This window comes from Argonema antarcticum A004/B2 (assembly GCF_023333585.1).
GTDB classification, from domain to species: Bacteria; Cyanobacteriota; Cyanobacteriia; order Cyanobacteriales; family Aerosakkonemataceae; genus Argonema; species Argonema antarcticum.
The window spans coordinates 1-57,671 of the sequence record NZ_JAIQZN010000030.1; the positions used below are offsets into that span (position 1 = coordinate 1).

General features: G+C 45.3%; 47 protein-coding genes (1 of these 47 running past the window's edge). 29 read left to right on the forward strand and 18 right to left on the reverse strand.

Going from position 1 to position 57,671, the window contains the following annotated elements:
- Positions 1-393 precede the first annotated feature (393 nt).
- Both LAY57_RS14710 and LAY57_RS14715 read left to right on the forward strand, forming a co-directional pair.
- Complete coding sequence (locus LAY57_RS14710; RefSeq protein ID WP_249067529.1) at positions 394-819, forward strand: universal stress protein; 426 nt, start codon at positions 394-396, stop codon at positions 817-819.
- Positions 820-972: 153 nt separating this feature from the next.
- The gene (locus LAY57_RS14715; protein WP_249067530.1) at positions 973-1,803 is read left to right on the forward strand and encodes a DUF928 domain-containing protein; all 831 of its coding nucleotides are present in this window, start codon (positions 973-975) and stop codon (positions 1,801-1,803) included.
- 116 nt (positions 1,804-1,919) lie between these two features.
- Here LAY57_RS14715 and LAY57_RS14720 read toward each other — a convergent pair whose 3' ends face one another.
- Positions 1,920-2,309 (reverse strand): hypothetical protein, encoded by a 390-nt coding sequence (locus tag LAY57_RS14720; protein ID WP_249067531.1) that lies wholly within the window; start codon positions 2,307-2,309, stop codon positions 1,920-1,922.
- A 165-nt stretch (positions 2,310-2,474) separates the two neighbouring features.
- On the opposite strand from LAY57_RS14720, the gene hslO reads away from it, so the two are divergent.
- Together hslO and LAY57_RS14730 are read left to right on the forward strand one after the other, a co-directional pair.
- On the forward strand, positions 2,475-3,374 hold the full coding sequence (gene hslO, locus LAY57_RS14725) for an Hsp33 family molecular chaperone HslO (RefSeq protein ID WP_249067532.1): 900 nt from the start codon (positions 2,475-2,477) through the stop codon (positions 3,372-3,374).
- A gap of 157 nt (positions 3,375-3,531) precedes the next feature.
- Entirely contained in the window at positions 3,532-5,664 is a 2,133-nt protein-coding gene (locus LAY57_RS14730; protein WP_249067533.1) for a chromosome segregation ATPase, read from the forward strand.
- Positions 5,665-5,859: 195 nt separating this feature from the next.
- On the opposite strand, the gene crtD is transcribed toward LAY57_RS14730, so the two are convergent.
- Positions 5,860-7,404 carry a C-3',4' desaturase CrtD gene (crtD, locus tag LAY57_RS14735; RefSeq protein ID WP_249067534.1) on the reverse strand — a complete coding sequence of 515 codons (1,545 nt, stop codon included), beginning with the start codon at positions 7,402-7,404 and terminating at the stop codon, positions 5,860-5,862.
- A 108-nt stretch (positions 7,405-7,512) separates the two neighbouring features.
- Here crtD and LAY57_RS14740 point away from each other — a divergent pair, with 108 nt between their 5' ends.
- The 3 genes from LAY57_RS14740 (at position 7,513) to LAY57_RS14750 (ending at position 10,691) form a co-directional block, all read left to right on the forward strand.
- Positions 7,513-8,166 (forward strand): glutathione S-transferase family protein, encoded by a 654-nt coding sequence (locus LAY57_RS14740; protein WP_249067535.1) that lies wholly within the window; start codon positions 7,513-7,515, stop codon positions 8,164-8,166.
- A gap of 189 nt (positions 8,167-8,355) precedes the next feature.
- A complete protein-coding gene (locus LAY57_RS14745) occupies positions 8,356-9,657 on the forward strand; it encodes a M16 family metallopeptidase (protein WP_249067536.1) in 1,302 nt (433 codons plus the stop codon).
- A gap of 170 nt (positions 9,658-9,827) precedes the next feature.
- On the forward strand, positions 9,828-10,691 hold the full coding sequence (locus tag LAY57_RS14750; RefSeq protein ID WP_249067580.1) for a fructosamine kinase family protein: 864 nt from the start codon (positions 9,828-9,830) through the stop codon (positions 10,689-10,691).
- Positions 10,692-10,783: 92 nt separating this feature from the next.
- Here LAY57_RS14750 and LAY57_RS14755 read toward each other — a convergent pair whose 3' ends face one another.
- The gene (locus LAY57_RS14755; RefSeq protein WP_249067537.1) at positions 10,784-12,055 is read right to left on the reverse strand and encodes a HetZ-related protein; all 1,272 of its coding nucleotides are present in this window, start codon (positions 12,053-12,055) and stop codon (positions 10,784-10,786) included.
- Positions 12,056-12,776: 721 nt separating this feature from the next.
- On the opposite strand from LAY57_RS14755, the gene LAY57_RS14760 reads away from it, so the two are divergent.
- Positions 12,777-15,227 (forward strand): tetratricopeptide repeat protein, encoded by a 2,451-nt coding sequence (locus LAY57_RS14760; protein WP_249067538.1) that lies wholly within the window; start codon positions 12,777-12,779, stop codon positions 15,225-15,227.
- A 17-nt stretch (positions 15,228-15,244) separates the two neighbouring features.
- On the opposite strand, the gene LAY57_RS14765 is transcribed toward LAY57_RS14760, so the two are convergent.
- The 6 genes from LAY57_RS14765 to LAY57_RS14790 form a co-directional block, all read right to left on the reverse strand.
- Positions 15,245-17,158: a M10 family metallopeptidase C-terminal domain-containing protein gene (locus LAY57_RS14765; RefSeq protein ID WP_249067539.1), complete on the reverse strand. Its 1,914-nt coding sequence runs from the start codon at positions 17,156-17,158 to the stop codon at positions 15,245-15,247.
- 287 nt (positions 17,159-17,445) lie between these two features.
- Positions 17,446-19,863 (reverse strand): M10 family metallopeptidase, encoded by a 2,418-nt coding sequence (locus LAY57_RS14770; RefSeq protein WP_249067540.1) that lies wholly within the window; start codon positions 19,861-19,863, stop codon positions 17,446-17,448.
- Positions 19,864-20,067: 204 nt separating this feature from the next.
- Entirely contained in the window at positions 20,068-23,286 is a 3,219-nt protein-coding gene (locus LAY57_RS14775; RefSeq protein ID WP_249067541.1) for a M10 family metallopeptidase, read from the reverse strand.
- Between the two features lie 127 nt (positions 23,287-23,413).
- Positions 23,414-25,777 carry a M10 family metallopeptidase C-terminal domain-containing protein gene (locus LAY57_RS14780; protein WP_249067542.1) on the reverse strand — a complete coding sequence of 788 codons (2,364 nt, stop codon included), beginning with the start codon at positions 25,775-25,777 and terminating at the stop codon, positions 23,414-23,416.
- Between the two features lie 307 nt (positions 25,778-26,084).
- Positions 26,085-26,993, reverse strand: a complete 909-nt coding sequence (locus LAY57_RS14785; RefSeq protein ID WP_249067543.1) for a S1 RNA-binding domain-containing protein — start codon at positions 26,991-26,993, stop codon at positions 26,085-26,087.
- A 241-nt stretch (positions 26,994-27,234) separates the two neighbouring features.
- On the reverse strand, positions 27,235-27,996 hold the full coding sequence (locus LAY57_RS14790; protein ID WP_249067544.1) for a dienelactone hydrolase family protein: 762 nt from the start codon (positions 27,994-27,996) through the stop codon (positions 27,235-27,237).
- Between the two features lie 285 nt (positions 27,997-28,281).
- On the opposite strand from LAY57_RS14790, the gene plmA reads away from it, so the two are divergent.
- From plmA to LAY57_RS14805, 3 genes are all read left to right on the forward strand, one after another.
- Positions 28,282-29,265: a transcriptional regulator PlmA gene (plmA, locus tag LAY57_RS14795; protein WP_249067545.1), complete on the forward strand. Its 984-nt coding sequence runs from the start codon at positions 28,282-28,284 to the stop codon at positions 29,263-29,265.
- Between the two features lie 60 nt (positions 29,266-29,325).
- Positions 29,326-29,889, forward strand: coding sequence for a Uma2 family endonuclease (locus LAY57_RS14800; protein WP_249067546.1), 564 nt, complete (start codon positions 29,326-29,328; stop codon positions 29,887-29,889).
- Between the two features lie 147 nt (positions 29,890-30,036).
- Positions 30,037-30,597 (forward strand): Uma2 family endonuclease, encoded by a 561-nt coding sequence (locus LAY57_RS14805; RefSeq protein ID WP_249067547.1) that lies wholly within the window; start codon positions 30,037-30,039, stop codon positions 30,595-30,597.
- Between the two features lie 114 nt (positions 30,598-30,711).
- Here LAY57_RS14805 and LAY57_RS14810 read toward each other — a convergent pair whose 3' ends face one another.
- The 4 genes from LAY57_RS14810 to tig form a co-directional block, all read right to left on the reverse strand.
- Entirely contained in the window at positions 30,712-31,569 is an 858-nt protein-coding gene (locus LAY57_RS14810; protein ID WP_249067548.1) for an alpha/beta fold hydrolase, read from the reverse strand.
- Between the two features lie 88 nt (positions 31,570-31,657).
- The gene (gene clpX / locus LAY57_RS14815; protein WP_249067549.1) at positions 31,658-33,001 is read right to left on the reverse strand and encodes an ATP-dependent protease ATP-binding subunit ClpX; all 1,344 of its coding nucleotides are present in this window, start codon (positions 32,999-33,001) and stop codon (positions 31,658-31,660) included.
- Between the two features lie 9 nt (positions 33,002-33,010).
- Complete coding sequence (gene clpP, locus LAY57_RS14820) at positions 33,011-33,706, reverse strand: ATP-dependent Clp endopeptidase proteolytic subunit ClpP (RefSeq protein ID WP_275994002.1); 696 nt, start codon at positions 33,704-33,706, stop codon at positions 33,011-33,013.
- Positions 33,707-34,189: 483 nt separating this feature from the next.
- On the reverse strand, positions 34,190-35,644 hold the full coding sequence (tig, locus tag LAY57_RS14825) for a trigger factor (RefSeq protein WP_249067550.1): 1,455 nt from the start codon (positions 35,642-35,644) through the stop codon (positions 34,190-34,192).
- Positions 35,645-35,658: 14 nt separating this feature from the next.
- Here tig and LAY57_RS14830 point away from each other — a divergent pair, with 14 nt between their 5' ends.
- From LAY57_RS14830 to LAY57_RS14845, 4 genes are all read left to right on the forward strand, one after another.
- Positions 35,659-35,877, forward strand: a complete 219-nt coding sequence (locus LAY57_RS14830; RefSeq protein WP_249067551.1) for a hypothetical protein — start codon at positions 35,659-35,661, stop codon at positions 35,875-35,877.
- Positions 35,878-36,294: 417 nt separating this feature from the next.
- Positions 36,295-37,353 (forward strand): aspartate-semialdehyde dehydrogenase, encoded by a 1,059-nt coding sequence (locus LAY57_RS14835; protein ID WP_338022420.1) that lies wholly within the window; start codon positions 36,295-36,297, stop codon positions 37,351-37,353.
- A gap of 99 nt (positions 37,354-37,452) precedes the next feature.
- Positions 37,453-38,337 (forward strand): 4-hydroxy-tetrahydrodipicolinate synthase, encoded by an 885-nt coding sequence (dapA, locus tag LAY57_RS14840; protein ID WP_249067553.1) that lies wholly within the window; start codon positions 37,453-37,455, stop codon positions 38,335-38,337.
- A 172-nt stretch (positions 38,338-38,509) separates the two neighbouring features.
- Positions 38,510-40,354, forward strand: coding sequence for a ribonuclease J (locus tag LAY57_RS14845; RefSeq protein WP_249067554.1), 1,845 nt, complete (start codon positions 38,510-38,512; stop codon positions 40,352-40,354).
- A gap of 208 nt (positions 40,355-40,562) precedes the next feature.
- Here LAY57_RS14845 and LAY57_RS35855 read toward each other — a convergent pair whose 3' ends face one another.
- Complete coding sequence (locus LAY57_RS35855; protein ID WP_275994003.1) at positions 40,563-40,691, reverse strand: hypothetical protein; 129 nt, start codon at positions 40,689-40,691, stop codon at positions 40,563-40,565.
- A gap of 212 nt (positions 40,692-40,903) precedes the next feature.
- Here LAY57_RS35855 and LAY57_RS14850 point away from each other — a divergent pair, with 212 nt between their 5' ends.
- Positions 40,904-41,275 (forward strand): Mo-dependent nitrogenase C-terminal domain-containing protein, encoded by a 372-nt coding sequence (locus LAY57_RS14850; RefSeq protein ID WP_249067555.1) that lies wholly within the window; start codon positions 40,904-40,906, stop codon positions 41,273-41,275.
- Here the strand turns inward: LAY57_RS14850 and LAY57_RS14855 are convergent.
- Positions 41,272-42,123 (reverse strand): ADP-ribosylglycohydrolase family protein, encoded by an 852-nt coding sequence (locus LAY57_RS14855; protein ID WP_249067556.1) that lies wholly within the window; start codon positions 42,121-42,123, stop codon positions 41,272-41,274. The genes LAY57_RS14850 and LAY57_RS14855 overlap by 4 nt on opposite strands.
- Before the next feature lie 765 nt (positions 42,124-42,888).
- Here LAY57_RS14855 and LAY57_RS14860 point away from each other — a divergent pair.
- The 4 genes from LAY57_RS14860 to mltA all read left to right on the forward strand — a co-directional run bounded on the left by LAY57_RS14860 (position 42,889) and on the right by mltA (position 46,437).
- Entirely contained in the window at positions 42,889-44,127 is a 1,239-nt protein-coding gene (locus LAY57_RS14860) for an RNA-guided endonuclease InsQ/TnpB family protein (RefSeq protein WP_249067557.1), read from the forward strand.
- Between the two features lie 39 nt (positions 44,128-44,166).
- Positions 44,167-44,940, forward strand: coding sequence for a hypothetical protein (locus tag LAY57_RS14865; RefSeq protein ID WP_249067558.1), 774 nt, complete (start codon positions 44,167-44,169; stop codon positions 44,938-44,940).
- A gap of 118 nt (positions 44,941-45,058) precedes the next feature.
- Positions 45,059-45,283, forward strand: a complete 225-nt coding sequence (locus LAY57_RS14870; RefSeq protein WP_249067582.1) for a hypothetical protein — start codon at positions 45,059-45,061, stop codon at positions 45,281-45,283.
- Positions 45,280-46,437 carry a murein transglycosylase A gene (gene mltA / locus LAY57_RS14875; RefSeq protein ID WP_249067559.1) on the forward strand — a complete coding sequence of 386 codons (1,158 nt, stop codon included), beginning with the start codon at positions 45,280-45,282 and terminating at the stop codon, positions 46,435-46,437. Before LAY57_RS14870 ends, mltA begins: the two co-directional genes overlap by 4 nt.
- Positions 46,438-46,640: 203 nt before the next feature.
- On the opposite strand, the gene LAY57_RS14880 is transcribed toward mltA, so the two are convergent.
- A complete protein-coding gene (locus LAY57_RS14880) occupies positions 46,641-47,633 on the reverse strand; it encodes a Uma2 family endonuclease (protein WP_249067560.1) in 993 nt (330 codons plus the stop codon).
- Between the two features lie 23 nt (positions 47,634-47,656).
- Positions 47,657-48,214 carry a Uma2 family endonuclease gene (locus LAY57_RS14885; RefSeq protein ID WP_249067561.1) on the reverse strand — a complete coding sequence of 186 codons (558 nt, stop codon included), beginning with the start codon at positions 48,212-48,214 and terminating at the stop codon, positions 47,657-47,659.
- 151 nt (positions 48,215-48,365) lie between these two features.
- Between LAY57_RS14885 and LAY57_RS36255 the strand changes: the two genes are divergently transcribed.
- From LAY57_RS36255 to LAY57_RS14905, 5 genes are all read left to right on the forward strand, one after another.
- Positions 48,366-48,527 carry a hypothetical protein gene (locus LAY57_RS36255; protein ID WP_338022418.1) on the forward strand — a complete coding sequence of 54 codons (162 nt, stop codon included), beginning with the start codon at positions 48,366-48,368 and terminating at the stop codon, positions 48,525-48,527.
- A gap of 12 nt (positions 48,528-48,539) precedes the next feature.
- Positions 48,540-48,890 (forward strand): hypothetical protein, encoded by a 351-nt coding sequence (locus tag LAY57_RS14890; RefSeq protein ID WP_338022419.1) that lies wholly within the window; start codon positions 48,540-48,542, stop codon positions 48,888-48,890.
- A gap of 85 nt (positions 48,891-48,975) precedes the next feature.
- A complete protein-coding gene (locus LAY57_RS14895) occupies positions 48,976-49,422 on the forward strand; it encodes a helix-turn-helix domain-containing protein (protein ID WP_249067562.1) in 447 nt (148 codons plus the stop codon).
- A 1-nt stretch (position 49,423) separates the two neighbouring features.
- The gene (locus tag LAY57_RS14900; RefSeq protein WP_249067563.1) at positions 49,424-49,684 is read left to right on the forward strand and encodes a hypothetical protein; all 261 of its coding nucleotides are present in this window, start codon (positions 49,424-49,426) and stop codon (positions 49,682-49,684) included.
- Positions 49,685-50,400: 716 nt separating this feature from the next.
- The gene (locus tag LAY57_RS14905; RefSeq protein ID WP_249067564.1) at positions 50,401-52,329 is read left to right on the forward strand and encodes a cation:proton antiporter; all 1,929 of its coding nucleotides are present in this window, start codon (positions 50,401-50,403) and stop codon (positions 52,327-52,329) included.
- A gap of 123 nt (positions 52,330-52,452) precedes the next feature.
- On the opposite strand, the gene LAY57_RS14910 is transcribed toward LAY57_RS14905, so the two are convergent.
- Positions 52,453-53,154: an esterase/lipase family protein gene (locus tag LAY57_RS14910; RefSeq protein WP_249067565.1), complete on the reverse strand. Its 702-nt coding sequence runs from the start codon at positions 53,152-53,154 to the stop codon at positions 52,453-52,455.
- Positions 53,155-53,181: 27 nt separating this feature from the next.
- Between LAY57_RS14910 and LAY57_RS14915 the strand changes: the two genes are divergently transcribed.
- From LAY57_RS14915 to LAY57_RS14930, 4 genes are all read left to right on the forward strand, one after another.
- Positions 53,182-53,931 (forward strand): precorrin-2 C(20)-methyltransferase, encoded by a 750-nt coding sequence (locus LAY57_RS14915; RefSeq protein ID WP_249067583.1) that lies wholly within the window; start codon positions 53,182-53,184, stop codon positions 53,929-53,931.
- A 52-nt stretch (positions 53,932-53,983) separates the two neighbouring features.
- A complete protein-coding gene (locus LAY57_RS14920) occupies positions 53,984-55,372 on the forward strand; it encodes an energy transducer TonB (RefSeq protein ID WP_249067566.1) in 1,389 nt (462 codons plus the stop codon).
- A 224-nt stretch (positions 55,373-55,596) separates the two neighbouring features.
- Entirely contained in the window at positions 55,597-56,625 is a 1,029-nt protein-coding gene (gene rfaE1 / locus LAY57_RS14925) for a D-glycero-beta-D-manno-heptose-7-phosphate kinase (RefSeq protein ID WP_249067567.1), read from the forward strand.
- 538 nt (positions 56,626-57,163) lie between these two features.
- A protein-coding gene (locus LAY57_RS14930) for an adenylate/guanylate cyclase domain-containing protein (RefSeq protein ID WP_249067568.1) crosses the window boundary here: on the forward strand, positions 57,164-57,671 show its beginning. It continues 1,628 nt past the right edge of the window; 508 of the gene's 2,136 nt are visible here — the first part of the coding sequence; it begins with the start codon at positions 57,164-57,166; its stop codon lies off the right edge, out of view.

Below are 57,671 nucleotides of genomic sequence, written 5' to 3' on the forward strand. Positions count from 1 at the left end.
TGGATGGGGTGCTGCCGACAGTCCCAGATGAAACAGGAAGTTTTTGTTAATGAATGTTAGCAAAAATCGAACGGCTTGATGCAGTATCGTAAAGCCTGATATAGCTAGGGACTAGGGGCTAGGGGCTAGGATTTCAGCAATTAAGAACGTCCTAACTGCCTTGCGCTTAGCTATAGCATCAGTCCGGCAAGGATGTGGTTGGCATACCGCTTCTTCTAAACCGATCCATCCCAGTTCTCAGCCTAACGGCTATGGGGTGGGCGGAGGGAAAAGCGGAAAAAACTGTAAAACACATTTGACAAGTTTAATGCCACAATATCGCTAAACTAAACCCAGTCCTAAATGGTCGGTGCCGATCGCTGAGTTTTTAATTCTTTTGAGGAGGTCTCATCTGTGATCAAAACAATTCTGGTGGCCCTTGATGCTTCAGAGCTATCGGAGCAGGTGATTCAGACCCTATATGACATCCAACTGCAACCAGCAACGAAAATCATCCTTTCTCACGTTATGCCCCCACCAGAAGCTGACGTGGAATGGGCAGCCGACCGGCCTCACAGTAATTCGGAGGAACTGCCTTACAGATATATTGAAAAGCAGTTGCAATCTTACCAGGCCAACTTGCCCTGCCAAAGTGAACTAGAAATTGTCACAGGCGACCCAGCCGAAGAAATTATCCGCCTTGCTAATATCTATCAAGCCGACCTGATTGTGATTGGGAGCCGTGGTTTAACTGGTTTGAAGCGGATTTTGCAGGGGTCTGTCAGCAGTCAAGTAGTTGCGGATGCCCCTTGTTCGGTGCTAGTAGTGAAGCCGAGATAGCAACAGAACTTATCGGCTCTTCCGCATTTACTATGATATTTAAGTTGAATGAAGTGGTAGCAAAACAGCGGCAAAATTCACAAAGGTAATAATCTTTGGCTCGTAAAATCTTGCATAAGAAGTTTTGCGGTCTGACGTTAAAACAAGAAAGTTATGATTATTTCGCGCAAACAGACGACTGTAGTAACTGGTGCAGTATCAATCCTTTTGATACAACTGATTGGTTGGAGCAACACCCCTGGGAATCAAAGATTGAAGGGACTATCAATTGATTTAGATTTCAACTCAAAAGCCTTAGCAAATCCTCCTACAGCTAGGAAAAGTATTGAGTATAAGCCGCCCAACCGAGGGGCTCCAGCAGGTACTATAGCGGGGGGAGCGCGTCTTGTCGATCCTCCCGATACTTTCAGAGGCGTGACTCCCTCCTGCGACAAGTCGCTACTTGTACCTTTGGTTCCTGAAAATCACGCAGGACAAACGATATCCCGGCATCCCACGTTTTTCTGGTATTTGTCAGACAAGGGATTTTCAGATGAAGCGCCCAAAATGGTGTTTGCGTTAAAGCAAGTGGGGAAGGATGAAGTAGTCTTTACGGAGCAGTTCTCGATCGCAAAAGCTGGCATAATTCAGATGGAATTGCCTCCCGAAAAGCCGGAATTGATCGCAGAAAAAGACTACATCTGGTCAGTATCTGTCCTCTGCAATGAGAATGGAAAGCTTAAAAACATGGTAGTCGAGGCCCTGATTAGGCGTGTCACTCCTACGCCAGCGCTGACTAGACGGCTTTCATCTGCTACTTCGGAGAACGATCGGGCCATAACCTATGCTCAAGAGGGTTTCTGGTATAATGCCCTACAAGCGCTCTCAAAAGCTTCTGAGGCCAAACCTGACGATCGCTCTATTGGTGAAAATTTTTACTCGCTTCTAGAACAGGTCGGGCTAGATGGAGTAGTAGCACAAGTACGGAAACAATCGCAGAGGTGATATTTGTTCGGGGAAGGGATAAATTTCCGATTTTAGATTTCAAATTTCAGATTTCAAATAAAAAAAGAAATCTAAAATTTGAAATCTAAAATTTTGGCTGCGTTATTAGTTGTTAGCTAGCTGCTTGATTTTGCTTTCAAAAATTGCTTTAGCTGAAGCAAACTGACAGTTTGACCCAAATTTAAGGGCAGCAAAGACACCCCTTCCAGGCGAGACTGAACCCAACCTTCTCCCCAATACCATTCGTGAAAACCATCAATTCCCTGACTCAATAACAAACGCAGGCAGTTAGGTTCTGCCACGTCAACTTGGTGTTGAATTTCCACCGGGCCAATCCAACTGGTGAAAGTCAGCTCGCTGTGGAGCTGTTCCGGTAGCCCAGAGTCAAAGGTTTGAGGCCACAGCCATTGTTGCAGCTGGCTCGGTAGCAGCAGGCTGTCCCGAATGGTTGTTTCTTTAGCCTCAACCTCTATTCGCAGATTGCTTTTTTGAAAAGTACCCAGCATCTGAATTGCCAGTCACATATTTTGATTTGTGTAGGGGCGCTCGTTGTGAGTGCCCGCCTCTTTTAGTATGCCAAAGCCTTACCGTTTTAAACGAGATGCGACACGATCGCCAACTGCTCGATGCCAACTTAAAATAGAAGATGTTAAGAAATATAAGGATTTTTTATGGCCGATCAGTTAATTCGGGCCACGGCAGCCGATGGCGGAATTCGTGCGGTTGGTGCGATCGCAACACGCCTCACAGAAGAAGCCAGACGACGGCACAAGCTCTCTTATGTAGCAACGGCGGCTTTGGGCCGCACAATGTCAGCAGGGCTCTTGCTAGTCTCCAACATGAAGCGAGCCGAATCAAGAGTGAATATTCGAGTCAAGGGTAATGGCCCTTTGGGTGGTATTCTTGTCGATGCCGGTTTAGATGGAACGGTACGGGGCTATGTGGGAAACCCCTCGATCGAATTGCCACCTAATGCCAAAGGCAAACTCGATGTAGGTGGAGCGGTGGGTCAGTCAGGCTACCTCTACGTTGTGCGAGATGTTGGATACGGCTATCCCTACTCAAGTACCGTGGAGCTAGTTTCGGGAGAAATTGGCGATGACATAGCTAATTACCTGGTAAATTCAGAACAGACCCCCTCAGCTCTAGTTGTAGGTGTATTTCTCGAAGCTGGCCAAGTTAAGGCAGCTGGGGGTATTCTACTGCAAGTCCTCCCCAAAGCAGCAAGAGACGAAGCGCTGGTGGAAACTTTGGAGTCTAGAGTCGCTGCTCTATCGGGATTTACGCCATTGTTGCAGGCAGGCAAGACATTGCCGGATATTTTTCAGCAGCTGCTGGGTGACATGGGACCGGTGCTATTACCAGAGACACAATTGCTACGCTTCCATTGTGGCTGCTCTAGAAGTCGCCTGATGGGGGCTTTAAAGATGCTGGGGGAAGCTGAAATCCAAGACATGATTGAAAAAGATAATGGTGCTGAGGCAACCTGTCACTTCTGTGGGGAAGTCTACAAAGCTAGCCGCGACGAACTGGTTGAGCTGATTGGGGAACTTTACGGGGCTCAATCCTGAACCAAAGATTTTTTATTGGTATTCGATCGGACCGGGGTTTTACTTGGATATAATCCACAAGATCTAGCTTTTTTGGAATTCCAGGGGTAAAATCGCTAGAACTGCGTGTTCGAGCCGAACCAGTCAGGCCCAATACACGATTATTTTGGTGTGAGCTATGAGAGAACGGGGAAGTTCAGACCGAAGGTCTGCTGCTAGAGCTTCAGAGCAGGGGAATCAAAACCGATTTCCCATTCCACCACTGATTCCAGGAGCATCTGTAGCACCGCCGACAGGTGCTGCTTCAGTTTCGGAAGATACTGCTGGGGTAAACAAAGTGGAATCAACCCAACCTGCTGATGGGGAGCAGTTAGAAAATGTGGAGCCAAGAAAATCAGCGCCAATCAGCAACTTCTATCAACCTGTTTCGCAAAAGCTAGGACGCTGGTTTAGCTATTGGCAATTTTGGGCAACTTTAGCAACGGTGACCGCAGGTGGAGTGGGGTTCACGGCAGTGGCTTTATTGTTTAAGTTGCCAACACTGCCGAACTGTCCTTCTATGTACTGGCCGACGGCTTCGGCATCGATGCGGCTGTACTGCGCTCAGCTGGCGGCAAAGAAGCAGACGGTGAAAGATTTGTTAGAAGCGATCGCGCTTGTCCAAAGTCTGCCACCAGATCACCCGTTGCGTGAGGAAGTAAACTACGAAATCAAAGAGTGGTCGCAAAATATCTTGGATCTGGCTGAAGCATCGTTTGATGCTGGCAAGCTGGATGAGGCGATCGCTATGGCTAAAAAAATTCCGGCTGATGTTCCTGCATACTCGCAGGTGAAAACCAGGATTCAGACTTGGAAGTCGCTCTGGTCTAAGGCAGAAGGCATTTATCGCGATGGGGAAGCCGAACTTCGTAAGCAAAACTGGTCTCAAGCTTTTCGGGAAGCTGTCCGCTTGTTATATGTCGGCAATACTTATTGGCAAACTACTAAGTATGAGGAACTTAACCAGCTGATTGTGTCGGCGCGTGACGATGGAGATACCCTGACTAAGGCCCAAAATTTGGTAAGGCGCAGCGGAGTTAAGAATCTGCTGGAGGCTGTGAAGTTGGCAGAGTCAATTAACCCCAAGAGTTACATTTATAAGGATGCTCAAGCGGTTATCGTTGACATTGGGCGCAAAATGATGGATATGGCAGAGGCTCAGCTGGAGGCTCGGAATATAGATGAGGCGATCGATATCGTCCGCCAGATTCCAGGTAGTGCCAATTTGCAGGCCCAGGCGCAAGATTTTATTAATTTAGCTCAGGCTCAGGCTGTGGCGCAGCAAGGAACGGCTTCCAGTCTGCAAGAGGCTCTAGTACTTGTCCAAAAGCTCACTCCTGACCGACCCCTTTATATTAAGGGACAGGATCTGATTATCCGTTGGCAGCGAGAACTCGAAGATATCGCCCACCTGGAAAAAGCACGCCAATTGGCTCAGTTGGGAACTGCTAGCGATTTAAAGTCGGCCATTAAAGAGGCGCAACTTATACCGGGAAGTCATCCTCGCGCTGAAGAAGCAAAAACGGAAATTTCTCGCTGGACACAACGAATCCAGACGATGGAAGACCGTCCTTATTTGAATCGAGCCGAACAAATTGCGAGTTTGGGTGATGAAACTTCTCTGCAAGCGGCAATTGATGAGGCGAATCAGATTCCAGCCGGTCGCGCTCTTTATCAAGAAGCTCAGGATAAAGTTCGTCAGTGGACTGCCCAGATTCAGGAAATTCAAGACCAACCTTATCTGGAGCGAGCAAGACAATTAGCGGGTGCGGGCAATCTTGTGGATGCTATTGCCACGGCTGGTCAGATTAGGCCAGGAAGGGCTTTATCTGCGGAGGCGCAAGCTGCGATGGTGGATTGGCAAGCACAAATTCAGGCTCAGCAAAATTTGCAGGAGGCACGTCGATTAGGGAGTCAAAGAACGCCAGATACTTTGGCGATGGCGATTCGATTGGCAAAGCAAGTACCTAACTCTAGTCCGTTTCGAGGAGAAGCTGAGGATGCTATTAATCAATGGAGCTATCAAATGCTCAGTCTAGCGCAAGACCGGGCCAGTTATGACTTGGCGGGTGCGATCGCCATTGCTAAAATAATTCCCGATCGTACTAGCGCATTTGCAGAAGCAAAAGCGCAGATTGATGTCTGGCAAAATATCTTGAATCCTCCAGCACCACCACCAGAACCTGTTGCACCACCACCAGAGCAAACTAGCCCACCCCCAAACTTCGTTCCCTCGGATGAGTCAAGTACTCCACCAGCCACAATTCCCTAAGAAATTTCAAATTTAAGATTTCAGATTACAAATTTAAAAATCCAAATTTCAATCTCAAATCTCAAATCTCAAATTTGAAATTCTCAACAGCACGTTGATAAAATTCCTCCAGCCCTGCTACACTTTTTACCTCCTAAACAACACCAACAAAAGTTGACAATTAGGATTAACTTCTGTAAATTCGGCTGCTTTTTATTAACTAAAGTATCGAGAAAAGTCAGCCTCAAGTTGTCGGACGACAGTTAAAGCTGAGTAAGAGACGCCAGCAGTACCTTCACCGGGATGAGTCGAGTCGCCTACTAAGCACAGATGTTTGATGGGAGTGCGATTGGCAAAGCCAAACGGGCCAAAAGTGGATACTCTTTGACCGATGCCGCCCACAATACCGCGATCGCGTGCTGTAAAATGAGCAAAAGTCCGAGGTGTAGCAGCTTCTACGTGGAGAATGGTTTCTGGGGTAAGGTGGAAATATTGAGAGAGACGAGCGATCGCTTCCTCAGTATATTTATCCTTCAAATCATCATAATTGGCACAATTCCACCACTGCCTAACATCCGTAAAAGAAGAAGCTGTAATAGTTGCTTTACCATCTGGGGCGCGACCATCGCCAGGATGACTTACCGAGACAAACAAGGAATTGTTTTCCCCGATCGGCCCTTCGCGATCATACAAAAATTGTAGGTGAGGTGGGCATCCCGGCGGAATCGCACTTTCGTCTACTCCCAAATAAACAACAAAAGCACCCGACGCGGGCGGTAATTTATCTACCCGACGACGATAACCCTGGGGAATATTTCTACTCCTCTGCGGTTCGTTTATTTCCCCTGACAACAGATGCACCAGATTTTGCGCGGTAACATTTGCCACAACAGTGTCAGCCGATTCAGTCCAGATATCACCAGTTTTCCGATCGCGGATGCGGACGCCAGTAGCTTTTCCGTTTTCCACACAAATACGATCGACACTGTGACGCAATAACAGCTTACCGCCATCTCGCTCTAGGGCTTCCACGAGGCGATCGCTCAACACCTGCATACTACCCACAAGATGATACAATCCTTGAGGTTCTTGAGAAACACCCAAAGCAGTAGCAGCATATAGCAAAGCAGTTTCTTCAGCATCTACCTGAGAGTAGAGCTTTAGTTGTAAATCCAGAAACGTTCTCAAGCGCCGATCGTCACCCAGCCCATATATCCGCAAAGCATCGCCAACCGTCAGAAAAGTGTAAGGCAGGGTTAATATTGTATCAGGACGAACTGCTTTTGTCAACTGCCACAAATCCCACAAGTTACGAGGTGGCAACACCGGGTCGCGAGATTGAAAGGCCCAACTGTAGCGGAACAGATTTGTCAACAGCTGCCAAAAGCGATCGCTACCGGGAAACTGTCGCTGCCGTTCCGCCTGCCATTGCTCTTGGTCGCGCCAGACATTAATTGGCTCCGTTTCACCCGGCAGAAATACAGCACAAGCTGGATCGCAAGGTGTCGCCGCTGGTATCTCAATCTCTAATTCCGAGAAGATGCGGTGATGAATACCGCCCGGTTCCAGTCCAGCAACCTGAGTAGCACCGACATCGAAGGTAAATCCTTGACGTTTAAAAGTAGAAGCGCATCCTCCGGGTACTAAGGCTTGTTCGAGAACCAGCACTTGGTAACCGCGATGAGCGAGTAGCGCTGCTGCTGTGAGACCGCCAATTCCAGCACCGATGACGACTATGCGTGGGGATTTTAGGCCGGACATGAAGCAATAATTATTGTAAAGGATTATTAAAATAATAATATTTATGTAACCATTTATCAAGCTTGCGTGGTATTATCAATAAATTGAAACCTAAAATATTAACTAGAGATGTCAGAATTTATTTTGGTAATTGGCAACAAAAACTATTCTTCTTGGTCGCTGCGTCCTTGGTTAGTTCTCAAACAATTAGGGATTGACTTTGACGAAGTAAGTATTCCTCTTTATACGACTACATCTAAACAGGAAATTTTGCGTTATTCTCCCAATGGGAAAGTCCCAATATTAATACACAATAATTTTACGATTTGGGAATCCTTATCAATTCATGAGTACTTAGCAGAATGTTTTCCAGAAGCAAAACTATGGCCCCAGGACAGACAAGCAAGAGCGATCGCTCGTTCCATTAGTAGCGAAATGCACGCGGGTTTTGTCAATCTGCGCCAAAATATGTCGATGAACATTCGCGCTAGTTTACCTGGAAAAGGCAGAGAACCAGGAGTAACAGAGGATATTCAACGCATCGCTAACATTTGGCAAGATTGTCGGCAAAAGTTTGGTAAGTCAGGAGACTTTCTCTTGGGTGATTTCAGTATTGCTGATGCTATGTTTGCTCCCGTTGTTTCCCGTTTTATTACTTATGGTGTAGAATTAGATCCAATTTGCCAAGCTTACATAAAAACTATTTGGTCTTTACCAGCGATGCAAGAATGGGTAAGTGCTGCTCAAGCTGAAACAGAACGAATTGAAAAGTTTGAGCTTTAACTATTTCTGGTTCTTTTTGACTGCGATCGATCTTTGATCTGTTAGGGCCCCTAATCCCTGGCGCTTCGCATGGGGCACAAGTGACGAAATCTGCATAGCATCAATGCTTTCCGTATATCTACTAGCTCATATTAAGAACAGTAACGATTAATATAGGAGAAGTAACAGCGACTAAAACTGTAACAAAACATGACATCAACCCTGCTCAAATCTCCACCGCTAAACGCCCCCACACTCTGCCGACTACCTAACGGTCTGACAATTGTGGCCGAACAGATGCCTGTGGAAGCCGTGAACCTGAGTCTCTGGGTCAACGTTGGCTCAGCTGTTGAATCGGATGAGATCAACGGCATGGCTCATTTTTTGGAACACATGGTTTTTAAGGGAACCAACAGACTGGCAAGTGGTGAGTTTGAACGATATGTTGAAGAGCGAGGCGCTGTCACCAATGCCGCCACCAGTCAGGATTACACTCATTTTTACATCACATCGGCTCCCAAAGATTTTGCCGCTTTGGCACCATTGCAGATAGATGTAGTACTTAACCCCAATATTCCAGACGAGGCGTTTGAACGGGAGAGATCGGTAGTTTTAGAAGAAATTCGTCGCGCAGAAGATAATCCCCGCCGCCGCACTTACCAGCGATCGATCGAAACCGCCTTTGACCAACTGCCCTACCGTCGCCCAGTCTTAGGCCCTGCATCGGTAATTGAAGGGCTTACCCCTCAGCAGATGCGAGATTTCCATGCCGGTTGGTATCAACCTCAGTCGATCACAGCCGTAGTAGTAGGTAATCTCCCAGTTAAAGAATTAATTGATATTGTCACAGACGGATTTATGCAGGGTCGGGGCAAGTCATACCTGGCCCTTCAATCTGGGGCAGTCGATCGCCCTACTTTCCAGCCAGAACAACCTTTTAAAGAAATTGTTCGCCGCGAGTATATTGATGAAAGCTTACAGCAAGCAAGGCTGATAATGGTTTGGCGAGTACCCGGTTTGACTCAGTTAAATCAAACTTATGCGCTGGATGTGATAGCGGCAATTTTAGGTCAAGGGCGGACATCTAGGTTGGTGCGGGATTTGCGGGAGGATCGGCGGTTAGTTACCAATATTTCTGCCAGCAATATGACTTATCAGTTTCAGGGTACGTTTCAGATTTCAGCTCACTTGCCAGTAGAAAATATAGAGGAAGTAGAAGCTGCGATCGCGCAACACATCCGCACCCTCCAAACAGAACCCGTTACCGAAGCGGAGATTGCCCGCGTCCGCACACAAGTGGGAAATCGGTTTGTTTTTGCTAACGAAACGCCAAGCGATCGGGCCGGAATGTACGGCTATTATCAATCCCTGGTGGGAGATTTAGCGCCATCGCTGAATTATCCAGCTCGCATTCAAGCCCTGGATGAGGTGGATCTTCAACTTGCGGCTGAGCGATATTTGTTTGATGATGCTTATGGTGTGGTAGTCCTTAAGCCACCCGCTGCTAAGTAGATTTTTTTTAACGCAAAGGAACGCAAAGGTTAACGCAAAGGAACGCAGAGGAGAGTCAGGGGTATAGCGGATAATTGAGAAAGTATATTATGATATGGCGATATTTTCTACTACTCTGCGTACCTTTGCTCTTACCTCTGCGTTCCTTTGCGTTAAAATTTCTCATCATGATATGGAAACAAATTGATGCTCGTATTACCCAGGTGACTGGCGAGAAATTTCACAGTCAGCAGAGGCGATCGGTGAGTGGCGGCTGTATCAATCAAGGCTACGCTATTAGCAACGGCTCTAGCACCTATTTTGCCAAACTCAACCAAGCGTCGCAAGTTGATATGTTTGAGGCAGAGTCGCTGGGACTCCAACAAATGTGGGAAAGGCAGACTATCCGCGTTCCCAAACCAATTTGCTGGGGAATTGCGGACGGGTCTGCCTACATAGTATTAGAATGGCTAGATTTAGGCGGTGGTAGTACGAGTGCTTGGTCAGAGATGGGGCGTCAGCTGGCGGCGATGCACAAAGCTTCCAGCAGTAAAGGTTTTGGTTGGAATCGTAACAATACGATCGGTTCAACGCCCCAGATTAATACTTGGGCATCTGATTGGGCAACGTTTTTTGCCGAACACAGGATTGGCTATCAACTAAAATTGGCGTCTCGACGGGGTGGTAGTTTTAGTCAGGGAGAGCGTTTACTCAATGCTATTCCAGAACTGCTGGCTCCTCATCAACCTCAACCATCTTTGGTACATGGCGATTTGTGGTCGGGTAATGCCTCGATTACAACGTCAGATGAGCCAGTGATTTTTGACCCTGCACTATATTATGGCGATCGCGAAGTGGATATCGCCATGACGGAATTGTTTGGCGGTTTCCCCGCAGCATTTTATCGCGGTTATAACGAAGCTTGGCTTCTAGATCCGGGCTACGATCGGCGCAAAACGCTCTACAACTTATACCACATTCTCAATCACTACAATTTGTTTGGCGGCGGTTACGAGTCGCAGGCAAACCAGATGATTAAGCAAATTTTAAAATAGATTCAGTAATGCCAGAAGCCGGGTTTCTAGATGTAGGGGCAATTCATGAATTGCCCCTACAACAGATTTTTGACTTTTGTGTAGCAGCTTAGCTACGCTACAAGCTTACCCTCACTCCCAACAGCTACGGAAAATGACTTTTTAGCTACAGTCTTGGGCTTCGGGGTTTCCGAGTTGCGAACCTTCCAGGCGATTTCTAACATATTCATCCACTGCTTTTGCACCTGTTTGGGCGTCACTTTGAGGGCTTTGGCAATTTCCTCGTCGAGTTTGTGGTTCTGTTTGAGATGCAGTAGCTGCTGTTGTTGGGGGGAAAGTCGATCGAAAAACGTTTCCCATTGCTGGGAAGACATTCCCAGTTTTTGGTCGATATCTGCCCCTAACCACTGATGCACCAGTTTCCAGTGGGAGACGCGAGCGAATTTTTCCACATGGTACTTAAAGCGCTGTTGCAGGTAATCGCGCTCGCGGGGCGTTATACCGAGAATAGCGTCAATATCTGGGGCTGCCAAGTCTTGGAGTTTTAAGACTAGATAATCCACACAGTCTGATTGATCTTGAGACTCTAGATATTCCAACAGTTCCGAGATGACGCGATCGCGCAACACCCCTTCCGATGGGTCAATTGTTTCAGCTACAATCTGCGATCGCAGCTGCTGCATCAGCGATGACTGCATACCCGTCTGATCTTGATCTCCCTTGGGCATTTCCACCGCCTGTTCGATATCCAGCGCAGTCTCAGCAGGTTGGCGTTTGACAAACGCTTGGGCTCGCAGCACGATTAGCTGCTGGGTATTACCCCCTGGCAAAGTAATCCGTCGCTTGGCATAATGCTCGATAAATGCCATATACTCAGCCAATTCCAACTGAGTGCGCGGCTTATAGTCTTGTGCAAGCTCATTTTCGCGCCGAAAAGCTTTAAAAGACTCTATGTTAAACTCTTGCAGAAAGTCTTCAATCAGGTTTGTGCGCCCTTGAAAGCCCAACTGAGATTGCGGTAGTGCTATGTATCGATAAACGATCGCGCTGAGGTTGCTATGCAGCTCAAGGCGACCCTGTTTAGGCCCTAAGCGGTAATAGGACAGACACTTTTCCAACCTATGACGCCCCAAGGTGAGGTGCCAGGTGCGGATTTCACCGGAACTTTGAATGCGGGAACTCTTACGACAAACCCGTTCTACTTCCAGGGCCATTCGGGAAGCCACCCCCTTAACTTGCAAGGATTGGGAGCCGATTGATGCCCACAGTTCCTCCAGCAACAGCTGGGTTAAAGTTTTAGAGTCGTAGTTTTTTGGCAAATGTTCCGGAGAGTTGAGGTCGATGATAGAAGTTGGATTGAAATCGTTGGCAGTTGTGAGGTTCATGGTATTGACCCTAAAAACTAATTTGACGAATTACAGAAACAGAAAATGAAAATTTTGTGGCTGCATCACCCGATTGTGTGATTTAGATGTCGATCGTGTGAATATTTGATAAAGTAAGTTTCAAGTCTTTTCCTTGTGGTAAGGTCAACTTTCTCAGCATGGATTCCATAAAGGCGAACCAAACTATCTTTGTCGTACTTCAGGAAGTCCCTTAGTGGAATCCGATTTTCAGACCGGATTTGCCGAGCGAATCGAGCGGGAATGTCTGAGTCGGGGTGTTAATAAAATGAAACTTTGGGTGAACGAACGAGCCAGCTAAGTTAATCACAACTTTATTCCCCATCGGTGAAACAATTTGTAACTGTCAGAGCCAATTATCCTGACATAGAGCCGATTACAGCGAATGCTTAACTTGACGAATGGCCGAAGAATCGGAAGTCTTTTGAGTAGTCATAGTCTTTATAAAAGAGGAAACGGTCTAGGCGCTCGGTAAAAATAACTATTAGTGTCTGTTAAAGTCATTGCCTTATCTCGATAACATCCCCATAACAACAGTTTCCTATGTCAGTCAAAAACTGTCGATAGGGATAATGTGTGCCAGTTAGTAAGGGTGAATATCGGGAAAAGTAAGGTGAGGAGGAAAAAAAGTTAGAAAAAATCTGGAAAAGTAAGGTTATACTGAAAGAGCAAGTTGTTACGACTATCTAGGCAGTAAAAGCTAATGGACTTTGAAGAAGCAATAAAAGTTCTAGACGCCACAGTCTTTGCCAAGAAAAAGCTCCACTTAAGAGATGTGGAATTGGTGATACTTCGGGGCACTTGGCAAGATAAGAGGTATCACGAGATTGCGAAAGCTTCAGGCTATACCGCTACCTACCTACAGCAAGACATCGGCCCGAAATTGTGGAACCTAATTTCCGAAGTATTAGGGGAAAAGGTCAGTAAAACAAATTTTCAAGCCCCACTGGAGAGGCTATGGCAAGCTTCGTTGAGAGCAGAGGCCCAAAAGCCAGCGAGTTCTGAGTCTTCCTCTGGCTTAGAAATAGAGCAAACAATAAATAATCAGAATGCCATTTTTATTGGACGAGAAAAAGCGATCGCAGATCTCAACACCATGCTCGACCAAAGAGCTAAAATTATACTGATTCTGGGTGAGGGCGGTATAGGCAAGACTCTGCTATGCTGGGAGTTCATCAACAGTGGCAGGTTCAACTTGATTTTGGATGTCTGGATGGGTAAAGAGACCGAAAACATCACCAGCGCCAAAAATGTAGTTGAGAAATGGCTAAGACAACACTTTAACGAGGAGCCGGGAGGAGATTTCGGCGTCACCCTAGAGCGCCTGAGACAAAAGTTGCGAGAGCAAACTAAAAAAGTTGGCGTGTTGATTGATAACCTGGAACCAGCATTGGATAAAGATGGCAAATTTATTGCCCCTCACCGCGACTACGTAGAATTATTAAGAGTATTGGCTGACCCCGGCATTAATTGCGTTACCCTGATTACGAGCCGCGAGCGACTGGGAGAAGCAGCGGTGATGTTTCAGCACTATCGCTTGGAAGCGTTGGAGCTATCTGCTTGGGAACAGTTTTTTAACAGCCGCAATATAAAAACCGATTCTCTTGCCTTGAGAGAAGTGTTGAGCGCGATCCACAAAGCCTATAAAGGCAATGCGAAAGCTATGCACATCATCAGCGGCGCAATCCAAACAGATTGGCAAGGTGATATAGAGTATTATTGGCAAATAATTAAAGAGGACTTGTTGATTGAAAACGACTTGAAAGATTTAGTTGTCAGTCAGTTCAACCGTTTGCAACAAATTGACCCGGAAGCTTATCAACTTCTCTGTCGTATGGGATGCTATCGCTATCAAGATGTGCGGTCGGTATTAGAAGATGGAGTTTTGCATTTGCTGTGGGATGTGCCAGAGGAAAGACGCAGACGGGTAGTTAAATCGTTGCGCGATCGCTCTTTATTAGATTTTTTAAAGGGAGAACACTGGCTGCATCCAGTAATTCTAACAGAAGCTAAAGCTCGGTTAAGAACAAGCGAAGACTGGCAGCCAGTAAACCGCAAAGCAGCAGAATTTTGGACACAGAGTGTGAAAACAGTTGAAACTGTAGAAGATGCACGGAAAGCTTTGGAAGCTTATTATCACTACAAAGATATAAATGAATTCGAGCTAGCTTGCGAAGTAATCTTAAAAGAGAGAGAAATTAACTCCCAAGACACGGGAGAAAAAGAGCCCCTCAGTCACTCATTTAATAGGCTAGGTTTAATAGAAAACATAATTTCTGTAGTCAAGTTCTTGATTAACAATATTTCTAATGAATACCATTTAACCGTACTTTGCGGTGACTTGGGTGGACATTATCATCGTTCAGGCGATCTGCACAACGCTCTTAAATTTTATTATAATTCGAGAGAAAAAGCGATTAAGTGTCAAGAATCGCTGCCTCAAACCGATAACTCCAAACAATTCAGGTTTGAACTTAAGAGACGTGAGGTAGGAGTTGTATTTGCCATAAGTGCTTGTAAAGTAGCACTGGGGGAAACTCAAGAAGCCATAAAATATTATCAAGAAACTGTAGAAAATACATTAGGTACTGTTTTTCATATATTTGCAGTATTGTCTTGGTTCGGCCTCGCAGTTTTGCACTCAGATAGAGAATCTGCGGAATACGACAAACCAAAAACATATGCTTTGCTAGAAAAGGCTGATAAAGCTTACAATGAACTTCCACCCAGCATGAAAACTACATGGTGGATATTTATATATAGCTCGTTGTGGTCTGGTTTAGTATTTAGAAATTTTGGAGAAAATGAAAAAGCTTTGGAAATGTTTGACAAAGTTATATCTTTTGTTGAATCAGGTAACGTTATCCAGAACAAAGGTCAAGTTCTAAATGGGTTAGCAGGTCTTTATCGAAATATAAATAATTTTGAAAAAGCTTTGGTAAATCATGAGGAAGCTATAAAAATTTTCGATAAAATAGGAGCAAAAGCTGAACTAGCTGATGCTTACTATCAGATGGGATTGACTTATCAAAAGATGGGAGAAGTTGAGAATAGTAAGAATAAATTTGCCGAAGCAATTCGCCTCTACGAGCGGATAGTAGCACCCAAGCAAATTGCGAAGATACAAAGGGCAAAGCTTAAGAATGACTATTAAAATTAGGAGTTCGCGTGCTAAATTGAAGTGAAATCAGCAACACCGATCGCACTCGCATTTACACCTACCAACACCGCCAAAAGTTCACCGCTACCAGGGATTTGGACGAAAGTATTATTCCCATTATCACCCGTTCCCTGAGTAAAACTCAGAGAATTTGGAGTCAAACCACCCTCTAGGCTTAACCGATCGCGATTATCAGTAAAATCCATAATAAGATCGGCTGCACCACCACCAGGAGTTAGCACAAAAGTATCCTCATCGCCCCCACCTACTAAAGTATCCGCACCAGCACCACCGACGAGAATATCGTAGCCAGCTTCACCCCTAATCAGATTATCGGCTTGGTTACCGATAATATAGTCATTGCCTTGGGAACCAATCAGGTTTTCGATGATAGTGCCATAAGCGATCGCAGTAGCGTAACGATCGGCCCTGTAAGTAGCGAAAGTGCGATCGCCTAGTGCCGAATATGACCCCGCATTTCTAGCATCCCCAGTCGTCAGATGGCCGCCCTCATTCATATCAAAATAGTAATAGCTTTCGTTGGGCAGCAGCCCAGCAAAATCTAGTACATCAATACCATTACTATCCCAAATTGCCTTCTTTTGATTTAGAAAATTGGTGCGATCGAATTTATAAACTGTATCAGTATTATTGAAACTATTAGCACCATAGAGATATTGTAAAGCGCGTATATCATAAGCCATCGGCGTACTTGGCGAAGAGTCAAACAAAGAATCGTTGTAGGTCATCACCGTATTCATGTTGTTATCTTCCCCATAAGGAAGAAATGGAGATCGCCCCTCACCGCTTTCGCCATTGTAATTACCGGGATGTTTCAAACCAAAAGCATGACCGATTTCGTGAATCAAAGTTGCGTATCCGTAACTCCCAGGGCTACCTGAAAAAGCATTAATCGATCCGCTTTCAAAATTGTGGCTTAAATGCACATCACCATCAAGATCGTCAAAACCAAGTTCATAAGTATAAGCATAAAAACCTGGCACACCGTCTCCATTAGAAAACATGAATCGGATCTGACCGTGACTGGCATCTGTATCTGGAACCTCAACCAAATTGAAGGGAAGAATTGGCGCGTACAAGTTGTACAAAATATCGCGGATATTATTCTTAATCGCCACACTCAATTCCCCAACACCCGTTTCTGGGCCTATGTACTCAGAAGCACTGGCACCAGTAACAAAACTGAATGTAAGCGTGCCACCTTCACTAACATTCCACCTAGCAGGAGAATACCCCACCAACGCTTCTATGCCATTGCGATCGAACAAAGGTGACGAACGACGTCCTTCAGCATAGCCATAGCTTTGGAAGTGTTCAAATGCTTTTTGATTATTATTAATACCTGCTGCAATCAACTGTCGATTTTGGGATAGATAATATCCCGCATCGAATAAAACCAGAACTGAAGCGTGGCGTCCCTCAGCTATGCCGGACTCTTGAAAATGCTCAAACGCCTGCTGATTGTTAAAATCGGCTGCAACTAAGTCTGGGTTGTTAGAAAGGTAAAAGTTGACATCGAAAAAAGGCGAAAATCGCCGTCCTTCGGCTAAACCATTTTTTGGCAGATGTTCAAATAGTAAGCTGTCGCCTTGCTCGCTTACCAGCGTCAAGTCAGGGTTATTATATCTATAGAACTCAATATCTACTAGCGGTGAAAATCTCCTTCCCTCGCTTATACCATAGTTTTGCAGGTGATCGAATAGTTGGCGGTTAGTAGTTAACCCCGCTCTTGCCAAGTCCAGGTTGTTTGAGCGATAAAAGTTAAGATTGACTAATGGTGAAAATTGGCGTCCTTCAGCTAAACCAAAGTTTTGGAAGTGCGATCGGGCCTGTGCCTCGTCGAAATTAGCTAAATCTGGATTAACCGATCGATAATAATTAGCATCAAATAATTCTACGGGCATAGGTTATTTCCTGTCGGTATTCACCCAATCCCACATATAACTGACCCGATCGCACCTATGCTCAGAGAACAGAGACACAGGCCAGAAAAATTAACAATTATTATTATGTAGGGTCGCTAATATCCACCCTACATTAAGGACTTACGCAAAAACCAAGGTTTTGCCCCCCCTTAGCCCCCCAAATCTGGGGGGAGAAGAGTCCTGTCCCCCCCAGATTTGGGGGGCTAAGGGGGGAGAAGAATCCTGTCCCCCCAGATTTGGGGGGCTAGGGGGGCCAAGCCGCACCCTTAAACCGAAACGAAATCGTCAAAATTAATCGCCCCCACCGGAACAGCAGTCAACACAGCCAAATATTCCCCACTACTAGCAATCCGCAGCAAAGTATCATTTGCATTCGCACCAGAACCCTGAATAATACTGAGAGCCCCAACCGGCAAATTAAGTGCTAGACCAATCCTATCGACACCATCCTGGAAATCAATAATAACGTCAGCGTCTTGCAGATTCGGACTCCCATCACCAGCCGCAAATACGAAAGTATCAGCTCCAGCACCACCAGTTAGTGTATCCCTAGCAACCGAACCCGTTATCCTATCATCGCCTCCATTGCCCATGATATTATTCAGCAAATTGTTGCCCAATATTTCATCATTACCCTCAGAACCCAGCAGATTTTCAATTTCCGATCCAAAAGCAATAATTGTGCCGTAGTCGTCAGTCCTCAATACAGTATCGGCGAGAGGCACTTCTGTAGTACTGTCAGGATTGGGAATAGAATAAGTCGCTCCATTCAGGGCTACCTGCGTCGTATTGTGACCGCCCTCATTCATATCAAAGTAATAGTCAAAATTGTTAATGCGATTCTGCAGACCCAACACTGGCAACCCCGCAAAGTCTAGCGTATCAACACCACCGCTGTCCCAAATAGTCCGCTTTTGGAGGATATTGCTGCCATCAAGTCTGTGAAAAGTATCAGTGTTGTTAACATAACTGCCCCCATAGAGGTACTGCAAAGCACGAATATCATAAGACATTGGCGTACTTGCAAATCTCCCATTGTATCTACCGGGAACAGTAGTCCTACTCATGATGGTGTTGGTATTGTTATCCTTGCCAAAGGGGACAATCGGCCCAAAAGGCGTATCACCGGTGACTAGACCGCCCTGCGGTACAGTCTTTCTTATGGTGTAATCATCCAAACCCAAAGCAGAACCAACGAAAAACAGCAAGCGTTGGTAGCCAAAACTGCCAGGGCCTGCCCCAAAATTTATTCCAGTCCCTAAATGTATGTCACCAGCAATACCGCTACCGGGAGAATCCGAAGGCTGGTACCCATAGCCATCTGTAGTGCGATTTGCTGGCCCATTGGAAAGCATGATCCGTATCCGACCAACATTGGGAGGTCTGTCTGGAACCTCAACTAAATTAATACCAATAACGTCATCATACTGCTTCATGATATTGCGAACATTGTTCTTAATACCATCGCTCACTTCCTGAATGCCAGTCTCCGTTCCCTCATACAAAAAAGCACTGGCAGTAGTGACAAAGCTATAAGTCAGCGTACCATTAGCAGGAATATCTCCCCATTTAGCTGCTTGTTCAAGCCAATCAGGAATTAAGATGGGATCGTCTAGTTCAGTTCCCAGCGGTGGCTGAAGCAAGGGAGCAATGTCATCTGGATTATACAAAATTGAGGCTGTCCGCCCTTCTCGGAAACCGTTGACTTGAAAATGCTCAAACGCTTCTGTGAAAGTGTATTGTTGTGCAAACAGGTCGGGGTTGTTAGCTAGGTAATAGACAGGATTGTATAGCAGCGATGGGCGGCGTCCCTCATTCACACCAAAGTTTTGAAAGTGATCGAAGGCTTGCCGAAAGTTCATCCCGGTTGCACGCAGGTCGTGGTTATTATCCAAGTAGTATTTGACATCAAAAAACTGCGAAAAAGGCCGTCCCTCGTTCACCCCCCGCTGTTGAAAATGCTCCAAAGCCTGGCTATATCCGTTAGTACCAAATCCCCCAATCAAATCTGGGTTATTTTCCAGATAGTAGCGCACATCAAAAAATGGCGAAAACCTCAGTCCTTGAGCCAAACCAGTAGTCTGGAAATGTTCTAATAATTGTGCATCAGTAACAATTCCGTCCTCTGCCAAAGTAGGGTTAGCACTTCGGTAAAATTCCACATCGAACAACTGAGGCAAGTTCCTGGATGGTACAACAGGGGTACCAGAAAGTTGGAATTGCTCGAACAGTTGTTGGTTGTCCAGTCCCGCAAAGTTGGGATTGCTAGCTCTGAAGGAATTCAAATCGAATGCCGGAGAGAAGCTACGCCCCTCAGCCAAACCAAAGTTTTTCAAATGCACAAATAATTGTGCGTTATCCAATTCCACCAAGTCTGGGTTATTAGCTTGATAAAAATCCAGATCGATGTATGCAGAAGATTTGCGCCTTTCTGCAACCCCAGTACCGAGAAAATGGTTTAATAATCCCGCATTGTCTAAGTTGCTCAATGAGGGATTGTTACTGCGATAATAACTAACATCAAAAAATGGCGAATATCTAAGTCCTTGCGGAATACCAGTGCTAAGTAAGTGCCGTTCTACTTCTCTGGTATTCAAATTAGCCAACTCTGGATAGTTAGCTCGATAAAAACTTTCGTCATATACTTCTTGTATAGTTAACGGCAACACAACAGGTGGAAACATAAATCTTTCCTCGCAGATACAAAAGTTGGCGTTGATTATTAGCTAGTTGTTAGTTGTTTGGGTCTTCCCTTGTCAAATATGCGGTCGTAGTAGGGGCACGGCATAATTAAGCTCTTGCTATGACCGACATATTGATGACGCCGTGCCCTACAAAATGTTTATTTTGAACAACATTAGCATAATAATTCCCAAAGAACCGTATTCTCAAACAGCAGTAAAGTCACTCACGGTAATGGTGGCAGATTGAACACCAGTCAACACCGCCAAATACTCCCCAGTACTAGCAAGCCGAACGAAAGTATCGTTCGGGTTAGTGCCTGGGACAATCCTGATTTCGGGAAATGTCAGACCAAGAGCTAAACCAATTCTATCCTGACCATCCGTGAAATCAGTAATAGTATCAATTATTTCTGGATTAAGACTGCCCTGGCCGCGAGCCACTACGAAAATATCGTTTCCAGGGCCACCATTTAATATATCTCTCCCAGAAGCACTGTTAATCCGGTCATCGCCTCCTCCACCTGCAATGTTATTGGACAAATTGTTACCCAATATTTCATCATTGCCCTGAGAACCTATCAGATTTTCCAAATCGAAGCCAAAAGCAAGCGTCGTGCCAAAGCTGTTAGTATTCAATACGAGATCCGGCAGTGGTTCCTGTTCGGTACTATCGGGATTGGGAATAGAATAGGTAGCTCCGTTAAGAGCAAGCTGAGTTGTATTTTGACCCCCTTCATTCATGTCAAAGTAATAACCAAATGAAATCGATGGGAGTGCGGAAAAGTCGAACGTATCAATTCCGCCGCTATCGAAGATTGTCTGCTTTACTCCATTTCTCCCGCCGATCTGATTGGGCCCAATAAAGTTGTTGAAGTCAAACCGATAAGTTGTATCCGTGTTGTTTAAATAACCAGCACCGTAGAGGTACTGCAAAGCACGGATATCATAGGACATCGGCGTACTTGCAAATGAGCCGTTGTATGTACTGGGAGAAATGTTCTGGGTCATCACGGTGTTTGTATCATTATCCTTGCCCAGAGCAAGAATTGGTTCAAAATCGGTGATTGTTAGTATCCTTTGTCTGTTGGGAAATTCCAAACCCAGCGCAGTACCGATGATGGAAAGCAAAGTTTCGTAGTTAAAACTGCCAGTACCCTGTGAGAAATCGACTCCGGCATTTAAATGCACGTCACCAGCGATACCCGAACCGGCAGCATCTGAAGGGGCGTAGCCATAGCCCGCTCTATTCAGACCGGCTGGCCCATCAGAAAGCATGATCCTGATGCGACCGACATTGGGAGGGTTGTCTGGAACCTCAATCACATTAATGCCCATCACTTCGTCATACTTTCGCAAAATATCGCGAACATTGTTTTTAACAGCGTCGGAAACTTCTCTAATCCCAGTCTCCCGCCCTTCGTACAAAAAGGCACTCGCAGTGCTAACAAAGCTATAGGTGAGCGTGCCATTAGCAGGGATATCGCCCCATTTGGCTGCATTTTGAAGCCATTGATCTACTGGCCCCTCCGAGTTTCGATTTGGTGGCGCAACCAAAGGAGCGATGTCATTAGGAGTAAACAAAACTGACGCCGGACGTGCCAGTTGGAAACCGCTGAGTTGAAAATCCTCAAACGCTTGTTTGAATGTGGTTCCTCTGGCAGCCAAATCGGGGTTATTGGCTAAGTAATAGACGGGATTAAATAGTATTGATGGGCGGCGTCCCTCATTCACACCAGAGTTTTGGAAATGAGCAAACGCTTGCTGAAAATTCATCCCCGTTCCACGCAGGTCGTGGTTGTTATCCAGATAGTATCTGACATCAAAAAATTGTGAAAATGGGCGTCCTTCGTTCAATCCATAACGTTGAAAATGCTCGTACAATTCCCGCCGCGTATCTACTCCCGCTGTCAGCAAGTCTGGGTTATTAGTTCCGTAGTATTCGAGATCGAGATATGGTGAAAATTTACGGTTTTCATTCAGTCCAAAATTCTGGAAGTGTTCCAACAATTGCGTATCGTCCAGACTCGCTAAGTCTGGGTTACTTCTTCGATAAAAATCCGGGTCAAAAAACTGCGTAACGGCAGTTCCCCCACCACCACCTATACCCGTAGTTACCAATATCTCAAATAAGTCTCTATTGCTCAGTCCAGTCAGGTCTGGGTTGCTATTTCGATAGACATTTAGATCGATTACTGATGAGAATGTTCGTCCTTCATTCAACCCAAAGTTTTGGAAGTGTTCAAACAATTGCTCGTTGTCCAACCTTGCCAGGTCTGGGTTGCTAGCTCGGTACAAATTTAGGTCGAAAAACGGCGATAAAGCCAACCCTTCAGGCACACCCACATTTTGCAGGTGTAACCACAATTCTCTATTTCCTAAATCCGCCAGTCCGTTACTGGATCGATAGTAATTGAGATCGAAGAAGGGTGAAAGGGGACGCCCCTCATCCAGACCAGCTGTTATCAATTGTTCTGCTAATTCTCTATTGTTCAGTTCGCCGAGGGCTGGGTTTCTGGAGCGATAAAATTCGAGATCGAAAAATGGTGAAAAAGGACGATTTTCTCTCAAACCAAAGCTTTGAAAGTGTTCCCACAATTGTCTATTATTTAGCGCCCCCAAGTCTCGGTTGCCGTCTTGATAGAAACTGAGATCGAAGTATAGTGAGAAAGGACGCCCTTGAGGTAATCCAGTGGTTTGGAAATGCTCGAATAATTCTCTGTTGTTCAGCCTGGATAACTCGGCGTTTTTATTTCTATACTCGCTGATATTAAAGAACAGTGAGGCGTCACGTCCCTGATCTATACCAGAAAGTAGAAAGTTTTCTAATAATTGTTGATTTGTTGTGACATTTACTGGCAAGTCAGCGTTTCGGGAGCGATATATATCGATATCGAAATAGGGAGAAAATTCACGTCCTTGAGCTAGTCCCGAAAGTTGAAATTGCTCAAACAATTGTCTGTAGTTCAGTCCTGCTAAATCTTGGTTATTGTTTCGATAAAAATTCAGATCCAAAACTGGTGAGAAGGAACGAAACCCTTCGGCTACACCAAAGTTTCTAAAATGTCGAAACAAATCAAAATTGTCTAAATTGGCTAAATCTGGGTTGCTAGCCCGATAAAAATCTAGATCGAAAAATTGTGAGAATTCCCGACCGCTAGCCAGACCTTGGTTGAGAAAGTTATCGAACAGTTGTCGTCTATTGGTTAAGTTGTTGGGTGGGTTGGTTAATTCTGGGTTTGCGGATAGGTAGAAGTTTACATCAAAAAAGGGAGAGAATTTGCGCCCTTGGTTGATGCCGAAATTCAGAAAATGTTGATATAAGTCTCGACTATTTAAACTGCCCAAATCTGGATTGTTGGCTCGATAAAAATTTTCGTCATATATTTCTTGTGTATTTAAGGGTACAGCAGCAGTTGTCGGCATAGTTTTTTCCTGGCAGATACAAACTGGTATCAAGTCGATTTAATCATTGTAATATTGGCTGCGGTTTTAACCGCACGAGTCGCGTAGTAGCGCCGCAATAAATTGACGGCGCTACTACGCTCCCCGATTAAAAAAGTGTGAAGTCGCCATTAGAGATCGCAAAAGATGGAACACCTGCCAGTATAGCTAAGTATTCGCCAGTGCTAGCTACCCTGATAAAAGTATCATTCGGGTTAGTACCCGGAGTGATAGTGATGCGGTCAAATCTCAGACCAGCACTTAAACCAATCAGATCTTGACCATCTGTGAAATCTGTAATAATGTCAGCAGATCCCAGACTCGGCCCCCCATCGTCAGGAGCCAGTACAAATATATCAGATCCGCTGCCACCACTTATTACATCTGGACCACGGGCAGCTATAATCGTGTCATTGCCTGCTGCGCCTGCAATGTTGTTGGAGAAATTGTTTCCCAATATTTCATCATCGCCCTGAGAACCTATCAAGTTTTCTAGCTCAAACCCAAAACCAATGGTTGTGCCAAAGCTGTTCGTAGTGAATGTACCGAACGGATTTTGATAGGTTGCTCCATTGAGGGCAAGTTGTGTGGTGTTGTAACCTCCTTCATTCATGTCAAAGTAATAACCAAATATGATGGATTGTAAGGCGGAAAAGTCAAATGTATCAATTCCGCCACCATCCCAAATTGTTTGCTTTATGCCATTTTGCCCATTTGATTCGTTTAGCCCGATAAAATTGTTGACATCAAACCTATAGACTGTATCGCCATCGTTGAAATAACTGGCTCCATAGATTAACTGCAAAGCACGGATATCGTATGCCATCGGTGTGCTTGCCGGGGAGCCAGTGTATGTTCCGGGGAACAAGTTGTAGGTCATTACGGTGTTGCTATTGTTATCTCTCCCTCCGGGGAGAACTGGCGCACCATTTCCGCCATCGAAGGGGTGTTGCAAACCTAGCGCATGACCGATTTCGTGCAGTATCACCTCATAGCCGAAACTACCAGGCCCACCCGAATAATCTACCAAACTCGTATTGTTAGTTAAATGTACGTCGCCAGCAAGATTACCAGTAATGTCGTTGGGGTCTCCAGGATAGTAGGCATAGGCGTAGATGTTTCCGTCAAGAGAGCCCTGTATAGGCCCGTCGGATGACATGAACCGCAGCTGACCGACGTTGGGAGGTCTATCTGAAACTTCAACAAGTTCAAATGGCAGCAAGTTGTCATACTCTTGCAGCATATTGCGGATATTGTTCTTAATTTGGGGGCTCAATTCCCTAATGCCGGATTCTGGCCCTTCATAGGAACCCGCACTAGCTGTGGTAACAAAGCTGTATGTGAGTACACCATTGGGCGGGACATTCCATTTAAATTGTGATGGGAGTGACTGAGGATTGGCTATTTGATTTTCAATGCTGTCGAGAATGAACGGCTCTATAAATCTTGGCACAAAGAAGATGGAGGCCGATCGTCTTTCTCTGACACCTGTGGTTTCAAAGTGTTCTAGCGCTTGTCTGTATGTGAGTCCTGTTCTGGCTAGGTCTTGGTTGTTGGCTAGATAATATACTGGGTCAAATATTAGGGAGGGTCGCCGTCCTTCGTTTATACCAATGTTTACAAAGTGATCGAATGCTTGTCGAGGGGTCAAACCTGCTGCTCTTAGGTCTGGCTGGTTAGCTAGGTAATAATTGGTATCAAAGAAGGGTGAAAATCTCCGCCTTTCATCCAAACCACGGCTTTGAAAATGGTTGAACAATTGTTGATTTGTCAACTCTGCTACAGCCAAGTCAGGGTTGCTTTCTCGGTAGGAGTTGATATCGAAGTATGGAGTAAATCTGCGACCATCATTTATACCAAAGTTTACAAAATGATCTAATAATTCCCTGTTCGTTAAATTCTGTAAATCTGTGTTGTTTTCTCGGTAAAAATTTACATCAAACAAGGGTAAAAAAGGTCGTCCATCTTGTATACCAGTAGTGAGGAAATGCTCTAATAATTGTAGGCCGTTGAAGCTGGCAATATCGGGGTTATTCTGCTGATAGTAATTGAGATCGATCAAGGGGGAAAATCTTCGCCCTTCGTAAACCCCGTATTCGATCAGATGCCCCAATAATTGGTTGTTGTCTAAATTGTTCAGGTCAGCGTTACTAGCTCGATATAAATCTAGATCTACTACGGGGGAAAACGTCCGTCCTTGGAAAAGACCTTCATTTAAAAACTGATTTACTAATAGCTGGGTTCTAAAAAGACCTGAAACGTCTGTGTTGTTAGCTTGATAGTACGTAAAGTCAACAAACGGTGAAAATCTGAGTCTTGATGTGAAACCGCGATCTGCTTCTATAAAACCGTATGTCAATAAGTGGTTAAATGCCTCATCGTCGCTCAGTTGAGCTAGGTCTGGATTGTTTAGTCGATAGTAATTTGCGTCAAATATGTCTTCTAGGGTTAAGCGCGTATCTTCTTGAGCCATGATTTATCTACCTTTTTAAAGTAACGTTTTGTCAGGTCTATCCAAGCAACTAATACCAGTTTGCTCTCCAATACTTGTGGTCGAAAACCTGGTTTTTTTTTGGCAATACCTTCGCCATTTCTGTGTAGGTTGGGCTCTTGTGAAGCGAAACCCAATAAATGCGTTGGGTTTCGTACCTCAACCTAACCTACAAATTAGTCCCTTTTTTGGCTTGGCGGAAATATTTTTGGGCAAAAGGGCATTTGGCATAAGGAATTAGTTATTCTCTCCCTCTCTCCTGCTCTTCCCCTAGTCCCTAGCTCCTAGTTTAATTGGTAGTTGAAAGATTTTTACTGGCGCGTTGGGCGCGTGCTTCTGCTGAAGCCATTACCTCAGCCATGTTTTCTAGCATTTCACCGGGGTGATTTTCTAGAACTCTGGTGGAAAGGGAAATTCGGCTTCTTCCTTCGTCGAGATCGACTATCATTGCTTTAATGGGCTGACCTACCTGAAAGAAATTGGGGAGGGATTCGATATAGGTTTGGCTGATCTGTTTGATGTGGAGCAGACCTGTGGTTCCTCCCATATCGACGAATAGCCCGAAGGGCTTGATACTGCTAATTTTACCTTCTACCAGCTGTCCTAGTTCCATTTCGCTAAATCGGGCAGATTGACTGGCTAGGCGCTGGGAAAGTACGAGTTTGTCGCGAGTTTGATCTAGTTCCAAAAAGCTGGTGGTTAAGGCTTGACCGATTAGTTCTGGCATATTATCTTTTTCGATGAGGTGACTTCGGGGAATAAAGCCGCGCAATCCGCGAACATCGACGGTGACGCCACCTTTATTTACGCCGATAACTTTGACTTGAACTGATTGGGTGCTTTCCTGCATCTCGGCGAGCTTATCCCAAATTTGCTTAATTTCCAGCTGTTTTAGAGAAACTGTGACTTGTCCGTCTGCATCTTGCTCGCGGATGATTAAAAATTCTTGTTCTTCGCCTAAAGGCAAGAGGGCGGACAAATCGTCTACTTCTTTTAAGGTAACTTCTTGGATGGGAAGAAAAGCAGAGGATTTGGCACCAATGTCAATATAGGCTCCATCGTTGGTGTATTCAAAGGCTTTGCCCCGTACTATTTGCCCTTTTTCAAAGTTGAAGTCGTGTTTTTCTAGGGCTTTGGCAAAATCATCCATAGAAAAGGATGTGTTGTTTGCTTGAGAAGGGGTCGATTTGGGTTTCATCTTTCAATCAACTAGATTAGGTTAATTTTGATTAATTCAGTGGGGCGGGAGTAAATATGGCATAGCCAATTATGTATTTTAGCGATCGCAGTTACACAGGCGATCGGACGCTAAAGTTGTTTTTGCTATGACCGAACTCAAAGGGCGACTACCTTAGCATTTTACCTTTGGCTGTAATGAATTCTTGTTTTAGATCTGGGCTAAGAACGGCTGCAAAGCTTCGACAACCTTTGGGACATCCTCATTCACTTGAAGTTGTCATCAAAAGATTCATTTGAAACAACTGTTTAACCTGAGTCCAAGCAGCTTCTGCTGCTGTTGCATCGTAGCTACCGCGACGATCGCAGAAAAACCCGTGGTCAGATCCATCGTAGCGAAAGACACGATGGTGAATGTGATGTTTTGTTAATTCTGCCTCAATTTGGTCAACCTGTGAGGCTGGAATGCTGGCATCCTCGATGCCAAAGAAGGCGTAGAGAGTGCCTTGGATGTCTTTGGTGCGGGTAACAGTGGGTTCGCCGCCTCCTGGTGTCCGAGTCGTAATGCCTGCGCCATAGAAAGAGGCGGTGGCTTTGATATCGGGTAAAGTTGCGGCAAGATAGGCAACGTGACCGCCAAAGCAGAAGCCTATGCAGCCAAAGCCGTCCTTTTTCACTTGGGGCAGGTTCTTGAGATAATCTATTGTGGCTTGAATATCGCTCAGCAGTTCTGATGCGTTGGTTTGTTCCTTGTATTTTCTGCCAATTTGGATATCTTCTGGAGTATAGCCAGTCTCGAAACCGGGGGCGATGCGCTGAAAGATTGCGGGTGCTATAGCAATATACCCTTCCTTCGCAATTCGTTCCGTTACGTCCCGGATATGTTCGTTCACCCCGAAGATTTCCTGCAATACTATAACTGCCGGGAAAGGTGCTGGGCTATCTGGTTGGGCCAAGTAAGCATCTATTTCCAGTTCCCCGTTGGTAACTTTGACGTTAGATGTGCGAATCTGTATGTCTGCCATTGTGATTTTGACCCTCGTGATGTCACCGTTTAGATTCTAGATTGAGAAGGCGGCAGAGATTGATATCTCACCCGGCTGGGTCATTTTATTTTTCTCCATATTCGGTATGATGTTTTTGCAGATAATCTATGCTTATGAGTACGGATTACCAACCTTGCTGGCGCTAATATGTTTGCGCGATCGCAATACACTGAATATGAATATATAGATAAAAACTCAATTTTATGGTTCCTACCGTCAAATTATTTTCTCAACTACTGGATGTGAGTCCCTGGAGGCTCTAAGATGGTTCAATTTCATATACAGCCGGATAGTGAAATTCCGGCATCAACTCAGCTATTTAATCAAATTCGGTTTGCGATCGCATCTCGTCAGTTTCCCCCCGGACACCGCCTCCCCAGCACTCGCGCCCTCGCCATGCAGACGGGTTTGCATCGCAACACCATCAGTAAGGTATATCGTCATTTAGAAGAAATTGGACTGGTGGAGTCACTGGCGGGGTCAGGAATTTACGTCCGCGCTCTAGGTCATGAAGGGGGAGGTAGACTAAAATCTGCGATCGTAGAACAATATCCCCAAGCCAACAAAATCGTCCAGGAAAGCTTGGATAAGCTGCTGGGAGAAGGTTGTACCCTCAGTCAAGCGAGGGAGCTTTTTTTGGGAGAGATTGACTGGCGCTTGCGTTGTAGCGCCAGGGTGCTGGTAACTGCGCCTACCCAGGATATTGGCGTTGGCGAGTTGATGGTGCAGGAATTGGAACAAGCGCTCAAAATTCCCGTGCAACTGGTGCCTTTGGAGCAATTAAGTCTATTTCTGGATCAAACTCATGGTGGTACGGTGGTGACCAGTCGCTATTTTATTGGAGAGGCAGATGCGATCGCATCACCTAAATCTGTCCGCGTTATCCCCGTAGACATCTACGACTACAGTTCCGAAATTCAGATCGTCAGAAATCTGCCCAAAGATAGTTGTATTGGTCTTGTTAGCCTCAGTTCTGGTATTTTGCGGGCGTCAGAAGTAATTATCCACAGTCTCCGGGGTGAAGATTTGCTAGTAATGACAGCCCAAAAAGGAGACAATTATAAACTTAACGCCTTGGTTCGCAGTGCCAGAACAATTATCAGCGATCAAGCTAGTTTCGCTACGTTGAAAGCTGCTGTTGCAGAAGCGAGAGACGATCTGATTCGTCCGCCGCAGTTGATTTGCTGCGACAACTATATTGGCTTGAAATCGATTAATTTGCTCAAGCGGGAGTTGGGATTGGGGTGAGCGAGCGCGAAAATAGAATACAACCTCACAAACAGCACCAAACAATCATAGGAGCATAAAATGACCGCAATCACAATTAAACCTAAACCGATCCTAGAAGAGTTCCTCAAACTTCCAGAAACTAAACCTGCATCAGAATTTATCAATGGAGAAATTATTCAGAAACCTATGCCACAAGGTGAACATAGCCTCTTACAAATTGAAGTCTGCGAAGCGATTAATCGAGTAGCTAAAAGTCAAAAAATTGCTTACGCTTTTCCAGAACTACGTTGCACCTTTGGCGGTGATTCAATTATCCCTGATATCGCCGTATTCCGTTGGGAAAGAATCCCCATACAACCATCTGGCAAAATTGCTAACCGTTTTGAAATTCATCCTGATTGGGCGATCGAAATTCTTTCCCCTGATCAAAATCAAACTAAAGTACTTAGTAAATTATTACATTGTTCCCGAAATGGTACTGAATTGGGTTGGTTAATCGACTCGGAAACCGAGAGTATTCTAGCCATATTTCCAGGTCAGCGAGTAGAAATTTTTTCAGGTACTACTCAATTACCCGTACTTGATGGAATTCAGTTAGAATTGACAGTTGAACAAGTTTTTGGTTGGTTAAAATTTAGTTGAATTGAATTCATTCGTGTGCTTATTCTTATCTGCGTTTATCTGCGTTTATCTGTCTTCATCTGCGGTAAAATTTTAACCAACGATGACAACAGACAATTTGACGATATCGCTCATGTACTAACTATACAACCGGAAAAGATATAACCTATGATCGCAACCATTAAACCTAAATCAAACCTACAGGAGTTCCTAAAACTTCCAGAAACTAAACCTGCATCAGAATTTATCAATGGAGAAATCATTCAGAAACCTATGCCACAAGGTGAACACAGCCGACTACAGGCTAAACTTTGTACTGTTATCAACCAGATAACAGAAACACCAAAAATTGCTTACGCTTTCCCAGAACTACGCTGCACCTTTGGTAGTGATTCAATTATCCCTGATATCGCCGTATTCCGTTGGGAAAGAATTCCCTTTCAGCCATCGGGTAGAATCTCCAACCGCTTTGAAATTAATCCCGACTGGGCGATCGAAATTCTTTCTCCTGACCAAAACCAAACTAAAGTACTTAGTAAATTATTGCATTGTTCCCGAAATGGTACTGAATTGGGTTGGTTAATCGACTCGGAAACCGAGAGTATTCTAGCCATATTTCCAGGTCAGCGAGTAGAAATTTTTTCAGGTACTACTCAATTACCCGTACTTGATGGAATTCAGTTAGAATTGACAGTTGAACAAGTTTTTGGTTGGTTAAAATTTAGTTGAATTGAATTCAGTAAGTAGGTAAAAGTAAACAAACTGAACACCCAGAAACCCGGTTTCTCCAAGAAACCGGGTTTCTAAAGCCCGCAGTTTTACGTTTAATTATGCACTTTACCTTTACACCACAGCTTCTCTCTTTATTCCCAAAAATTCTCGCACCTTTTCCAAATAAGTTTCTGCATCTTCCAACATCGGAAAATGAGCCGTATCGGGAATCACAACATACTCCACTTTTTCACTTAACGCTGCCGCCTGTCTTCCCATTTCTGCTGGTATGATGATATCGTGTTCGCCAGAAACCAAAAGCGTCGGCACCGATAACTTAGCAAATTCTTGCGGCATTACCTCAGATGCTTCTTTACTCACTGAAGTAAAAATTGTACCCAAAGCAGCCTCATAATCTGCTATGATAAAATCCTCTAAAAAAGCCTTACTGATTGCGGTTGGTAGAGGGCGATGCAAAAACCGCTTCATGAATAATTTGTCGGCAAAAGGAATTTTACTTAACCAGGGAGGACGAAACTTAACGACGTAACCGCCAAATTTATGGAAAGCAGCAAATGCTTTTTCGTCGTATTCAAAAATGCCGCTACAAGTTAAAATAGCCCGTTCCACTCTTTCTGGGTAACGGTTCAAAAACAGGGTAGCAACAGAAGCGCCCATCGAGTGGGCATTCAGATAAACGCGATCGATCTCAAAAATATCTAATAATGCTGCTAAGTCGTCAGCATACTCTTCCATTTGGTATTTCAGCGTAGGCGTTTCACCTAATGGTAAGCGCGATCGCCCAAAACCGCGCATATCGTAAAGCAGACAATCAAACTCATCTGCTAGCGCAAAGCAAGTGCTTTCCCAGTATCTACCAGAACCAGCCCAGCCGTGCAAAAAAATCATTACTGGCTTAGTTTTGCCAGCTTCCGATGAGCGAATCCACTCGTAATAATGCTCGACGCCCCGAACTTTAATTAACGGCATTTGTCAGTTGTCAATAGTCAGTTGTCAATAGTCAGTTGTCAGTTGTCAATAGTAGAATTCTGCCCATGACTAATGACTAATGACTAATTTAAGCTGATTCAGGCTTTGGCAGCGAAGAAGGATGTACGATCAGTTCGGCAGTAGAACGTTTCTCTACCATTTCCCGCGTAATCATGCAACGAGTGACATCCTTGCGAGATGGCAACTCGTACATCACATCCAACATTAACTCTTCCACAATACCGCGTAAAGCTCTGGCACCAGTTTTGCGGCGGTAGGCTTCTTGCGCGATCGCTTTAATCGCATCCGTCTTAAACTCCAGCTGCACGTTGTCCATCTTCAGCAGTTTTTGATACTGCTTCACCAGCGCATTGCGCGGCTGAGTCAAAATCGCCGTCAAAGTTTCTTCATCCAGCGGATCGACTACTGCGATCACCGGAATCCGGCCTATAAACTCTGGAATCATGCCAAATTTTACCAAGTCGTCGGGCTCCTGCTGTTTCAGGATATCCGCAGTCCGTTTTTCTCGCGATGGCGTTTCCCCACCTTGAATAAAGCCCATTGACTTTTTGCCAATTCTCTGCTCTACCACCTTCTCCAGACCAACAAACGCACCCCCGCAGATAAACAGAATATTGCTGGTGTCAATCTGAATGCAGTCCTGATAAGGATGTTTGCGTCCGCCTTGGGGAGGCACGTTTGCCACCGTCCCCTCCAACATCTTCAGCAGAGCTTGTTGAACCCCTTCGCCGGAGACATCCCGCGTAATCGAAGGATTTTCGCTCTTACGGGCAATCTTGTCAATTTCATCAATGTAAATAATGCCTCGTTGAGCTTCCTCTACATCAAAATCCGCTACCTGAAGCAATCGCAGCAAGATATTTTCTACATCTTCCCCGACATATCCTGCTTCCGTCAGCGTAGTAGCGTCAGCTACAGCAAACGGCACATCCAAGATATTTGCCAGAGTTTGAGCCAAAAGCGTTTTTCCGCATCCGGTTGGCCCCATCAGCAGGATATTGGATTTTTGTATTTCTATTGAGTCTTCCGCACTCACTTTGCCGCTGCTTTTTGATTGAATAAAGCTGAGCCGCTTGTAATGGTTATATACCGCTACTGAGAGGACTTTTTTCGCCTCATCCTGGCCTATTACGTGTTCGTCTAAATACTTTTTAATTTCTCTCGGTTTCGGAATTTGATGCAGCGAGAGAGCAGATGAGCGGGTACGTCGCTTTTGGGCAGGTTCTGACTTTGGTGCTGGCCCAGGAGATGCTGGACTCGAATCCAACAGCTCCTCATCTAAAATTTCGTTACACAGGTCAACACATTCATCACAAATGTAGACTCCCGGACCAGCAATCAATTTGCGAACCTGCTCTTGAGACTTGCCGCAAAAGGAACATTTCAAATGGGAGTCGTACTTAGGTGACATAGCTGCCTCTTATTTAAGTGTGGTAACGGCATTTCCTGAAATGGGTAGGTTCTGCCTAGTGATGACCTGATCGATAAGGCCATAATCTTTGGCCTCTACGGCTGACATGAAGAAGTCGCGGTCAGTATCGACTTCTAATTTTTCTATAGGTTGACCAGTATGATAAGCCAGTAATTCATTGAGCTGACTTTTATGATAAAGAATTTCCTTGGCTTGAATCTCAATGTCAACTGCCTGACCTTGGGCTCCGCCTAGTGGCTGGTGAATCATGATCCGGGAGTTGGGAAGCGACATCCGCTTACCACGGGTTCCTGCTGTGAGCAGAAACGCGCCCATACTCGCAGCCAATCCAAAACAGATGGTAACAACATTGGGGCGAATTTGTTGCATGGTGTCATAAATCGCCATACCCGCTGTCACCGATCCCCCTGGAGAGTTGATGTAAATCTGGATGTCTTTTTCGGGATCTTCTGAGTCCAGGAACAGCAACTGGGCCACAATAGTGTCCGACACTTCATCGTCAATCGGCGTTCCCAAGAAGATGATTCGCTCCCGCAATAGGCGCGAGTAAATGTCGAATGCTCTTTCCCCCATACCAGACTGTTCTACCACCATTGGTACGACCGTGTTGCTGGGGTGCAAGTCGTATATGGACGAGTAGTGCGAGCTGGTGGGCGAGTAGTTAGGAGACTGAGATATAACCATAAAACCTAATTCAAGTTGTGCCAGCTGGCACTCGTGCTGTGAACTGAAAATGCTCAACGATACTTAATTACAACTATATCCGTTATAGCCAATATCTGTTGTCTTTGACTATCTTTACTGGGCAAGTTTGGCTTTCTATAAGAGAGATATCGAAGTTTTACCATTTTCCTTTTGATATGCTACACCTTGTAACTATTGTCCTCTAGCTCTAGCGATCCCCTGCTGACTGTGATGTTTATCAAAATCAAAAGTGAAATGGTCTTGGCCGTGGTACTTTTTGTGTCCTTACCCTGCTAAAATGCGTTTCAATTTGGCACAAGTATAGACGTGAGAGTTCCATCTCTAACTTGGCATTTTCGCCCCCTACCCCCCCATCTAGGGGGAAATCACTCCCCCTCTGCCAAGGTTGGGAGAGGGGGCAGGGGGGTGAGGGCGAGACTATCCCGGCTTAAGTTGGTAGCCGTCAGATGTCTTGGGATCGGCTTAACTCTCTTGTGGTTCGGTTTGGTTTGGCTCCACTTGGGCTTCAGGGGTTTCAGCAGTTGTTTCTGCTTCAACTTCAACTTCGGCTGGCGCTGGGGCTTGGTTTTCTGAGGCTGTAGCACTCAGGGAGCCTTCCGGTACGAGTTCGATGGTGGAATGTTCCTCCAACCATTTGATGATTTTTTCGGTCAGCAGTTCGTTTTCGACGAATTCTCGCAATTTTTCGGGGTCGATGTCTTTCTCATCGCTGTACTCCTGCATCACCTCTTGAGAGCGTGTTGCCACTGCGGCTGGTTCTACTTGGATGGATTCCCTTGTGGCTACTTCTCTAAGTCCTAGAGAGCGCTTGAGCCGATCGATCGCATCTGGGAGCGATCGCTCTCGGAACTGCGGTATCATTTCCTGAGTAAACAGCTTCTTGATATCAATCCCCTGCTTACTCAGCCGCATTGCTGTTTGAGTCACCAACTCATCAACCTCTTGCTCAATCAGAGTTTGAGGTAAATCGACTTCTACCAGGTTCACCAGTTCAGCCAGCAGTGCTTCCTGCTTGTTGGCATCAGTTTTGCGCTGCGCTTGCTCCTGAAACCTGGTTTCCAAAGTCGATCGCAATTCCTCTAATGTTTGAAACTCGCTGATTTCTTGGGCAAAGTCATCGTTGACTTCCAGTAACTCTTTTTCTTTGAGGTCTTTGAGCGTCACCGCGAAAACCGCAGGCTTACCAGCCAACTCTTTTTGGGGATAGTCTTCGGGGAAGTCCACAGAAACTTCTTTGCTTTCCCCCACATTCATCCCGACCATCCCATCAACAAAGCCTTTGATAAAGCGCCCTTCTGCTAACTCTACCTGAAAATCCTGGGCTTCTCCGCCGGGAATCTCTTCAGCTGCTTCACCCTCTGCTGACGCTTCGCTTACCAGCCGTCCCTTAAAATCAACTACTGCCACATCTCCCATCTGCGCTGGGCGTCCCGATACTGGCACCAAGGTAGCTAGTTCTTTGCGGCGTTCTTCTAAAAACTTATCCACCGAATCGGGGTCGTACTTGACTTCTTCTGCCTTTAGATGTAAGCCAGTGTACTGTTTCAAGTTAACTTCGGGTACTACATCAACTGCGGCTGAGAATGTCACCGCTTTTCCCAGTTCAAACTGGTTAACCAACTCATCAAAGTTAGAGCGCAGCTGGTAGTTGCCTAGAGCCTGGATTGACTCTTGCTTTATAGCATCTCTAACCCCATCGCGAATTATTTCTTCCAAAGCTGCCGCTTTCAGTCGCGTTGAGCCAAAGCGCTGTACCAGAATATGACGAGGAACTTTGCCTTTGCGAAACCCAGGGATGTTGGCAGAACGAGCTAGGTCTTGAAAAACCTGCTCGTAAGCTTTTTTGGATATTTCGGACGGAATTTCTATTTCCAAGCCTATCTGGCTCTGGGGAAGCTTTGCCTGGGTAACTTTCATGCCTCTTTTTTTCTTTGACGATAACTGCTTTAATTTCTCAAGTTCAAGAAGCCCAACCGGGACTGCAACGCACTGTACCAAGCTATGCTTGGGATCTCCTGTGGTTAAAGAGCGGGTTATTTAACCTCGATCCTTTAACAGGTGTCTCTCAGCGTGATATGCTGGTGCAAGCAACCAGCGATGGTATCTACCAACTTAGGTCAGCCCAGAGTCCCTTAAGACTTAAGCCTTAAGGGAAGGAACTTTTCCCGTTTTTTTGGTTTCCTATCTGATGATAGTACATTTAGATACTCCTTTCGCACTGTGTTCGACAGTTGAGACAATTTTTGGCAGAGAATTATGTTAAATTTATATAAGCTGTGAAAAATAAATTACAATTTTGACAAATACCCAGATAGATGACTCAATAACATCTAGAAATTAAAAAAGCAACTTACTTTTTATGGGCAAAGTACGAGGGTATTTGACCAAAAGTCTTTCTAAAAGACCCCTAACATACATAAACCCGCTCTTTTTTCTGAGAAGTCGGCTGGATTTGTAATATTGTAGTTAGAAATTGTCGAGACGCTGCTTAAAACCAGTTGACTGTTTTAAATATTACATCGAAAATTATCCTGATCTTAAAATCCCAAATATCTCAAACCGTTCAAATGGAGGTAGTTAGTTTGTCAAAATCCTATCGAGTAGCCATATTAGGAGCCACTGGAGCCGTAGGTACCGAGTTGCTCGAATTGCTGCAAAGTCGTAAATTCCCGCTGGCCGAGCTAAAGCTCCTAGCTTCACCTCGTTCTGCCGATCGCATCATGCCGTTTGGCAACGAAAACCTGCCAGTAGTGGCGGTAGGAGAACATTCGTTTGACAATGTAGATATCGTCTTGGCTTCAGCAGGGGGCTCTACCTCAAAAGAATGGGCTCCTAAAGCGGTAGAGGCCGGTGCCGTGGTAATTGATAACTCCAGCGCCTTCCGCATGGATACCCACGTACCCCTGGTAATTCCAGAAGTGAATCCAGATGCCGCAGCTTCTCATCGCGGCATCATCGCCAATCCCAACTGTACGACAATTTTGATGGCCGTGGCAGTTTGGCCCTTACATCGGGTACAGCCAGTCAAACGCATGGTGGTAGCAACCTATCAGTCTGCCAGCGGAGCCGGTGCGAGGGCAATGGAAGAAGTGAAACAGCAGGCTTTGGCCATTTTGCAAGGCGAGACACCCAAAACAGAAATATTTCCCTACCCGTTGGCGTTTAATTTGTTCACTCATAACACCAAGTTGAATGAGTTAGGGTATTGTGAGGAAGAAATGAAAATGGTCAACGAGACGCGGAAGATCTTTGGAGCGCCAAATCTGAGAATTACGGCAACTTGCGTTCGGGTTCCCGTCTTGCGAGCCCACTCAGAAGCAATTAATCTAGAATTTGAGGAGGCTTTTAGTGTAGAAAAAGCGCTCCAAATCCTGAGTAAGGCTCCCGGAATACGGATAGTAGAAGACTGGCAGGCAAATTATTTTCCGATGCCTTGCGAAGCCAGCGGTAAAGATGAAGTTTTAGTGGGTCGAATTCGTCAGGATATTTCTAACCCCGGTGGATTGGAACTTTGGCTTTCTGGAGACCAAATTCGCAAAGGGGCAGCATTGAATGCAGTGCAAATTGCCGAGTTGTTGGTAGCAAAAAGTTGGGTTCAGTCAGCAACAGCAGCTGTTACTGCTTAGGCTCGCTATCTTAAATGGAAATGGGGGATTTTGGACTCGTCGCCAATCCAAAATCCAAAATCGAAAATAAAAAATTTCTGCAAAGGAGTTTGTAAGAGTGTGGTAAGATTTGGAAGAGTTGTAACTGCAATGATTACGCCGTTTAAAGAAGACGGCAGTGTAGATTATGCTGTTTCTGAGCAGCTGGCATCACATCTAGCTGAAAACGGTACAGATGCCTTGGTGGTTTGCGGAACCACAGGCGAATCGCCAACATTAAGCTGGGCAGAGGAATACGAACTATTTCAGGTAGTAAAAAAGGCGGTAGCAGGAAAAGCTAAAGTGCTGGCGGGCACAGGTTCAAATTCGACGACGGAAGCGATCGCAGCCACGCAAAAAGCAGCTAAAATAGGATTAGATGGCTCTTTACAGGTCGTTCCCTACTACAACAAACCACCCCAAGAAGGGCTGTATCGGCATTTTCAGGCGATCGCGCAATCGAGTCCCGATCTGCCCCTGATGCTCTACAACGTACCCGGTCGCACCGGACAAGACCTATTGCCAGAAACGGTAGCCCGGTTGGCTAAAATTCCCAATATTGTTGCCATTAAAGAAGCTAGCGGTAACCTGGATCGGGCAAGTCAGATTAAATGCCTAACTCCCCCCGAATTTGCTCTCTACTCTGGAGACGATTCACTCACCCTGCCCGTGCTGGCAATTGGCGGTATTGGTGTGGTAAGTGTAGCCAGTCATTTAGTCGGAACACAGCTACAACAAATGATTCAAGCTTTTGAAGCGGGTAAAACTCAAGCAGCAACTCAGATACATTTGCAACTTTTTCCCCTGTTCAAAGCGCTGTTTGCCACAACTAATCCGATTCCAGTCAAAGCAGCTTTACAACTTCAAGGCTGGGCTGTCGGCAGCACTCGCCCGCCCCTATGTGAAGCCCCCCCTGAGATCGCTGAAAACTTAAAAACTGTGCTAAAAGAACTTTCCCTGTTATAGCAGGCGCAATACTTATGCCAGGTTTTTAGACAACTGAATAATTAGGTAATTTCAGATGGCAAATTTCAGATTGTAGATTTAAAGATTAAATTTGCCATCTCAAATCTGAAATTTGAAATTACTTTAACCTATTAGCAACGAACGTTTTTTGATACTTATCGTAAGGACGCAAATGACTAGAAACGGAAATTTACCAACCATCAAAAAAACCGAAAATTCACCAATCATCAAAATTAGTGGCGAAACTTCACCAACCATCAAAATTAGTGGCGAAACTTCACCAACCATCAAAATTATTGCCCTGGGTGGTCTGCACGAAATCGGTAAAAATACCTGCATTTTTGAGTACGACGATGAAATCGTACTACTAGATGCAGGGCTGGCTTTTCCGACTGAGGGGATGCACGGAGTCAACATTGTCTTGCCAGATATGACCTATCTGCAGGAAAATCGCCACAAGATCAAGGGCATGATTGTCACCCACGGTCACGAAGACCATATTGGCGGAATTCCCTATCATCTTAAACAATTTGATATTCCGGTGATTTACGGCCCGCGTTTGGCGATGGCTTTACTGCAAGGGAAACTGGAAGAAGCAGGTGTTGCTAATCGCACTGAACTCAGGTCAGTAATGCCTCGCGACATTGTTCGCATTGGCACTCACTTTTTCGCCGAATTTATCCGCAATACCCACTCTCTTTGCGATAGTTTCACCGTCGCCGTTCATACCCCAGCTGGGGTAATTATCCACACTGGGGATTTCAAGATTGACCACACTCCCGTTGATGGTGAGTTTTTCGATCTGCAAAAACTAGCCGAACACGGCGAAAAAGGTGTCCTCTGCCTAATTAGCGACTCGACGAACTCGGAAGTCCCCGGTCAGACGCCCTCAGAAAGGTCTGTTTATCCCAATTTGGAGCGGATTTTCTACCAAGCACCAGGACGCTTGATGGTGACCACCTTCGCTTCTTCGGTACACCGGATCAATATGATTCTGGATTTGGCGAAGAAGCAGAATCGGGTGGTGTCGATCATTGGCAGGTCGATGCTGAATGTGATTGCCCATGCTCGCAATCTTGGTTATATCAAATGTGAAGACAATCTTCTGCAACCTTGGCACGTTGTTCGCAACTTACCAGATGAGAAAGTTTTAATTCTCACTACCGGATCTCAAGGTGAACCTCTGGCGGCTATGACCCGCATTGCCAACCAAGAACATCCCCACATTAAAATCCGTAAGGGGGATACGGTAGTGTTTTCGGCTAACCCAATTCCGGGCAATACGATCGCAGTTGTGAATACGATCGATAAGTTGATGGTGCAGGGTGCTAACGTAATCTACGGTCGGGAAAAGGGGATTCACGTCTCCGGTCACGGCTGTCAGGAAGACCAAAAGCTGATGATTGCCTTGACTCGCCCCAAATTCTTCTTGCCGGTACACGGAGAACATAGAATGCTCGTCAAGCACTCCCAGACGGCTCAGAGTATGGGCATTCCGGCAGAAAATATGGTCATCATTGACAATGGCGATATTGTGGAGGTGTCTGAAGAGCGCATCCGCATCAATGGCAAGGTTCCTTCCGGCATTCAACTGGTGGATAACGCTGGAGTTCTCCACGACAGCGTTCTTAAGGAACGCCAGCAACTGGCAGAAGATGGTGTCGTAACTGTGGCAGCTGCGGTGGATTGGGATGGCAAACTGGTGGCTAAACCAGAAATACACTTACGAGGTGTGGTAACCTCGGTAGAACGGAGTCTCCTGCAAAAGCTTGTCCAACAGACGATGGAAAACCTGTTAAACGATCGCTGGCAGGAATTTGCCCGTGGTTTCGAGGGTGAAGACCTTGAGGTTGATTGGGTAGGTTTGCAAGTCCAAATGGAACAGGCTCTACAGCGACTGCTGCGCCGCGAACTCCAGAGTCGTCCTTTGCTCGTCCTCTTGATGCAAATTCCCGATGCACCGCCAACTAAAGCCACAGGACGCCGCCGCCGCGCCACTGCTAGAGTCGCGTCCTAGAACACAGTTGTATAGCTAGGGGCTAGGGGAGCGGGGGAGCGGGGGAGCGGGGGAGCGGGGGAGCGGGGGAGCGGGGGAGCGGGGGAGCGGGGGAGCAGGAAAATTCTGCGATCTCTCCCACTCAGCACTCAGCACTCAGCACTCCTCACTCCTCAGTTGCAAATCGTTAAAAAATGTTAAGTTATATAAGCGTGCAAAACTTTTGCGATTAGTTCCCAACCGCGATTGTTTCTGCATCTACCAGATTGCCCAAGCGCGATCGCGGAACCTGCCAGATCATCTGCAAGTCACTGCTCTTATGTCCCCATTTTGTCAAAATTTCCGTGATATTACTCACGCAAAACCTTCCGACTTGGAGACATTATTTGATTAGACAACTGGGTTGTCTAAAGATAGAGAGGGCAGATCGACCGTAAGTTGGATGAAAGAACGCAGATCGCGTCGCCAAAATCAACCAAACGGGTGTACCCATCCGGGAAAGAGATTTGTCATGCTGTATTTAACCAACAGAGGAAGGCAAACTCCTCGTTGGAAAATAGGAGATGAAAAATGAATGTATCTGATTCTACCATAGAAAATCCAACCTTGACAACTTGGGTGTGGATTGACCAAGCAGATATCACCGCCGCAACACCTCTTAATAGTTTCCGCCCCAAGCTGAAATTCGATCCGCTGCAACCTGTCCGCCAGATTCTCGATCGCTTAGAAGTGAAAGACCCGGAACTGGCTCATCGCTTGTGCCAAATGATTCCATCTCAATGTCCGTTCGAGCGAGATGTCAAACTTTTTGGTCGTACTTTGTTTCACATCCCGCCATTGTGTAAGCTTAACCCCCTGTACGAGCAAGTGGCTTACCTACGCTTCCGAGCTTTGTGCTATCTTGCAGATGAATGCGGCGAAGACATTTCTTCCTATTGTTAGCGATCGCGCTTTCCAAAATTACTCATTAGTTTCCTGTCCAAGTCGATCAGATAATCTTTGCCATAGGAGTCGTTTTCTAAGGTTTCGATCAGATGAAGGGGAAGGTTTTGGCTAATTTCAGCGCTGCACGAAGCTGCACCAAGTGCGATTGCCCCTACTGTATCCACATCTCCAGAAAAGGCGATACAATCCTTCAGAAGTTCGGTCATTGAATCGTTGCGAATAATAGCAGTAATTGCCGCCCTGACGCTCATCCATCCTTTCGATTTTACCTCTCCTTGCCACGGTTTCGACCATTCACCGGGGATTTGTCCCTCCAGAAACTGCCCCAGTTTCCTTTTTGGCCCTAGCTGGTAAATAAAGTAATGGGACATCAGGGCTGCTGCTGTGGCGGCATTAATCCCATCCGGTGTATTATGGGTGATTGCTGCCTGGATTTTTGAATATTCGATAACTTTCTCTATTGTGGTCAAAACGCCAAGCGGAGCAGCACGCATCGCTGCTCCGCTTTTGTCGCTGGTGGGTTCTATTTTGGCTAAGAAGTCCTCTCCATCGTCAATTGTGAGTAAAAATTGGTAAAACTTCCTGGCGTAGCCTTCTCTGCGATCGCGTTGAAAAGCCTTGACAAACCAGTTGGCTAAGAGTTCTGGTGTCCAGGGTTCTCCAGAAACGATCGCAGAAGCGATCGCGATACTCATCTGGGTATCGTCCGTGTAGCACCCTGGTGTGAGTTTTTGACGGGGATGCTGCACGTATCTGCTCAAATCGTTGTAACCCAGGTTTATCATCTCATCAGCGTATTCAAATCCTGCACCGTAGGCATCGCCGATCGCCAATTCCAGCAGCATATACTTTTTGTAATACTTTCTGTATTATTTGAGCTTACCGATCTAAGTCCAATCTATCCAAGGCAGTATAACTCACTCACCTGAAAAGGGCTATAATTATGGTAAAGTTTAAAATTATTAACACTCATATTTTTTTACAAAATATGAGTGTTTGCTATGATTATTGAATAGCAGATTATTTGGGCTGATAAAAATAAGCAAAACTTGATGATGCAAGGCATTGCTGGAATTTACAGCGGCTTGCAGCCCTTATGAAGTACACCCCAGAAACCCGGTTTCTTCAAGAAACCGGGTTTCTCTGTACCTCACTCACCTTCCAAGCGCTGTAACTGTAAAGCTAGGCCACCGAAAGCTCCTGGAAAAAGTAAAGTTTAATTTCACAGAGTTGCGACCTAATTGGGCAAATGATAAATTGATCGTAGAAGTTGAAAAGCTTCCCTGGCAGAGAAAACAGCCAAGTGAAATTGAGTTTAGAGGAAAAAGCGCTGTTTATATCTAATCTGTCTCGTCCAAATACAATAACACCCAACCCAGAAGTTGATATTTCCTAAAATGGTTAAAAGAGAGCAACGCAACTGATTTTACCGAAGAATTCGGTTAGTTGTTAAATCAGTGCAACTCTAGATAGAATTACCAAAGAGAGGAAATCACTCAGCAAGTAAGGGCTTGGGTGTTGTTGTATTGTAAAACTTCACTGACTTTCTAGCCAATTATAGACATTTATAGCCAAATGTAGTATAATATCCTCAAAACTTAGGGAAATAAATGCAGCTAGTTGAAAAGCACATTATCGATCTTAACCACTGGCTATACAAGCAGCTAGATAATTTGTGTTTCCTTTCTAAGAATCTTTTCAACTACGCTAACTACCTGATTAGACAAAAATTTATTATAGCAGGAGAATACCTCGACTATTACAAAATCCAAAAACTATGTCAGGGAACGAATGATTATTTAGCATTACCAGCTAAAGTATCTCAGCAAGTCTTATTGAGATTACATGAAAGCTGGAAGTCATTTTTTGAAGCGACTTCGGAGTATAACGAACATCCCGAGAAATTCAAAGCGAGACCGAAAATTCCTCGATATAAACACAAGACATTAGGCAGAAATGTCCTGACTTACACGGCTCAAGCCATTAGTCAAAAATGGCTCAATAAAGGAATGCTCAATCTGTCCAAAACTCACATTTTTATGACTACTAAAGTCAAACAAGTAAATCAAGTCAGAATCGTCCCAAAAAATTACCATTATGTCATTGAGGTAGTTTACGATGCAGAGGCTCTTTGTCAATCATCATCTGGTGTTGAAGTCATAGCAGGGATTGATATTGGCTTAAATAATTTAGCGGCAATTACATCCAATCTACCGGGGTTTAAACCGCTGATAATAAATGGTAAGCCGCTGAAATCAATCAATGCCTATTATCACAAAAATCATGCATTTTTGCAGTCATACTTGAAGGAAGATAGAAAAACATCAAGAAAAATTAAAAAGTTAACTCATCAGCGCAATTGCTTAGTAGATAATTACCTGCATAATGCAAGTCGATTCATTATCAATCATCTGGCAGCTAACCGCATCGGGACACTGGTGATTGGTAAAAACGATGAGTGGAAGCAGGGTATAAATCTGGGCAGACGCAATAATCAGAACTTTGTGGCTATACCTCATGCACGGTTTATTCAAATGCTGACTTATAAAGCCGAGTTAGCAGGAATAGCTGTGAAGGTTATAGAAGAAAGTTACACAAGTAGGTGTTCTTTTTTGGACAATGAACCTTGTGTCAAGCATTTGGAGTACAGAGGTAAGCGAATTAAGCGTGGTTTGTTTCGTGCTGGTGACGGTAGACTGATTAATGCAGATGTGAATGGTAGTGCTAACATTGTCAGGAAAGCATTTCCCAACGCTTTTGCCGAGGGAATACAGGGCGTAGTAGTACGTCCAGTGAGGGTAACACCTTACAAAACGGTTGTAAGAGGCAAGTGTAATATTTGTCTATAAAACCTGCAACTATTTAAAGATAAAATTTGATAGAGTATCATGGCAATAATTGCTCTGAGAGCCTGGTATCTCCAGAACTACGAGCCAATTAAAGAACTAGAAAAGCGCCCCCAAGACCTGCGCCTCAGCAAAAATAGCCTGCTGAAAACGGGTTTGCGAGCCGACTTTTTAGAAGAAAGCGAGGAAGTGAAACGATCGGCTTGGTTTGGGCGCTACCTGGATGGAGAAACGGTTGAGTTTTATATAGAAGGCAGTGGCGGATACGCCATCTCCAACATAGACCTGAGCAGTCACGAAATTTATTTCACCAAACAAGCGGTGGTGGGTCAGCTAGACCCGATCGTCTTTTTATGCTATCAAACTGAGTATGGTGCGTCCAGCGAAGCACTGCGGGAACAACTGCTGCTTACCCTGGATAATCTAAACAAGCGATCGCGCGTGCCCCTTACCCTAGAAGAATCCCACCGCCCGATGGATGCCCCATTGCGACTAAGCAGTACGTTAATGCGTAAAATACGTAAAAGCTTGTTGTTTGTGGCTGACAGCACACCGATCGCCAGCATACAAGGAACCGGGAAGCATACCCAGCTAATTCCCAGTCCCAAAGTCTGCCTGGAAATAGGCTACGCCCTGCAAAGCAAGCGAAGCGAGCAAATCTTGCTAGCGGAAATGGAGCGAAAAGATATGTCGGGGCAGTACCCGTTTGATTTGCCCAAATATCAGCGGCTATCCTTTGAAAATGCGGCAGAACTAGGTAAAATATTGCCGCAAGCGATCGAAACGCAACTGCGGCGATTTAATTTATTTTCTTAAGAGAAGAAGAAAAATGACAGGAAATCCAAGGCAGCCACAATCCGACGACGCTGTGGCGGGAGGTCAAAGAGCGAAAAGCCGTTATGCTAAAGTTCCTGATGAATTTTCCGTACACCTAATGTTCGAGGGCGGTCACCGGGAAGAAGTTCGTTTCAAGACTATTCAAGAATTCCAAAAGTGGTACAGCGGTGAACTGGTGCCAAAATCGGCCTCGAACGAGTTTATCACCATCCCCATCAAAAACATTGAGGGAGAGTATATGGTGGCGCGTCCGTCGCGGATTATCGCTATCCGCGTGACACCCATCTATACCTCAAGTATCGATCGCAGACAAATTGAATGATCAAGACTCTGGCTTCTTTTACCCTCAGTTTGGGCATTGCCTTTGGGACTTTTTTACCCGCTTTCTCCCTTGTGCCGCTAGAAGTCGTCAGTCCAGACCGACAGGACGAATTGGGTTTGGATGAGCAAATCTGGAGGAATTCCGGTCAAAAGGGCGACAAGCAGGCACTGTTGACTTCCATAGACTATAGCCTGCGCTATTTACGATCGCCCAAAGCTGTTCAAGCATATCGGGGGTATCGGGTGGCTGGGATTACTCGCTCTAGCGTTATTCGCAGTTTAGAACGTTTCCGGCAACTGGTTGTCACCTCAGACTCGCCACAGGAACTCCAAGCTGCTGTGGGGCGAGAATTTGCGTTTTACCAAGCGATCGGCAAAGATGGTCAGGGAACTGTAGGTTTCACCGGCTATTTTGAGCCAACTTATACAGGTAGTCGCAGGCGAACGGCAGAGTACCGTTACCCACTTTATCGATTACCTGCTAATTTCGGTAACTGGTCGCGTCCTCACCCCACCCGCCTCCAGCTGGAAGGAGAGGATGGAATGTCGGGAAACGGTCGCTTGCGGGGATTGGAATTGGTTTGGTTGCGCGATCGTTTGGAAGCTTTCCTAGTCCAGATACAAGGTTCGGCGCGACTTCAGCTCACCGATGGTAGCGTGATGACAGTCGGCTTTGCGGGTAAGACAAATCAACCTTATAGAAGTATCGGTCGAGAACTGGTCAACGATGGCAAAATGCAGTTGGAAGGCTTGACTTTACCGGCGGTAATCGAATATTTCAAGTCCTCACCAGAGGAGATGAACCTCTATCTACCGCGCAATCCCAGTTTTGTCTTTTTCCGGGAAACTGGAGGTGCCCCAGCGACGGGTTATATTGGGGTGCCGGTAACAGCCGAACGTTCGATCGCCACCGATAAATCCCTCATGCCACCTGGAGCCTTGGCGCTGATACAAGCTCAGATACCTTATCCTAACCGGAATGGTGATTTAGAGCAACGGCGAGTCAGTCGTTATGTACTGGATCAAGATACTGGCGGGGCGATCAAAGGGCCGGGTCGCGTGGATATTTTTATGGGGACAGGAACTCAAGCAGGCGATCGGGCCGGTTTGATCAACTCGACTGGAGAACTTTATTACCTGCTACTGAAAAACTGAAAATCTACAGATGTAGGGGCAATTCATGAATTGCCCCTACATCTAGGGTAAAAAGTGCCTGTAAAACTGTCGCGCCCTTAGAAACCCGGTTTCTGGGTGTTCAGTTTCTTTTAATGGGAGAGTCAAAAAGCTGTTTTTTCATCATAAATAAACAGGGTTTCTCACACCACAGAAAACTTCGATCGCTACCTGTTTTGCGTAAGTCATGACAAATAAATTTGTCGTAAGTCTTCTAAACGATCGACTGTTAACAAGCTAGCAGTTATTGTTTGCAGCAAATTCAGATCGTCAATCGCAGAAATTTCTGACAAAATCTCTAATCCTTGACTGCCAAATTTAAGCTGTAAACCTAACTGAATACCTTGTAATAAGGCTTGTTTGGTCTGATTTTGGGAAGCGGTTAACTCAGACCGAGTTTCAGTTAACTCAGACCGAGTTTCAGTTAACTCAGACCGAGTTTCAGTTAACTCAGACCGAGTTAGAATTAATCTGGCTGCTAATTCTTCCACTGTGGGAATGACATTCCCCTCAGCGTCGCACCATCGCAACCAAGTATCGCTGACGCTTTCAAAAATGCCTTGCCAGAGAGTTAAACCCAAACCAACTAAGGGGAACCAAAGATCGGTTTTCGGTACATAACGTCCCCCTTGTAATTGAAAGATTTGTAACGGAACATCGCTCAATTCACCCAAAGGATCGTAAACTACATAATACATCACACCCATAAGGGCATAATCGGTGAATTTGCTACCCAGTTCGTTACCGGGAGTTGGCGAAACTATCTCAATTACAATTTCTGGAGGTTTGCCAAATTCCCAGAGTAAATAGGAACGCACATCTCGGTTTTCCCAAGTATCCGCCACAGTCACATTTAAACTGAGGAATACATCAGGAACTAATGCTGGCTGACGGACATTACGAAAGATTCCTACATTGGCGGCTACGATAAATGGAATACCATCATTTAACTGATAACCAGAGAGAACTTCCGTCAGGAGACGCTGTTGTTTTTCGTTAATGAAACTATCCAAGGGAGTATCGTCTTCTTGTACAATTTTGCTATTATCGGGGTATTGACTGGGGTCAAGAGTGATAGGCTCAGACATGGCTGATTTTGGGTGGTTTTGATTGGAGTGGGAAATCGCGATCGCAATCTCGTTATTACTTTTGATGATAGCAAATTTTTCCTCCTTCATCCTTTCTGGAATTATGAGCAAATTTAAGGCAGAAACAATTCGGAAAATGGTATGGTAATTTGGGGAAAAGCTAAGGGTGCGATCGCTGCATCTGCATTAAGAATAATTTGTTCTTGATAACCAGATTCAGTTGGATTACGGAAAATATAAACGCGGCGATTACTAATATCTAAAATCCAATATTCGGGGATATTTGCTCTAGCATAAATTGGTGCTTTTTCTTCGCGATCAATCTTTAAAGTGGTGTAAGAAATTTCAATTAACAGGAAGATGTCGTTAGCATTGGGATGATTTTCGCCATAAGCATTTGGATCGATGCGAACTACAGCAATATCTGGTTCTGGTTCAGAAGTAGAGAGTGTGATAGGTAACTGGACGCGAATTTCTGCTAGATCTCTGAGTAGATTTTGCAGGTAGCGATCGGTACGTTGGGTTGTACCTGCATGGGGTGGACGTTGGGGACTCATTTTTACTATTTTACCTTCTAAAAGTTCAACTTTATCGTCAGGAGAGAGAATACCAGCGTCGATCATACGGTGATATTCTTCTACAGTCCACAAACGGATTTGGGTTGCGGTCATGGTGATTTTCCTCTTGTGTTTATGGCTGTTGGACTTGCTTATTCTAACCGCCTAATTGTTACTTTTGATATTATTTTGACGGCAGAATTAGTTGGTTCTGCTATATTATAGCTGAAAATTTGATGTTGATCGCTGAGTATTAAATTGACTTATGACTCAAGAATTAGCAGATTTAAGATTGAATATCCTTGAAGGACGCTATTTAGACGCTTTAGCGATTGTTGATGACTTAGAAGGCTTATGTAGAAAAGGAATATTACGCAATATTAAATCCTTTTTAATCAGAATGCTCATTCATTTGATAAAAAATTAAATCGAAACCCGGATGACTAATTCTTGGGCAGCTTCTATTCGAGATTCCGTCCTAGAAATTCAAGACTTAAATCTTCAGGATAATCAAACCTCTCATTACATCAAGCAAGAAGACTGGGAATCTCTTTTACAAGACAGTTTATCTAGAGCGATTTCTACTGCCAGCGTCGAAGTTCGTGGGGGTGCTTATACCCCATTTCAATTGAAAAAATTGGTAGATGCACCGCAGATTTTGCAAATGGCGAGAGAACTTTTGAATTTGACATATCAATATTCAACCAGTGATTTGCCAGATATTATCAACGAATATCTCAGTCAGTTACCAGGAGATGAAGATTGGAAATTAGGCAATACTATTCGCTGAACAAGACAAAGGTTGTTTTAGGTATCTTGTTGCGCTTTAGCGCTAAAGGCGTTAAACTAATAACCAAAATGAGAGGATTAGCAGCATGAGTAAAACTTTAGTAATTCAACTTCCCGACGAACTACAGGAGCAGTTGTTGCAACGAGCCAAAAGTATGAATATATCCTTAGAAAGCTTAGTATTGCAGTCTCTAACTCAATTAGTCAGTTCAGAAACTCCAGATGAATTCGATCCAATTTCACCATTATTGGGTACATTAACCGCAGAAGTTAATGACACCCATAATTGCCAATTGACAACTCAAGAAGCTGCTAACATTCTCAATGTATCCCGACCATTTATAATCAAGTTACTAGAAGCGGGGGAGATTCCTTACGTCAAAGTTGGTTCCCATCCACAGGTAATTTTCCAAGATTTAATGAAGTATAAAGAACAGCGGAGAATGAATCGTAAAAAGGGTTTGCAAGAACTAACTCAATTTCTTCAAGATGAGGGTTTCTACGAGGAAGAAGTTGGCAATCTAGAGCAGTAAAATGGTATTTTCTTCTGTTGTCATAGATTCCTGTGTAATCTTTCCTATGCCTCTATGCGATACGCTACTGCGTGCTGCTGAAGCTGAACTTTACTGCGTTTATTTTTCTCAGGAAATTCTTGATGGTGCTACCCGTAATCTTGTCAATAAAAACCGAATGATCGAACTGAAAGCAGCACGTTTTCAGGAAATGATAAAAACCACTTTTCCTGAAGCAATGGTGGAAGTACCTGAAGAACGGTTCTTCCTCTTCCGTACTTGATGTGCTAAAATATTAAGACAAAGTGGCAATTTAGAGTAATTAAGAGCAATTATAAAAAGGGTAATGACCAAAATATTAAATTTACCTGGGGTGATAGTAGAAGATAGCAAAGAAACAGCCGAAACATTAATATTATCTGTAAGAGTAGAGAAAAAAACAGTGGCTTGCCCGCGCTGTGGTCGGATAAGCCACAGATTAAAGGAATTTTTCGCTGAAGTAAGTTATCAGTACATTCCAAACTAAATTTCTCAACTATACCTAGATTGAAGCGATCGAAATTGCTGACACCTGCCTGTCGGAGGTTAAAGTATAAACCAAGAGCAGCCAGACCTCAAGACCAGCACTCATCACTGTTCAAACGCCCATAACTGATTATTTTTTATGAGAGTAATTTTATCTGTGAATTTGGATGTTAAAATACCAGGACTGAACGATTGCGTATCTTTAACAAAAAATTTTCCTGCCGATTTACTCAGTTATCAATCAAATTTGAGTAAATTCCTCGTGTTTGCGTCATAACTCTTTTGCCAAACAGAACGCTCAAAAGCAGTATTGATACCTATTTCTGCTGAAAGTTGTACCCTGTTTATGAGGCGTCCTTCCATTTATTGCCCCATACTGTTCCCAATTTACAAGCGTCCCAAGAGTAAGCAAAACTTTTGTGCAGTAAAAACGAGGCATTCTGACTTAATTAATAGCCTGCGACAAGAAGACCTATGGAAGCATCTTTTGAAATTACCCTGCAAATAGTGATAGCAGTCCTTGCAGGCATTCTAGCTCAGGTTCTGGCCGCATTTCTCAAAGTTCCTGGCATTGTCTTCTTGTTGCTGTTTGGCATTCTGCTGGGGCCTAGTATTTCTGGGCTGCTACATCCGAACTTGCTGGGAACTGGTTTGGAAGTCATTGTTGCCCTCTGTGTAGCTATTATCCTATTCGAGGGTGGCCTAAACCTGGAACTCCGAGATTTGGGTGAGGTTTCCGGTAGCCTCCGAAATTTAGTCACCTTTGGTACTCTGATCACCCTGATGGGAGGCGGCATGGCTGCACACTGGCTGGGTGAGTTCCCTTGGCCGATCGCATTTCTCTATGCTTCCCTGGTAGTAGTAACAGGCCCCACCGTCGTTAGTCCCCTCCTCAAGCACGTCAAAGTCGATCGGCAGGTGACAGCACTCCTAGAAGGAGAAGGCGTCTTGATCGACCCGGTAGGGGCAATTCTGGCCGTAGTCGTGCTGGATACAATTTTGAATGCAGGTGCCAATCCTTTGATAGCCATCATTGGCTTATTCCTGCGACTCGGCATTGGCGGTGGCATTGGTGCTGCTGGCGGCTGGCTGCTGGGCTTGATTCTCAAACGCGCTAATTTTCTCTCAGAAGACCTGAAAAACCTGGTTGTTTTGGCTGGTTTGTGGGGCTTGTTTGGTTTAGCGCAATCGATCCGCAGCGAGTCGGGACTGATGGCAACCGTAGTCGCCGGAATTGTCATGAAAGCATCGTCAGTTCCAGAAGAACGACTGTTGCGGCGGTTTAAAGGTCAGCTGACTGTTCTCAGCGTCTCGGTTTTGTTCATTCTCCTGTCAGCGGGTTTATCAATTGCCAGTTTATTTGCCCTTGGTTGGGGTAGCTTGTTTACCGTTTTGGTGCTGATGTTTGTCGTGCGCCCCTTAAGCATCACCTTATGTACCTTAAACAGCGATTTCAACTGGCGGCAAAAAATATTTCTCAGCTGGGTTGCCCCCAGAGGAATTGTTTCGGCTTCTGTAGCATCTTTGTTCTCAATTCTCTTAACCCAACGGGGAATAAATGGCGGAGATTCAATCAAAGCTCTTGTTTTCCTCACCATTATTATGACCGTGTTTGTACAAGGGCTGACCGCTGGTTGGATAGCCAATTTGCTGCAAATCACTTCAAAAGAGGCAACAGGTGCCGTAATTGTCGGTTGTAATCCTTTGAGTCGATTGATTGCTCGTTTATTTCAAGAACGAGGAGAATTAGTTGTTTTAATCGATACCGATCCGCAAGCTTGCCGAATAGCCGAACAGGAGAATTTACGAGTTTTCTTAAGCAGCGGTCTTGATACCAGCGTTTTGGAAGAGGCGGGGCTGGCATCAATGGGGACTTTCGTAGCTATGACCAGCAATGGAGAGGTAAATTTAGTGTTAGCTCAACGAGCTGCTGAAGAATTCTCTCCTCCTAGAGTTTTGGCAGTATTTCCCCTAGAACCTCAAGCTAATCCTGCAAAGAATAAATCTAAGGTACAACAGGCTTTTGTTTCGCAATTACAGATTAAGAATTGGAATGAGTATGTGAATGAAGGGAAAGTTAAATTAGGCGAAACAGCGCTGAAGGAAGAGGGATTTGCGTTTCATCAGGCGCATCTTCAGGCGCTGATTCGTTCTGGGGATCTCATGCCGTTGTTAATAGAACGAGACGATCGCCTCATGGTAGTTCCAGCGGCTGAAGATTGGCAATTGGGCGATCGCATTATTTACCTCTTGCACGACCCAAGGCCCAACCTGCTGAAGCGTTTATCCGGTGCTAGTCCGTCCTCTCGCCTGTCCCTAGAAAAGTTGCCAGAAGTCGAGGAAGTGCCAATTGCTTCTCCCGCTTTGGAAGTTCCTCTAGCCCCTAGAACACCGATTCAGTAATACTTGGTGGTGCGTTTTTGGCTTGTAGGGGCGAAGCATTCGGGTATAAAATCTATCGCTTTTACCCTAGATTTCTTGCCCGAATGCTTCGCCCCTACGATTATTGAATTGGTGTTCTAGCCCCTAAGCTAGGTAAGACACCCAAGATTGCACAACTGTCGGCGAACCATACCAAATACCGCGAGATCTGGGGGAATGTAGCACAGCTTCGATAACGAGATTTTCTGCCCCTTCCAGATGAGCTGCTTCAATGGGGGTAATGCCGTCTCCCCAGCTATCGCCTCTGCCGCAAGTTAATTGATAACTGCTGTAGGCTAACCAACTGCCTGGGCGTCTAGCACCGTAGATGGCTTTACCAGCGACGCAGATGTAGCGAACCTGGGGGTGAAATGCACCTGGATAGTTGATTTTGACAAAATCTAAATTGCGTTTTGTCCACCGTTCTTGACTAACATGAGGAGTTCCCAGTGTCACCAACGTGGCAATATATGGATGAGCGTGCCACAAACCAGCCGTCGACCTAACGTCACCGTGGATGGTGTAAGGCTTTTCTCCCAGGTAAATGCGAGCAATCCAGCCGCCTGCTGAGTGACCGATCAAGTTAATCTGGGAAACGTTGTATTGTTGTAAGGTTTGTTTGACAGTTCGATCGAGTTGCCGCAAAATGGGCACCATTGACCGACCTCCTACAGTTGGCAACCAATCTCGTTTTCGCAAAGGCACTGTTACCGTTGGAAAACCGAGTTTTTGCAAGAGTTGTTCCATCGGGCGGTAGGCTCTAGCACCTTCCAGATATCCCGGCATAATGACGGTAGGCAAAGGCATTTTCGATTTGGGATTTTAGGTTTGATTGTGCAAACAGGTATACTCTACGGAATCAGCGTCGGGACGGGCGATCCAGAATTGATTACCCTTAAGGGACTGCGATTGCTCAAACAGATGCCAGTGGTAGCTTTCCCTTTGGGGGTAGGCGGCAAACCTGGTATGGCTGAGCAGATTGTAGCCCAATGGCTGAGTCCCTCAAGCGTCCAGCTGGCTTTGAATTTCCCTTACGTGCAGGATGAAACTATTCTCTCCTCCGCTTGGCATCAGGCGGCAGAACAAGTCTGGCAATATCTTCAAAAAGGCCAAGATGTGGCTTTTGCCTGCGAAGGTGATGTCAGTTTTTACAGTACTTTTACGTATTTGGCTCAGACACTGCAAGAGCTGCATCCACAAGTGGCGATCCAAACTGTACCGGGAGTTTGTTCGCCGATGGCGGCGGCGTCAGTGTTGGGGCTGCCTTTGACAATTCGCGATCGAAAGTTGGTTGTGTTACCGGCGCTTTATCGGGTGGAGGAATTGGAGGCGGTTCTGGACTGGGCTGATGTGGTAGTTTTACTCAAGGTAAGTTCGGTTTACGAACAAGTTTGGCAGGTGTTACACCGGCGTCAGTTGCTGAGTCGCAGCTATGTTGTGGAACGGGCGACACTACCGGATATGGCGATTTATAAGGATTTATGCGATCGGCCCCATCTCAAGTTACCCTACTTCTCTTTGCTGATTGTTCAAGTAACTGTAGAAAAGTCACTCATTCAAAAGTCAAAAGAAAAAATAAGCTAGTCCCATCCCCCATACCTCTTTTCTTTTGGCTCTTTCGGAGTTGTTATACTTTATGTTCAAAAAAACAATATTTTTATTCCCCCACTCTCCCACTCCCCCACTCCCCCACTCCCCCACTCCCCCACTCCCCCACTCCCCCACTCCCCCACTCCCCCACTCTCCTTTTGATGAGGTAACCAAATTGTCTACCAAAACGAAGACCAAGCATCAAATACCTGCATCCTACACCCCGCAAGTTCCAACCGATCGGGAAAAAAGATTTAATCTGCCGACTATGTTGGCAACCCTGATTTCTGTCGGTATCCACGGAATGGTCTGGGTGATTCAGCCAGTATTATCATCCTCCAAATCAGCAGAATCCGATCCGCGAAGAATTGTGGGATTGGTACAGTTGACTCCAGATGAACAGAGTCGCCTGCCAGAATATTCTTTGGCAAAACCCACGTTGCCATCCTTACCGCCGCCACTGCCGCCCACAAATTTGTTGCCCCCCCTGCCACCAGTGCAGTCTTATACGCCTTTGCCGCCTATTCCCAACGTTCCGCTTGATAACTCTCCTACTATTGCGTTGTCGCCACCGCCGAGTACTCCAAAAGAGCCTTCATCCCAGACCCGAAGTGGTTCTCGTCGCCAAGAAATAACGCCAAAAGAGCGATCGCCTGTTACCGAGCCGGAAGTTAAAATAGAATCGCGTCAAACGCCAGAACGCACCACGACTCCTGAACGCACCACGACTCCTGAACGCACTACTACTCCTGAACGCACTACTACTCCTGAACGCACTACTACTCCTGAACGCACTACTACTCCTGAACGCCAGAATATTGCCAAAGGTACTGAAAGCAGACTGCGACCTAATGACACTCTACCGATATTACCGCCCGGTACAATTTCGCCATCCGTAACACCCCCTCCTACCGAGACATCGCCGAAAGCAGGTGATGAACCTCTGAACCCCTCAAACCTACAAACCCATCTACCTAATTTCTATCCCAAGGAGTCTCCTATGCCGCAGCAAAGTCAAGAATCTAGGGATTTGTCGATCAAGTATAGCTACGGTTACGACTTAAATTTCACGACCGATCAATACGCATCTGGAAAGTTGAGAACCTGGTTGGAGGACAAAAACGAAAAGTTTTCAGTCAATCTGAAGATAACGACAATGGCAGACATTATCTTTGTTAAATCTCCCATAGACGAGAAGCTGCCGGATGTTAACCAAGCAAATGTCGCCGTGTTAGTAAACCCGAATGGCAAAAAGGAGGGTAACCCCGAAGTGATACGCAGTACTGGCTACCCTAGACTAGATCTGGCTGCAATAGAAGATATTCAAAAGCGGAGTGCCTTTCCATCAACTCGCAAGTATGAGGTTTATCTCTATCGGATCGAGATCGAGCAAAACAATTCACCTTCTACTCCGGGAGCATCATCTAACAGTTAAAGTTATTGATGATTTATCGTCAAATTGTCTGTTTTCATCGGTGGTTAAATTTTTACCACCGATGAAGACAGATGAACACAGATGAACACAGATAAGAATAAGAACAGGAATTTTTTAGGTGACCGATGCGTAAGGACATGATATAGCAACCGCCAAGGTAGTTAGGACATCCTAAAACGGCAGAACCAATTTACAGCAAGCATTTCACTTTTGACTTTTGCTATATGACTCCAGATTTTTCCTTTTTGGAGCGACTGCGCTGCTCATCTGAGCGATTGATTGAACTATTGGATTGCTTCGATCGATCGCACTTACTGGTAGTGGGTGACTTGACTCTCGACGAGTTTCTCACGGGTCAGGTGGAGCGGATTTCTCGCGAAGCTCCGGTATTGATTATTCGTCACGAACAGACTCGACAGGTGCCTGGAGGTGGCGCTAATGCGGTCTATAACCTGGCAAAATTGGGCGCAAAGGTGAAGGTTGCTGGACTGGTGGGGGATGATGAGCAAGGGCAAGCTTTGCGTCGCATCTTTGAGGCTGCTGGGATTGATACTGCTGGAATGTTAATCGATCCAGACCGCCCGACGGTGACTAAAACTCGGATTTCCGGTCACGCTCGCCAGTCGGTGACGCAGCAGATTGTGCGGATCGATCGCAAATCGGATGAGTTGCCAAATGTTGATTTGCAGATGCAACTGGCTGCGTATATCCGTTCTGTACTTGATACTGTGGATGCGGTAGTCTGTTCCGATTATGGGGATGGGGTTTTTACTCAGCCTGCGATCGCGGCGACGCTATCTCACTCGCGGACGATTGTTGATGCACAAAATAGTCTCGAAAGATATCGAGGTGCAACCGTATTTACACCGAATTTACCAGAGGCGGAACAGGCGGTGGGTTATGCGATCGCAACTCCCCAAACCCTCACTCAAGCTGGGCGCGATCTTCTAGCCATGACTGATGCTCAGCAAATTCTGATTACCCGTGGCGAAGAGGGTATGAGCCTATTTAGCAGTTCTGGCAGCGAGGAATACATCCCCGCCTTTAATCGAACAAAGGTGTTTGATGTTACAGGTGCTGGCGATACGGTAGCGGCAGCACTGACATTAGCTTTAAATGCCGGTGCTTCGTTTTGGGAAGCAGCAGTTTTGGGCAATTTGGCGGCTAGCATTGTAGTGCGCCAGTTTGGTACGGCGACGACAACACCAGATGAAATGAAGGAAGCATTGCGATCGCTTATAAGTGAAGAATAAAGTACGTAAAGTTGGCAGATTGTTAAGTGGTTAATTATATCAGAAAATAATCAGAAAAAAAGGAGAAAATTGTCAATAATAAATCCAATTATATTATTCACAAATAAATTGGATAGAAGTTTTCTAAACTCCAGTTATATAGCAACCGCCAGGGCGGTTATGGCATCCTAAAACGCCAGAACCAATTCACAGCAAAGATTTCACTTTTGACTTTTGAATGAGTGACCTTTTGACTTTTGCTATAAATCTTGTTTCGTCTTAAAAAGCGGCTCTTTCAGAGTTGTTATGCTCTTGCTCAAAAAATAACATTTTTATTCCTCTACTGCTCTGTTGCTCTATTCCCCTGCTCCCGCTCCCCTGCTCCTCTACTCAAATAGCATAGTAAATTCGGAAGAGCCGATTTCAATCGCTGGGTTTCCCGATCCAGACGATCGCCTCTTCAGGGTGTGGATAGCGTCAAGGAATACAATCTTTAGAGAGAAACTATCTTAAGATTAGGGATATTTTATTTGTTTACGTTCCTTATCAGGATTGCTCTATGGGTTGGCGACTGCGGCTGAGTATTAAATCCAAACTCATTGCAATGCTACTGGTAGTTAGTAGTTGTTCGATTTTAGTTACTGCCTACTTAGGTTATCAAAGTGGTCAAGCAAACTTGACCGATCGAGTGTTTAGTCAGTTAATCAGCATCCGGGCTTCCAAAGCCAACCAAATTGGCTCCTACTTTCAGACCCTACGGAATCACCTCCAGACACTAGGAGAAAACCCCTCCGTAGTCACAGCGCTCCAGGAATTCGATACTAACTACCGACAACTAGAAACAGCCCAAATTCCACCCACAGCCGTCAAAAAACTCGCCTCCTACTACCGGGATGAATTTCTGCCCCGGTTGGCAAAAACAGAGCAGGGTAATCCCCTGTGGGAGTTTTTTCAGCCCAAAACCGACGTAGCTCGCTATCTGCAATACCACTACATTGCGGCTAATCCTCATCCAGTCGGTAAAAAACATCTTCTGGATGATGCCAAAGACGGTAGTGGTTATAGCC

What these genes read in the sequence shown, in the direction of transcription:
- LAY57_RS14715 (WP_249067530.1), top strand. Translation starts at nt 973, where the DNA reads ATGATTATTTCGCGCAAACAGACGACTGTAGTAACTGGTGCAGTATCA.
- LAY57_RS14720 (WP_249067531.1), bottom strand. Translation starts at nt 2,309, where the DNA reads ATGCTGGGTACTTTTCAAAAAAGCAATCTGCGAATAGAGGTTGAGGCT.
- hslO (WP_249067532.1), top strand. Translation starts at nt 2,475, where the DNA reads ATGGCCGATCAGTTAATTCGGGCCACGGCAGCCGATGGCGGAATTCGT.
- LAY57_RS14730 (WP_249067533.1), top strand. Translation starts at nt 3,532, where the DNA reads ATGAGAGAACGGGGAAGTTCAGACCGAAGGTCTGCTGCTAGAGCTTCA.
- crtD (WP_249067534.1), bottom strand. Translation starts at nt 7,404, where the DNA reads ATGTCCGGCCTAAAATCCCCACGCATAGTCGTCATCGGTGCTGGAATT.
- LAY57_RS14740 (WP_249067535.1), top strand. Translation starts at nt 7,513, where the DNA reads ATGTCAGAATTTATTTTGGTAATTGGCAACAAAAACTATTCTTCTTGG.
- LAY57_RS14745 (WP_249067536.1), top strand. Translation starts at nt 8,356, where the DNA reads ATGACATCAACCCTGCTCAAATCTCCACCGCTAAACGCCCCCACACTC.
- LAY57_RS14755 (WP_249067537.1), bottom strand. Translation starts at nt 12,055, where the DNA reads ATGAACCTCACAACTGCCAACGATTTCAATCCAACTTCTATCATCGAC.
- LAY57_RS14760 (WP_249067538.1), top strand. Translation starts at nt 12,777, where the DNA reads ATGGACTTTGAAGAAGCAATAAAAGTTCTAGACGCCACAGTCTTTGCC.
- LAY57_RS14765 (WP_249067539.1), bottom strand. Translation starts at nt 17,158, where the DNA reads ATGCCCGTAGAATTATTTGATGCTAATTATTATCGATCGGTTAATCCA.
- LAY57_RS14770 (WP_249067540.1), bottom strand. Translation starts at nt 19,863, where the DNA reads ATGTTTCCACCTGTTGTGTTGCCGTTAACTATACAAGAAGTATATGAC.
- LAY57_RS14775 (WP_249067541.1), bottom strand. Translation starts at nt 23,286, where the DNA reads ATGCCGACAACTGCTGCTGTACCCTTAAATACACAAGAAATATATGAC.
- LAY57_RS14780 (WP_249067542.1), bottom strand. Translation starts at nt 25,777, where the DNA reads ATGGCTCAAGAAGATACGCGCTTAACCCTAGAAGACATATTTGACGCA.
- LAY57_RS14785 (WP_249067543.1), bottom strand. Translation starts at nt 26,993, where the DNA reads ATGAAACCCAAATCGACCCCTTCTCAAGCAAACAACACATCCTTTTCT.
- LAY57_RS14790 (WP_249067544.1), bottom strand. Translation starts at nt 27,996, where the DNA reads ATGGCAGACATACAGATTCGCACATCTAACGTCAAAGTTACCAACGGG.
- plmA (WP_249067545.1), top strand. Translation starts at nt 28,282, where the DNA reads ATGGTTCAATTTCATATACAGCCGGATAGTGAAATTCCGGCATCAACT.
- LAY57_RS14800 (WP_249067546.1), top strand. Translation starts at nt 29,326, where the DNA reads ATGACCGCAATCACAATTAAACCTAAACCGATCCTAGAAGAGTTCCTC.
- LAY57_RS14805 (WP_249067547.1), top strand. Translation starts at nt 30,037, where the DNA reads ATGATCGCAACCATTAAACCTAAATCAAACCTACAGGAGTTCCTAAAA.
- LAY57_RS14810 (WP_249067548.1), bottom strand. Translation starts at nt 31,569, where the DNA reads ATGCCGTTAATTAAAGTTCGGGGCGTCGAGCATTATTACGAGTGGATT.
- clpX (WP_249067549.1), bottom strand. Translation starts at nt 33,001, where the DNA reads ATGTCACCTAAGTACGACTCCCATTTGAAATGTTCCTTTTGCGGCAAG.
- clpP (WP_275994002.1), bottom strand. Translation starts at nt 33,706, where the DNA reads ATGGTTATATCTCAGTCTCCTAACTACTCGCCCACCAGCTCGCACTAC.
- tig (WP_249067550.1), bottom strand. Translation starts at nt 35,644, where the DNA reads ATGAAAGTTACCCAGGCAAAGCTTCCCCAGAGCCAGATAGGCTTGGAA.
- LAY57_RS14835 (WP_338022420.1), top strand. Translation starts at nt 36,295, where the DNA reads ATGGAGGTAGTTAGTTTGTCAAAATCCTATCGAGTAGCCATATTAGGA.
- LAY57_RS14845 (WP_249067554.1), top strand. Translation starts at nt 38,510, where the DNA reads ATGACTAGAAACGGAAATTTACCAACCATCAAAAAAACCGAAAATTCA.
- LAY57_RS14850 (WP_249067555.1), top strand. Translation starts at nt 40,904, where the DNA reads ATGAATGTATCTGATTCTACCATAGAAAATCCAACCTTGACAACTTGG.
- LAY57_RS14855 (WP_249067556.1), bottom strand. Translation starts at nt 42,123, where the DNA reads ATGCTGCTGGAATTGGCGATCGGCGATGCCTACGGTGCAGGATTTGAA.
- LAY57_RS14860 (WP_249067557.1), top strand. Translation starts at nt 42,889, where the DNA reads ATGCAGCTAGTTGAAAAGCACATTATCGATCTTAACCACTGGCTATAC.
- LAY57_RS14865 (WP_249067558.1), top strand. Translation starts at nt 44,167, where the DNA reads ATGGCAATAATTGCTCTGAGAGCCTGGTATCTCCAGAACTACGAGCCA.
- LAY57_RS14870 (WP_249067582.1), top strand. Translation starts at nt 45,059, where the DNA reads ATGTTCGAGGGCGGTCACCGGGAAGAAGTTCGTTTCAAGACTATTCAA.
- mltA (WP_249067559.1), top strand. Translation starts at nt 45,280, where the DNA reads ATGATCAAGACTCTGGCTTCTTTTACCCTCAGTTTGGGCATTGCCTTT.
- LAY57_RS14880 (WP_249067560.1), bottom strand. Translation starts at nt 47,633, where the DNA reads ATGAAGGAGGAAAAATTTGCTATCATCAAAAGTAATAACGAGATTGCG.
- LAY57_RS14885 (WP_249067561.1), bottom strand. Translation starts at nt 48,214, where the DNA reads ATGACCGCAACCCAAATCCGTTTGTGGACTGTAGAAGAATATCACCGT.
- LAY57_RS36255 (WP_338022418.1), top strand. Translation starts at nt 48,366, where the DNA reads ATGACTCAAGAATTAGCAGATTTAAGATTGAATATCCTTGAAGGACGC.
- LAY57_RS14890 (WP_338022419.1), top strand. Translation starts at nt 48,540, where the DNA reads ATGACTAATTCTTGGGCAGCTTCTATTCGAGATTCCGTCCTAGAAATT.
- LAY57_RS14895 (WP_249067562.1), top strand. Translation starts at nt 48,976, where the DNA reads ATGAGTAAAACTTTAGTAATTCAACTTCCCGACGAACTACAGGAGCAG.
- LAY57_RS14900 (WP_249067563.1), top strand. Translation starts at nt 49,424, where the DNA reads ATGGTATTTTCTTCTGTTGTCATAGATTCCTGTGTAATCTTTCCTATG.
- LAY57_RS14905 (WP_249067564.1), top strand. Translation starts at nt 50,401, where the DNA reads ATGGAAGCATCTTTTGAAATTACCCTGCAAATAGTGATAGCAGTCCTT.
- LAY57_RS14910 (WP_249067565.1), bottom strand. Translation starts at nt 53,154, where the DNA reads ATGCCTTTGCCTACCGTCATTATGCCGGGATATCTGGAAGGTGCTAGA.
- LAY57_RS14920 (WP_249067566.1), top strand. Translation starts at nt 53,984, where the DNA reads ATGTTCAAAAAAACAATATTTTTATTCCCCCACTCTCCCACTCCCCCA.
- rfaE1 (WP_249067567.1), top strand. Translation starts at nt 55,597, where the DNA reads ATGACTCCAGATTTTTCCTTTTTGGAGCGACTGCGCTGCTCATCTGAG.